Annotated in this window: 47 protein-coding genes and 1 pseudogene (2 of these 48 only partly in view); 34 read left to right on the plus strand and 14 right to left on the minus strand. The window is 68.9% G+C overall.

From position 1 onward, the window contains the following. A protein-coding gene (locus tag ACZ4TG_RS34220) for a ClC family H(+)/Cl(-) exchange transporter (protein WP_468170882.1) crosses the window boundary here: on the minus strand, positions 1–597 show its 5' portion. 693 nt of this gene lie to the left of the window's left edge; 597 of the gene's 1,290 nt are visible here — the first part of the coding sequence; it begins with the start codon at positions 595–597; its stop codon lies off the left edge, out of view. Positions 598–904: 307 nt separating this feature from the next. Here ACZ4TG_RS34220 and ACZ4TG_RS34225 point away from each other — a divergent pair, with 307 nt between their 5' ends. After that, the gene (locus ACZ4TG_RS34225) at positions 905–2,023 is read left to right on the plus strand and encodes a hypothetical protein (RefSeq protein ID WP_468170885.1); all 1,119 of its coding nucleotides are present in this window, start codon (positions 905–907) and stop codon (positions 2,021–2,023) included. A gap of 177 nt (positions 2,024–2,200) precedes the next feature. After that, positions 2,201–2,971 carry a DUF4190 domain-containing protein gene (locus tag ACZ4TG_RS34230; RefSeq protein ID WP_468170888.1) on the plus strand — a complete coding sequence of 257 codons (771 nt, stop codon included), beginning with the start codon at positions 2,201–2,203 and terminating at the stop codon, positions 2,969–2,971. A 25-nt stretch (positions 2,972–2,996) separates the two neighbouring features. Here the strand turns inward: ACZ4TG_RS34230 and ACZ4TG_RS34235 are convergent, their stop codons facing one another. Beyond that, entirely contained in the window at positions 2,997–3,887 is an 891-nt protein-coding gene (locus ACZ4TG_RS34235; RefSeq protein WP_468170891.1) for an SMI1/KNR4 family protein, read from the minus strand. Between the two features lie 187 nt (positions 3,888–4,074). Here ACZ4TG_RS34235 and ACZ4TG_RS34240 point away from each other — a divergent pair, with 187 nt between their 5' ends. Further along, positions 4,075–4,407, plus strand: coding sequence for a hypothetical protein (locus tag ACZ4TG_RS34240; protein ID WP_468170894.1), 333 nt, complete (start codon positions 4,075–4,077; stop codon positions 4,405–4,407). Positions 4,408–4,487: 80 nt separating this feature from the next. Next, complete coding sequence (locus ACZ4TG_RS34245) at positions 4,488–4,934, plus strand: hypothetical protein (RefSeq protein WP_468170898.1); 447 nt, start codon at positions 4,488–4,490, stop codon at positions 4,932–4,934. 142 nt (positions 4,935–5,076) lie between these two features. On the opposite strand, the gene ACZ4TG_RS34250 is transcribed toward ACZ4TG_RS34245, so the two are convergent. Beyond that, a complete protein-coding gene (locus ACZ4TG_RS34250) occupies positions 5,077–5,988 on the minus strand; it encodes a LysR family transcriptional regulator (RefSeq protein WP_468170901.1) in 912 nt (303 codons plus the stop codon). A 70-nt stretch (positions 5,989–6,058) separates the two neighbouring features. On the opposite strand from ACZ4TG_RS34250, the gene ACZ4TG_RS34255 reads away from it, so the two are divergent. The 9 genes from ACZ4TG_RS34255 to ACZ4TG_RS34295 all read left to right on the plus strand — a co-directional run bounded on the left by ACZ4TG_RS34255 (position 6,059) and on the right by ACZ4TG_RS34295 (position 15,713). After that, complete coding sequence (locus ACZ4TG_RS34255; RefSeq protein WP_468170904.1) at positions 6,059–7,009, plus strand: NAD-dependent epimerase/dehydratase family protein; 951 nt, start codon at positions 6,059–6,061, stop codon at positions 7,007–7,009. Positions 7,010–7,023: 14 nt separating this feature from the next. Continuing rightward, positions 7,024–7,986 (plus strand): aldo/keto reductase, encoded by a 963-nt coding sequence (locus tag ACZ4TG_RS34260; RefSeq protein WP_468170907.1) that lies wholly within the window; start codon positions 7,024–7,026, stop codon positions 7,984–7,986. 34 nt (positions 7,987–8,020) lie between these two features. Continuing rightward, the gene (locus ACZ4TG_RS34265; RefSeq protein WP_468170910.1) at positions 8,021–8,176 is read left to right on the plus strand and encodes a hypothetical protein; all 156 of its coding nucleotides are present in this window, start codon (positions 8,021–8,023) and stop codon (positions 8,174–8,176) included. A gap of 265 nt (positions 8,177–8,441) precedes the next feature. Next, on the plus strand, positions 8,442–9,035 hold the full coding sequence (locus tag ACZ4TG_RS34270; RefSeq protein WP_468170912.1) for an MBL fold metallo-hydrolase: 594 nt from the start codon (positions 8,442–8,444) through the stop codon (positions 9,033–9,035). Positions 9,036–9,690: 655 nt separating this feature from the next. Then, positions 9,691–10,956: an NlpC/P60 family protein gene (locus ACZ4TG_RS34275; protein ID WP_468170915.1), complete on the plus strand. Its 1,266-nt coding sequence runs from the start codon at positions 9,691–9,693 to the stop codon at positions 10,954–10,956. Positions 10,957–11,273: 317 nt separating this feature from the next. After that, positions 11,274–12,191, plus strand: coding sequence for a GlxA family transcriptional regulator (locus tag ACZ4TG_RS34280; RefSeq protein WP_468171090.1), 918 nt, complete (start codon positions 11,274–11,276; stop codon positions 12,189–12,191). Between the two features lie 135 nt (positions 12,192–12,326). Then, positions 12,327–13,313, plus strand: coding sequence for an AraC-like ligand-binding domain-containing protein (locus tag ACZ4TG_RS34285; RefSeq protein WP_468170918.1), 987 nt, complete (start codon positions 12,327–12,329; stop codon positions 13,311–13,313). A gap of 274 nt (positions 13,314–13,587) precedes the next feature. Then, the gene (locus tag ACZ4TG_RS34290; RefSeq protein WP_468170921.1) at positions 13,588–14,808 is read left to right on the plus strand and encodes a glycosyltransferase; all 1,221 of its coding nucleotides are present in this window, start codon (positions 13,588–13,590) and stop codon (positions 14,806–14,808) included. 230 nt (positions 14,809–15,038) lie between these two features. Beyond that, positions 15,039–15,713, plus strand: coding sequence for a DUF4097 family beta strand repeat-containing protein (locus ACZ4TG_RS34295; RefSeq protein WP_468170924.1), 675 nt, complete (start codon positions 15,039–15,041; stop codon positions 15,711–15,713). Here ACZ4TG_RS34295 and ACZ4TG_RS34300 read toward each other — a convergent pair. Continuing rightward, a complete protein-coding gene (locus tag ACZ4TG_RS34300) occupies positions 15,694–15,846 on the minus strand; it encodes a hypothetical protein (RefSeq protein WP_468170927.1) in 153 nt (50 codons plus the stop codon). The two genes, ACZ4TG_RS34295 and ACZ4TG_RS34300, sit on opposite strands and share 20 nt — an antisense overlap. A gap of 33 nt (positions 15,847–15,879) precedes the next feature. Between ACZ4TG_RS34300 and ACZ4TG_RS34305 the strand changes: the two genes are divergently transcribed. Further along, complete coding sequence (locus ACZ4TG_RS34305; RefSeq protein WP_468170930.1) at positions 15,880–16,683, plus strand: alpha/beta fold hydrolase; 804 nt, start codon at positions 15,880–15,882, stop codon at positions 16,681–16,683. 79 nt (positions 16,684–16,762) lie between these two features. Then, positions 16,763–17,245, plus strand: coding sequence for a WapI family immunity protein (locus ACZ4TG_RS34310; protein WP_468170933.1), 483 nt, complete (start codon positions 16,763–16,765; stop codon positions 17,243–17,245). Positions 17,246–17,284: 39 nt separating this feature from the next. Here ACZ4TG_RS34310 and ACZ4TG_RS34315 read toward each other — a convergent pair whose 3' ends face one another. From ACZ4TG_RS34315 to ACZ4TG_RS34325, 3 genes are all read right to left on the minus strand, one after another. Then, positions 17,285–18,502, minus strand: a complete 1,218-nt coding sequence (locus ACZ4TG_RS34315) for a serine hydrolase domain-containing protein (protein ID WP_468170936.1) — start codon at positions 18,500–18,502, stop codon at positions 17,285–17,287. A gap of 127 nt (positions 18,503–18,629) precedes the next feature. Then, the gene (locus ACZ4TG_RS34320) at positions 18,630–19,607 is read right to left on the minus strand and encodes a GNAT family N-acetyltransferase (protein WP_468170939.1); all 978 of its coding nucleotides are present in this window, start codon (positions 19,605–19,607) and stop codon (positions 18,630–18,632) included. Positions 19,608–19,737: 130 nt separating this feature from the next. Then, on the minus strand, positions 19,738–20,283 hold the full coding sequence (locus ACZ4TG_RS34325) for a carboxymuconolactone decarboxylase family protein (protein ID WP_468170942.1): 546 nt from the start codon (positions 20,281–20,283) through the stop codon (positions 19,738–19,740). 110 nt (positions 20,284–20,393) lie between these two features. Between ACZ4TG_RS34325 and ACZ4TG_RS34330 the strand changes: the two genes are divergently transcribed. Then, a complete protein-coding gene (locus ACZ4TG_RS34330) occupies positions 20,394–23,318 on the plus strand; it encodes an AfsR/SARP family transcriptional regulator (protein ID WP_468170945.1) in 2,925 nt (974 codons plus the stop codon). Between the two features lie 54 nt (positions 23,319–23,372). Here the strand turns inward: ACZ4TG_RS34330 and ACZ4TG_RS34335 are convergent, their stop codons facing one another. Further along, a complete protein-coding gene (locus ACZ4TG_RS34335; RefSeq protein WP_468170948.1) occupies positions 23,373–23,936 on the minus strand; it encodes a hypothetical protein in 564 nt (187 codons plus the stop codon). Between the two features lie 63 nt (positions 23,937–23,999). On the opposite strand from ACZ4TG_RS34335, the gene ACZ4TG_RS34340 reads away from it, so the two are divergent. Continuing rightward, positions 24,000–24,632 carry an HAD family hydrolase gene (locus ACZ4TG_RS34340; RefSeq protein WP_468170951.1) on the plus strand — a complete coding sequence of 211 codons (633 nt, stop codon included), beginning with the start codon at positions 24,000–24,002 and terminating at the stop codon, positions 24,630–24,632. Positions 24,633–24,813: 181 nt separating this feature from the next. Here ACZ4TG_RS34340 and ACZ4TG_RS34345 read toward each other — a convergent pair whose 3' ends face one another. Together ACZ4TG_RS34345 and ACZ4TG_RS34350 are read right to left on the minus strand one after the other, a co-directional pair. Further along, complete coding sequence (locus ACZ4TG_RS34345) at positions 24,814–25,689, minus strand: hypothetical protein (RefSeq protein ID WP_468170954.1); 876 nt, start codon at positions 25,687–25,689, stop codon at positions 24,814–24,816. A gap of 337 nt (positions 25,690–26,026) precedes the next feature. Beyond that, positions 26,027–27,676: a serine/threonine-protein kinase gene (locus tag ACZ4TG_RS34350; RefSeq protein ID WP_468171094.1), complete on the minus strand. Its 1,650-nt coding sequence runs from the start codon at positions 27,674–27,676 to the stop codon at positions 26,027–26,029. Positions 27,677–27,790: 114 nt separating this feature from the next. Here ACZ4TG_RS34350 and ACZ4TG_RS34355 point away from each other — a divergent pair. After that, a pseudogene (locus ACZ4TG_RS34355) lies at positions 27,791–28,885 on the plus strand (IS630 family transposase). Positions 28,886–29,102: 217 nt separating this feature from the next. Beyond that, positions 29,103–30,224, plus strand: coding sequence for an IS630 family transposase (locus tag ACZ4TG_RS34360; RefSeq protein WP_468170957.1), 1,122 nt, complete (start codon positions 29,103–29,105; stop codon positions 30,222–30,224). Positions 30,225–30,252: 28 nt separating this feature from the next. On the opposite strand, the gene ACZ4TG_RS34365 is transcribed toward ACZ4TG_RS34360, so the two are convergent. Together ACZ4TG_RS34365 and ACZ4TG_RS34370 are read right to left on the minus strand one after the other, a co-directional pair. Next, positions 30,253–30,570 (minus strand): Imm51 family immunity protein, encoded by a 318-nt coding sequence (locus ACZ4TG_RS34365; protein WP_468170960.1) that lies wholly within the window; start codon positions 30,568–30,570, stop codon positions 30,253–30,255. A gap of 1,606 nt (positions 30,571–32,176) precedes the next feature. Next, positions 32,177–33,580: an MFS transporter gene (locus ACZ4TG_RS34370; protein ID WP_468170963.1), complete on the minus strand. Its 1,404-nt coding sequence runs from the start codon at positions 33,578–33,580 to the stop codon at positions 32,177–32,179. 101 nt (positions 33,581–33,681) lie between these two features. On the opposite strand from ACZ4TG_RS34370, the gene ACZ4TG_RS34375 reads away from it, so the two are divergent. Then, the gene (locus ACZ4TG_RS34375; protein WP_468170966.1) at positions 33,682–34,209 is read left to right on the plus strand and encodes a winged helix-turn-helix transcriptional regulator; all 528 of its coding nucleotides are present in this window, start codon (positions 33,682–33,684) and stop codon (positions 34,207–34,209) included. A gap of 349 nt (positions 34,210–34,558) precedes the next feature. Here ACZ4TG_RS34375 and ACZ4TG_RS34380 read toward each other — a convergent pair whose 3' ends face one another. Further along, a complete protein-coding gene (locus ACZ4TG_RS34380; protein ID WP_468170969.1) occupies positions 34,559–37,804 on the minus strand; it encodes a DNRLRE domain-containing protein in 3,246 nt (1,081 codons plus the stop codon). A gap of 449 nt (positions 37,805–38,253) precedes the next feature. Between ACZ4TG_RS34380 and ACZ4TG_RS34385 the strand changes: the two genes are divergently transcribed. The 4 genes from ACZ4TG_RS34385 to ACZ4TG_RS34400 all read left to right on the plus strand — a co-directional run bounded on the left by ACZ4TG_RS34385 (position 38,254) and on the right by ACZ4TG_RS34400 (position 47,593). Continuing rightward, complete coding sequence (locus tag ACZ4TG_RS34385) at positions 38,254–45,615, plus strand: ricin-type beta-trefoil lectin domain protein (RefSeq protein WP_468170972.1); 7,362 nt, start codon at positions 38,254–38,256, stop codon at positions 45,613–45,615. A 7-nt stretch (positions 45,616–45,622) separates the two neighbouring features. Next, the gene (locus ACZ4TG_RS34390) at positions 45,623–46,096 is read left to right on the plus strand and encodes a DUF4262 domain-containing protein (RefSeq protein WP_468170975.1); all 474 of its coding nucleotides are present in this window, start codon (positions 45,623–45,625) and stop codon (positions 46,094–46,096) included. A gap of 241 nt (positions 46,097–46,337) precedes the next feature. Next, positions 46,338–46,595 carry a hypothetical protein gene (locus ACZ4TG_RS34395; protein ID WP_468170978.1) on the plus strand — a complete coding sequence of 86 codons (258 nt, stop codon included), beginning with the start codon at positions 46,338–46,340 and terminating at the stop codon, positions 46,593–46,595. Positions 46,596–47,335: 740 nt separating this feature from the next. Continuing rightward, positions 47,336–47,593: a helix-turn-helix domain-containing protein gene (locus ACZ4TG_RS34400; RefSeq protein ID WP_468171097.1), complete on the plus strand. Its 258-nt coding sequence runs from the start codon at positions 47,336–47,338 to the stop codon at positions 47,591–47,593. A gap of 1,248 nt (positions 47,594–48,841) precedes the next feature. Here ACZ4TG_RS34400 and ACZ4TG_RS34405 read toward each other — a convergent pair. Further along, on the minus strand, positions 48,842–49,489 hold the full coding sequence (locus ACZ4TG_RS34405) for a TetR/AcrR family transcriptional regulator (RefSeq protein ID WP_468170981.1): 648 nt from the start codon (positions 49,487–49,489) through the stop codon (positions 48,842–48,844). Positions 49,490–49,593: 104 nt separating this feature from the next. Here ACZ4TG_RS34405 and ACZ4TG_RS34410 point away from each other — a divergent pair, with 104 nt between their 5' ends. The 10 genes from ACZ4TG_RS34410 to ACZ4TG_RS34455 form a co-directional block, all read left to right on the plus strand. Next, positions 49,594–50,532 carry a DMT family transporter gene (locus tag ACZ4TG_RS34410; RefSeq protein ID WP_468170984.1) on the plus strand — a complete coding sequence of 313 codons (939 nt, stop codon included), beginning with the start codon at positions 49,594–49,596 and terminating at the stop codon, positions 50,530–50,532. 24 nt (positions 50,533–50,556) lie between these two features. Continuing rightward, positions 50,557–51,363 carry an MBL fold metallo-hydrolase gene (locus tag ACZ4TG_RS34415; protein ID WP_468170987.1) on the plus strand — a complete coding sequence of 269 codons (807 nt, stop codon included), beginning with the start codon at positions 50,557–50,559 and terminating at the stop codon, positions 51,361–51,363. A 150-nt stretch (positions 51,364–51,513) separates the two neighbouring features. Then, entirely contained in the window at positions 51,514–52,206 is a 693-nt protein-coding gene (locus tag ACZ4TG_RS34420) for a DsbA family oxidoreductase (protein WP_468170990.1), read from the plus strand. Positions 52,207–52,472: 266 nt separating this feature from the next. After that, positions 52,473–53,687, plus strand: a complete 1,215-nt coding sequence (locus ACZ4TG_RS34425; RefSeq protein WP_468170993.1) for an aminotransferase class I/II-fold pyridoxal phosphate-dependent enzyme — start codon at positions 52,473–52,475, stop codon at positions 53,685–53,687. Further along, positions 53,677–54,186, plus strand: coding sequence for a DUF6190 family protein (locus tag ACZ4TG_RS34430; protein WP_468170996.1), 510 nt, complete (start codon positions 53,677–53,679; stop codon positions 54,184–54,186). The genes ACZ4TG_RS34425 and ACZ4TG_RS34430 overlap by 11 nt, the downstream gene beginning before the upstream one ends. A gap of 11 nt (positions 54,187–54,197) precedes the next feature. Next, the gene (locus tag ACZ4TG_RS34435; protein WP_468170999.1) at positions 54,198–54,986 is read left to right on the plus strand and encodes a dihydrodipicolinate synthase family protein; all 789 of its coding nucleotides are present in this window, start codon (positions 54,198–54,200) and stop codon (positions 54,984–54,986) included. Further along, positions 54,983–55,825, plus strand: coding sequence for an iron-containing redox enzyme family protein (locus tag ACZ4TG_RS34440; RefSeq protein ID WP_468171002.1), 843 nt, complete (start codon positions 54,983–54,985; stop codon positions 55,823–55,825). The genes ACZ4TG_RS34435 and ACZ4TG_RS34440 overlap by 4 nt, the downstream gene beginning before the upstream one ends. Continuing rightward, positions 55,825–56,127: a Rieske (2Fe-2S) protein gene (locus tag ACZ4TG_RS34445; RefSeq protein WP_468171005.1), complete on the plus strand. Its 303-nt coding sequence runs from the start codon at positions 55,825–55,827 to the stop codon at positions 56,125–56,127. The genes ACZ4TG_RS34440 and ACZ4TG_RS34445 overlap by 1 nt, the downstream gene beginning before the upstream one ends. Continuing rightward, complete coding sequence (locus tag ACZ4TG_RS34450; protein ID WP_468171008.1) at positions 56,124–57,569, plus strand: purine-cytosine permease family protein; 1,446 nt, start codon at positions 56,124–56,126, stop codon at positions 57,567–57,569. Before ACZ4TG_RS34445 ends, ACZ4TG_RS34450 begins: the two co-directional genes overlap by 4 nt. Positions 57,570–57,582: 13 nt before the next feature. Next, positions 57,583–57,671: the 5' portion of a PDR/VanB family oxidoreductase gene (locus ACZ4TG_RS34455; protein ID WP_468171011.1), read on the plus strand. It continues 949 nt past the right edge of the window; the window shows 89 of its 1,038 coding nt (coding positions 1–89); the start codon lies at positions 57,583–57,585; its stop codon lies beyond the right edge, outside the window.

Genomic DNA, 57,671 nt, shown 5'->3' on the forward strand with positions numbered 1-57,671 from the left:
GGTGACGGTACCGACCAGGGTCAGCAGCACCAGGCGGGGCCTGATCGTGCGGGTCACTTCCTCGCAGACGAACAGCAGCCCGCCCAGCGGAGCGGTGAACGCCACCGCCAGGCCCGCCCCGCCGAGCGCGGTGTGCAGCAGGCGGGCGTCCTCGGCGTCCAGCCGGGTGCGACGACCGGCCACCAACCCGATCGCGGCGCCCATGTGGACGATCGGGCCCTCCCGCCCCAGGACCAGGCCCGAGCCGATCGCGACGAGGCCGCCGATGAACTTCGCGGGCAGCAGCAACAGCGGACGCGCCTCGGACTCCTGCCGCCACACCGCTTCCACGTGCTGGATCCCGCTGCCGGCCGCGTGCGGGACCCGCTGGGCGATCAGGCACGCAACCGCCGCGCCCGCCGCGGTGAGGGCGACCGGCACCAGCCAGCCCACCACGCCCAGACCCGCGGCAGCCTCCACCACCGAACCGCGCAGCCTGTCGGCGTGCTCCAGGCACCACCGGAAACCACCGCCGACCAGCCCCACCAGACAGCCGGCCGCCCCCGCGACCACGAAGGCGCGGCCGGTCTTGCGGCAACCAGGCCGAGCACCGGGCATGGACTGCCTCCACCAAGCCGCACGGGGACGTCCGCCGAGCCTGCACCCCTCGGCCGGCCATCACGGCCAACCTCGCCGTAGCCATGCCCCGACCCACCCCGCCCGGGCGAACCCGACGGGCCGCCCGGGCTGGTGGGGCGTCGAGGCGGGGCGGGACGGCTCGCGCCACGTCGCCACCAGGTCGGTCGCGGATCTTGGTGCTCGGTCGAGAAGCCTTCCGGCACGGTGGATTTAAGAGGTTGTGGGTGCCGGGCTCGCCGTGGCATGCTCCGGCCATGATCAAGAGAATCGAGTCCTCCGTCCGCCGATGAGCGAGACGACCGGGGAACGGCTGCCCGGATCACGGACCACACTGTTCGAGCACGCGCTGCAGCTGCACCGACTGGCTCGGGACGAGCCACTGCCGCGGGACGGGGAACCGTATCCCGACGACGGGTCGCATCGTCACCGGAAAGGCCCGGCGGCACCTGAGGACCGGCACTCGGCCGGCAGGGACGCGGCGCTCGTCCTGGACGCGCATTTCGCGCGGGCCTCTGCCCTTCCCGGTGAATTGGCCGATGCCTTCCACGACGTCTACGTCCCGATCCACCCCGACGAGCACATCACCGCCGCGGCCGAGCGGGCGGACAGAGACCGCGTTCGACGAACGGGCCGCTCGCTCGTGCGACACGGGACCGACCGATGCTCGGTCACCGTCGGCCTTGCCCTGGTCGCTGCCGTGGGAACAGCCGACGACGTCCCCCTGATTCAAACGATCGGGCTCCTGTCCAACCACTTCGGGCCACTGGCGGCGCACGCTTTCGAGGGGCAGCCCGGAGGAGTCGAGGCCCTGCTCTGGCTCGCCGAGCGAGTCACCGGCTGGGGGCGCGTCTACGTCGTCGAAGCTCTCTGCAGGCTCGACGACCCAGCTGCCCGGCCTTGGCTGCTTCGCAGAGCCTGTGACGGCGACTTCCTCAACGGATACTTCGCCGGCAAGGTCGCCACGGTCGCCAGACTCCACGAGGCGCTCGGAGACCTCGACACCGACAGCGAGATGGTCGACCACCTCGGTCGGATGCTCCACCTGATGAGCGACTGCGGTGGGATGGGACTCACCCTCGCTCACTACCCCCATTCGGGAGTGGTCTTGGAAGCCCATGCCCGCCACGTGGGTTCCCTCAGCCCGACCATCGAGCGCTACTTCACGATCGCGCTGCTTGCTCAGCACCTGACGACGAAGTCCCCCGAGGCCGCCGGGTGTACCGCGGAGCAGCAGGAGGCGCTCCGGACGACGTACCTCTCGGTGCTCGACCGGGAGGAGTGGACCCGGAGCGCACGCGCCGCTCTCGCCGCGGAGGACAACCGGATGCGCTGGCTCGCGGACCACCGGGCGCCACGGCTGAGGCTGCGTGCGTTCCCCGACCGAGAGCCGGATGCGGAGGAGTAGCGCAGGCCAGGATCCACCTTGGACCGGCACCCGGACGGCCGCGGTCCCGCAGGCGGCTCTGCCCCGTCGCCTGACTGTCCGAGCGCCATGCGACCATCAGACGCCACCCGGCGGCCGCGGTGTCACCGCCCGGCTGCTGGTCGCCATTCCCCCCTTTGAGCAAGGAGCGCCACGCGCATGTCCATACCCCCGCCACCGCCGCCGTCCCCCGAGCCGTACGGGCAGCCGTACCCGCATCCGTACGGGCAGCCGGGGCAGCCCGGGCAGCCCGGCTGGTATGCCCCGCCGCAGCAGAAGAACAACGTGCTGGCCATCGTCGCGTTCGTCATGTCGATCGTCTGCGCGCTGCCACTGGTCCCGCTGATCCTCGGCATCATCGCCCTCTCCCAGATCCGCGCCCGCGGTGAGAACGGCAAGGGCTTCGCCATCGCGGCGATCGCCATTCACAGCGTGACCATCGCGTTCTACGCCCTCGTGCTGATCCTCGGTCTCTCCGGAGCGCTGGACGACGGCCCACCGCCGAAGCGCGACACCGGAGGCCAGGTCACCGGCTCGGGCTCCAGCAAGGTCAACGACATCCGCACGGGGGACTGCTTCAACACGGACGGCGATCTGGCGGAGTATCAGGACAAGGAGGAAGGCCAGGCCGCCTTCGCGGTGCGCGTCGTGCCCTGCGACCAGCCTCACGAGGGGGAGGCGTACGCCGTCTTCGACCTGGACAAGGGGCCGTACCCCGGCTCGGAGAAGGTCATCTCGACCATCGAGGAGAAGTGCAGCGGCACGTTGCTCACCGACTACGTGGGCGACGAAGCCAAGCTCTCGGAGAAGCTGGAGGTGTTCTACTACTTCCCGCAGGCCGCCAGCTGGACGCTCGGCGACCGCAAGGCCACCTGTTTCCTCGGCGACTCCACCGGCGCGAGCACCGGCTCGGTCCGCGCGCATCCCTGAGCCACGATGGGTCGATGCTCGCCCGCTACTCGTCGTCCTCGTCCGTCGCGGCGCCCCAGGCCGGCAGGGACGTTCCGGCCGCGGTCGTGATCCGGAGCACCTCACACCCCATGAGCTCAACAGCGGCGAAGAGACGCCGGCGAACCTGTTCGCCGGCTTCGGGCGGGAAGTCGATCCGGATCTGGTGGGGCCGGGACGCGTCGTAGGTGAGCAGCCAGTCGGCATCGACGATCGCGAAGTGGTCCTGCCCCATCTCGTCGTGCTCGGAGCGCCAGGAACCCCGGTCCGAGGTGGGAGCCAGTGCCTCGCGCAGGATCCGCAGCCGCTCGGGGTGGGAGAGGGGGCCCTCGGACAGGCGCAGGCACCTGTGCGTGCGGGGGCGGAAGGCGGTGAACCACGGCGCCAGGCCCGGCTCCATGTCTCCGAGCAAGCCGGAACTGACCTGTCCGCCGGCCCAGCCCTCGATGAACCCGGTCGCATCCATGCGATGCGTCTCGTACCGGCCCTCGCTGCTCCACACGACGACGGGCCATTCCCCGGGGTCCCCGTGGGTGAGCCAGCAGAGCCGGTCGGCGTCCATGGTGGTGCCCCAGATCAGCAGCCCGCCCGGAGCCGGGTGCAGCGGATGTGGGTAGTGCGCGCGGTCCCGTTCGGGAGATTCCGTGAGGTGGGCGCTCTGCCACTCGATGCCGTTGTGCTCGTTCGTACCGAACGGCGTCTGGAGGTAGAGGAAATCGCAGAACCCTCCCCAGCCATAGGCCGCGACAAGACGTTTGTAGTCTTCGGGCAGCCGGGTGCCGATCACGGTCTCCACGGTGGTCCAGTCCCCCTGCGCGTCCACGGGTCCGGCCGCCGGCGGCGCCACGAGCTGGACCAGCCGGTCGAGGTCGGTCGCGGTGGTCTTCGAAGCAGCCATGGAGGCAGCGTAGGCATCGCCCCGTCCCGGCGGCGAGGACACCGGCCCACTTCGTCGCGCGCGACCTGCCGCGGCACACGATATGAGCATCCGGCCGCCGCGATCTGAGTACCCGCACTCATCCCCCCATCGCCGCCGGCCTACCAGACTTGGTGCGTCACCACAGGTCAGCGCCAGGGAGTCCGACATGTACGCAGCAGCCGCACGCCAGAGGACGACTGCGCCGAACAGCGCCCTCGTGGTGGCCGCAGCGGTCCTCTGGACCGTCACCGGGACGGCTGTGGGGATGATCCTTCTCCTCGTGACCGTGCTCAGCCTGTTGGGCACGGCGACCGGTGGCGACATGACCGAACTGATGCTCTGGCCGGTGTACACCCTCGGCGGCGCGGGCGCGGTCCTCACCCTGCTCTACTTCGCCCCCGGCATCCGGCGTCTGTCGCGCGAGGCCCGCTTCACACTGCTGGGCGCGCTGGCCTGCCCCGCGCCCCTTGCCTTGGTCATCTACATCATGACCAGGTAGGTGGCGGTGGCGCCGTCGTTCGCGCGTCACGAGTCCGTCACAGCCGCACACAGGCCCCGTCGTCCCGGCAGAGTGGTCCGATGCGCACCCGCCACGCCATCACCCGCCACGCCATCACCCCCCATGCCATCACCCACCGCGCCATCCTCCTCCTCACCGCCGCCGGGGCCATCGCTCTCACCGGGTGCTCCGACCCCGACGCCGACCACGCGGGGATGAGCGACGAAGGCAAGACCACGCCCGCATACACGGTCATCGAGGACACCGACCGCACAGCCGCGCTCCTGATCCCCGACGCCACCGAGGAGTCCGCGACCTTGGCGCTCGACAGATGGGTCGGCAGGAACATCCGTGGCCGCCAGACGTTCACCGTCCAGGTCGTGCGCACCAAGGACGCCGACACCGCTGTCTGCCGTGCCACCTACTACGTCGACGAGCAGACCGCCAGGGCCCAGACCGGGCACGCCGTCGAGTCTGGTTCGTGGCCCTATACCCACGTCGAGTGCCCCGCCCCGGCCGCGCCCTGACCGCGGGACAGACGTAGACGGCTGCTACGGGCATCGCCTGACCGATGCTCCGAAGCTCCGATGATGCGATGCCCGATCGGCGACCGGCCGGTCAAGGCCACCCGCGGCGGGATCACCCGTGGCGGGATCACCCCTGGCGGGATCAACGCCCCTCGTGCTGCTGCATCGCCTGCTCGCGCAGGGCGTGGATGAGCGTCGTGACGTGGGGCCGGTCGCCACGGCTGATCGCGGCGACGCCGATGTACCGCATCGGCCCCGGCGAGTTGATCGGTACGGTGCACAGGCCAGGGATCTCCGGGGCGAGCGCAATGGAGGGGATCAGGGAGATTCCCATGCCCGCGGCGACGAGCGAGCGGGCGAAGAAGTAGTCGGTGGTGGTCCCGCGCACGTCCGGATCGAAGCCGGCGCGCTCGGCGTAGCGGCGCAGGTACACCTCGGTCTTCAGGCAGCCGAGCACCCAGGGCTCGGCCGCCAGCTCGGCGAGGTCGAGCGTGTCGCGGTCGGCGAGCCGGTGCCCTTGCGGCAGGACGACGTGCAGGGGGTCCTCCAGGAGCGGCGTCCACTGCAGGCTGGAGCTGGGGCCCGGCCCAACGGGTAGCGGGCCGTCGAAGTGGTAGGCGAGGGCGAGGTCCACGGCACCCTGGCGGACGAGCGGCAGGGTGTCCTCCGGTTCGCCCTCCCTGATGTGGAGCACGGTGCCGGGATGGGCAGCCATGAGCCGGGGGAGAGCGGCGGGCAGCAGGAGCCTGCCGCCGCTGGTGAAGGTGGCGACGGTGAGTTGGGTACGGCCGGTGCGGAGCCGGGCGACCTGCTGTTGTGCGTGGCCGAGCTCCGCGGCGACGGATTCGGCGGCGCCGACCATGATCTGGCCGGCCTGTGTGAGGGTGACGCCGCGGGTGCTGCGGGCGACGACCTGGGCGCCGAGACTGCGTTCCAGGGCGGCCACTTGCTGGGAGACGGCCGAGGGGGTGAGGCGCAGAGCCGTGGCCGCCCGGTTGAAGCTGCCGTGCTCCGCCACCGCCCGCAGGACACGGAGCCGCTGCACATCGATCAACAGTTTTCCTTAATGCGCATCCAGCAAGTCGGGACTTCTGCTGGTGACGATAGGTCTCCAGGATGAGGGCATGCAAAGGATCTGCGTCATCGGCGGAAGCCGGTACTTCGGAAAGCTGCTGGTGAAGCGCCTCCAGGCCGCGGGCCACCAGGTCACCGTGATCAACCGCGGCTCCACCCCGCCGCCCGCCGGCGTCCAGCACCTCGTCGTCGACCGGAACGACGAAGCCGCCCTCACGACCGCCCTGACGGCCGCGCTCGACTCCCGCACCTTCGACGTCGTGGTGGACCAGGTCTGCTACACCCCGGTGCAGGCCGCTGTCGCCGCCCGCGCCTTCGCCGGCCGCACCCGGCGCTACGTCATGACCTCCACGATCGAGGTCTACGACCCCGCGACCGCCGCACTGCCCGCGGTGCCTCCAGGCACGCCGGTGCCGGAGGAGACCGTGGACCCGGTCACCTGGCTGGTGGCCATGGACCTTCCCTGGCACGACGACGCGTACCTGGAGGCGCACTACGCCGAGGGCAAGCGCCAGGCGGAGGCCGTCTTCACCCGCGCCGGCGGCTTCGAGTTCGCCAGTGTGCGCAGCGCCCATGTACTCGGTGGCGGCGCGCGGGAGTTCACCGGCCGACTGGCGCACTACACCGGACGCATCACCAAGGGCGAAGAGATCACTGTGCACGAGAAGGCGCTGCCCACGGTCTTCATCCCCTACGAGGAGCTGGCGGACCTGCTGCTGTGGGCGACCACGGCCGACTTCACCGGTCCGGTCAACGCCTGCTCCGACGGTCCGCTCGACGTACACGACCTCGCCGCGATCGTTGCCGCGCAGGCCGGCCGGGAGCCCGTCTACCGGACCGTCCCGGCGGGCGAGGAGGCTTCGCCGTTCTCCTTCGACCGCCACTACGCCATGAGCAACACCCGCGCGACGGAGCTGGGCTTCTCCTTCTCCCGCACCACCGACTGGCTGCCCGGCGCCGTTGCCGAAGCCCTCGCCGCCGAGCCGTCACCCACCGCCTGAGGAACTGAGCCGCCATGTCGTCGTACCGCACCATCGCAGACACCGCCGTCAGCGCCATCGGCCTGGGCGCCATGCCGCTGTCCATCGAGCACCGACCGGACGAGGCGCGCGCCATCGCCACCGTCCACGCAGCGCTCGACGCCGGCGTCACGCTCATCGACACCGCCGACAGCTACCACTGGCACGCCGGCGAGGTCGGCCACAACGAACTCCTGATCGCCCGCGCCCTGGCCCGTTACGGCGGCGACACCTCGGGCGTCCTGGTCGCCACGAAGGGTGGCCGCGGCCGGCCCGGAGACGGCAGCTGGACCGTCACCGCCACCCCCGCCCACCTCAAGCGCGCCGCCGAGGCTTCCGCCAAGCGCCTGGGCGTCGAGGCCATCGGCCTGTACCAGCTGCACAAGCCGGACCCCGCCGTGCCCTGGGCGGAGTCCGTCGGCGCCCTGCGCGAGTTGCTCGACGCCGGCACGATCCGCGCCGCCGGACTCTCCAACGTCACGACCGCACAGATCCGCGAAGCGCACGCGATCCTCGGCGACGGGCTCGTCTCCGTGCAGAACCAGTACTCTCCCGCCGTCCGCGACAGCGAGCCCGAGCTGCGGCTGAGCACACAGCTGGGCCTGGCCTTCCTGCCCTGGAGCCCGCTCGGCGGCATCTCCCGCAGCTCCCTCGACGGCCCTTCCGACCGCACTTCGGCGGGCGCCACTTCGGCGGGCGCCGCCTCCTCCGGCGCCAGCTCCGCCGGTCGCACCTCCTCCGGCCGCACCTCCGTTGCCACCGCCTGCCAACGCATCGCAGCCGAGCGCGGCGTCAGCCCGCAACAGGTCGCCCTGGCCTGGCTGCTGGCCCGCTCCCCGGCAGTGATCCCGGTACCGGGAGCCAGCCGCCCGGCCTCCATCACCGACTCGGCCAAGGCCGCGGACCTCACGCTGAGCACGGAGGAGCTGGCACACCTTGAGGACGCGGTGCCGGCCTGAGACGAGTCACGGGGCGTCGTTCACGCCGGCCTCCGTGCCGCCGCCCCGGATCGAAGGCGCCCCCGGCGAATGGCTCGCCACCGCCAAGGCCAAGTCCGCCCCGGCCGAAGGCACCAGGCTCCTCACCCCCGGCGACAACACCGTCTGGCAGGTCAAGGGCGGCAGGAAGCGCGCCATGAGCGCCGACTAGTTCGGCACCGGAAAGCTCGGCTTCAACAACGTCGTCAGCGTCCCGGCCTCCTACGTCGCCACCCTGCCGACCGCCTGACCCGGCGGCCCGTCACCCGCGGCCTCACCCACCACCCCGTACGCGGCTCCGTTCCACGGAGCCGCGTACGGCTGTTTCCACCGGGTAGCGCTGCGGACGCGGGCGATCGAGAGAGTGGCACTAATCCTGCGATCAGTGGCAGCGCGGCCACTCGTACGGCCCCCGCATACCCGGCAGACTTCAGGGCATGACAGACGCCCCGCTCGGCCGCAGCGCCAAGTACACGATCCTGACCACCGGTTACACGACCTCCACCGGCCCCGGAGTCGCCGCCACCGTCTCCTACGTCACCGACGGCGAGCACCACGTGATCGTCGATCCCGGCATGGTGGCCGGCCGCGACCGGATCCTGGGTCCGCTGGCCGAACTGGGCCTCGGCCCCGACGACATCACGGACGTGATCCTCAGCCACCACCACCCGGACAACACCATGAACGTGGGCCTCTTCGGCAACGCCCGCGTACACGACCACAAGGCCATCTACCGCGACGACCAGTGGACCGACCGCGACGCGGAAGGCCACGAACTCACCCCGTCCCTCAAGCTGATCCGCACTCCGGGGCACAGCGCCGAGGACATCACCCTGCTGGTCGGCACCGACACCGGCGTGACCGCCTTCGTGGGCGACCTGTGGTGGCGCCCGAACGGCCCGGTGGAGGACCCGGTCGCCCCGGACCACGACCTTCTCCTGACCTCCCGACTCCGGGTCCTGGCGACGGCGGACACCATCGTCCCGGGCCACGGCCCGGCCTTCCCGGCCGACGACACCGCCCCGCGCTAAAGCCACGGCAGCCGACGGTAAGCCGTCATCGGGGTAACCCGCTCGCGCCTGCCAGATTCCAGATCCCCCGGGTATTCCTGGGCCGCCCCGGACCCCACGCCCACGGACCCCGCCGCCGGCCGCGCCCCCAGCGGCGGGCGGCGGCCCCGGCGGCGGCCCTCGCCCCGCACGCCTGCTCCGGCAACACGCCCGGCCGCCCGGCGGCCTTGAGCACCAGCACCCCCGGCTCCGACCCGGCATAAGGGGACCGCGCCGTCTACGAGCCCGCCCGGGCCCCGCCCGCTCGCGGCGCCGGCACGCCCGTACGCCCGAACGTGCCCCCTTCTCCGTACCGCGCGCAGCCCCTCCGCGTTCCTCCGCGTTCCTCCGCGTTCCTCCGCGTTCCTCCGCGCCCGCCGCCGTCGCCCGCGCATCAGCGGGTCGTGCGGCCGGGAACGCCGCAGGCAGCAGCCGTCCCGTACGTCCCCGTACTCCTGCCGCGACGCGGCATCACGTGCGTTCCCACCCCTCCGCGCCGTCCGTCAGAACGACCGCCTCACGCCCGCCAAGGCGACGAGGCGCCCTACGGCGCGGTGCGCCCGCCGACCTCGGCACCCACACCAAAACAACACCCACGCACACCCAACACCCACCTTCCTTCTCACCAGGAGTCACCTTGTCCGTCAAGGCATCCATCCTCAAGGGCGCGAGCATCGTCACGGCCGCCTGCGCCGCTTCACTCGTCCTGTCCGCCGTGCCCGCACATGCGGAAAACCCCCTCCCGAAGCCGTCCGCCGCCGCCATCGAAGCCATGGACAAGGGCGGAGCCGGTCAGGGCGCCTCCATCGCACCGTCCCAGGCCGCAGCCGGCCCCTCCATCACCCGCAGCGAGGTGATCAGACGTGCCGCCTCCTGGGTCGGGATCGGGCTCAACTACAGCTGGGACAACACCTACCAGGGCTACCGGACCGACTGTTCCGGCTTCGCCTCGATGGCCTGGCGCCTCGGTACCCCCGGCCTGGACACCACCAGCTTCGTCCCCGCCGGTGTCGCCTCGTGGATCGGCAAGAGCGAGCTGAAGTCGGGCGACGCCATGCTCAACGACGCGGCCGGCGCCAACGGCCACATCGTGATCTTCGGCGGCTGGGCCAACTCCGCGCAGACCTCGTACATGGGCTACGAGTTCACGGGAAGCGGGATGCACTACCGGGAGATCCCGTACCCCTACTACTCCGGCCACGGCACCTTCCGGCCTGTCCGCAACAACAGCATCGTCGACGACGCCGTCGGCGACCTGCCGGTGTCGGGCAATTGGGATGGTGGGGTTGCGGGGAACGTCGGCATCTGGCGGAACGGGATGTTCCATCTGCGCAATGACGATGGTTCGACAACGTATGTCGACTGGGGTGTCGGTAAGGATCTGCCGGTCTCCGGTAACTGGGATGGTGCGGGTCCGGACAACGTGGGTGTGTTCCGTCCGTCGACGGGTCAGTTCCATCTGCGGATGGATGACGGGAGTCTCGCGCTCATCGACTGGGGTGTCGCCAATGACCTGCCGGTTGCGGGGAACTGGGACGGTGGGGCCGCGGCGAACGTGGGTATCTGGCGTGACGGCAGGTTCCACCTGCGTAATGACGACGGCTCGGCCACGTACATCGACTGGGGTCAGGCGGGTGACCGGCCGGTTTCCGGTAACTGGGATGGTGCGGGTCCGGACAACGTGGGTGTGTTCCGTCCCTCGACGGGTCAGTTCCATCTCCGTATGGATGACGGGAGCCTGGTCGTCCTCGACTGGGGCGTCGGCAACGACATCCCGGTCGCCGGCAACTGGGACGGCGGTCCGGCCGCCAATGTCGGTATCTGGCGTCCTTCCCAGGGCCGTTTCCACCTGCGCAATGACGACGGTTCGGCGTCCTACATCGACTGGGGACAGGCCAGGTAAGCCCTGAGCTCCCTTTCCGCCCCGGGGGCGCGGTCTGCCGCGCCCTCGGGCCGGTCGGCCCGACCACCCATCAGCGACCCACCACCGAACGGCATGCGTCTGACCGGCCCTTCTGACCGGCCCTTCACAGAGCCGATGGCAACCACCCCGCCCCCGTCGAGAGGATGTGACCCGTGGTCAATTTCTCGAACACACTCCTGTGGCCGAGCGTTGCGAGTGCCCTCTGGCCCGAATGCCACTCATCGCAGGAGGGCTGCGATACTGCGCGGGTGCCCGCCTTCAAGACCGTCGCCGCGTACGCCCCGTCCGCGGCCGGCATGCTCGCGGTCGGGATCGTCGCCGAGGTCTTCGGCCCGCACGGCAGCGGAGCCCCCGGCTTCGACTTCGCCCTGTGCGCCGACCAGCCGGGAACGGTCCGTACCGACGTCGGCGTGCCGCTGACCGTCGAGCACGGCCTGGACCGGCTGGCCACCGCCGATCTGGTGATCGTCCTGCCCGGCGCCGACTTCCGCACGCCGCCCGGCCCCGAGGTGCTCGGCGCCCTGTCCGCCGCACACGGGCGGGGCGCGCTGATCGCCGCCCACTGCGTGGGTACGTTCACGCTCGCCGCGGCCGGACTGCTCGACGGGCGCCGGGCCACCACGCACTGGCGCTTCGCCGACCTGCTGAGACACAGCTACCCGAGCGTCACCGTGCAGCCCGAGTCCCTGTACCTCGACGAGGGGCGGATCGTCACGGGAGCCGGGGCCGCGGCAGGCACCGACCTGTGCCTGCACCTGATCCGGCGCGAGCACGGCGCCGCCGTCGCCAACCACATCGCCCGCGACATGGTGCTGCCCTCGCACCGCGACGGCGGCCAGGCCCAGTACCTCGCCGCTCCCGTCCCCGAGGACGGCGAGGACGAGCGCCTCGCCGACGTGCTCGCCTGGGCCCGGGAGCACCTCCACGAGGCGCTGCCGGTCTCGGAACTGGCGTCGCGCGCCGTGATGAGCAAGCGCTCCTTCGCCCGCCGTTTCAACGCCGCCACCGGCACCACCCCGCACGCCTGGCTGCGGGACCTACGGCTGAGCAGAGCCGAGGAGCTCCTGGAGACGACGGACCTGCCGGTCGAGGAGATCGCCCGCCGGGTCGGCTACGGCAGCGCGGCCGTCCTGCGGGACCAGTTCGTACGCCGCCGCGGCGTCCCGCCCCGCTCCTACCGCCGCTCCTTCACCCGCATCCCCGACACGAACTGACCCCGCAACCAGTACCAGTACCCGTACCCGTACCAGTACCTGGGTCCGGCAACGGGGTGATAATTGATCAGGTGGCGGTGGGGCGGAGCATGGAATGTGCGACTTGCCGGTGAGGGACCGGTTCGCTGCCACGCCATGGGTGCGGGGGATTGCGTGGGATCAAAGGCTGCGTCGGATACTTCCGTGCCGTGCGAGGACAGGTTCGAGTGGTTCTACGAGACGCTGTCCAGCGATCTGATGCCCGTCACGCTCAACACCCGTCACACGGGCGAGTTCCGCGCGCGGATCACGGATGTGGACCTCGGCGTGGTGCGGTTGTCGACATTCGCCTACTCGCCCGTGCTCGCACGCCGCACCTCGGCCCATGTCCGGCAAAGCGATCCCGAACAGTTCCTGCTGGCGCTCGTCACTCAAGGTGCCATCAGGAGTTCTCAGCGGGGCAGCGAGTCGGTCGTCACGGGCGGCCTGGTGCTGACGGACACATCGCGGCCGATGGAGAGCGAGGCAGTCTGTGCCAACGGGCAGGTCGAGGCAATCGTGCTGCAGATCCCCCGCGCGAACCTGCCGCTGGGCCCGGACCGGTTGGACCGTCTCCTCGCCCGGGAAATCCCCGCGAGCGGGGGGTCCGCTGCGATCCTTGCCGGCTTCCTGAAGACACTTCTCACCCATGGCCCGAGCTGCCACCCCGAGGAGCTGCCCGGGATGGGGACCGTCGCCCTCGACCTGGTCGCCTCGTGTCTGGCGCGGCAGCTCGGGACCCCTGACGAGGCACCGGCCGAGGCCCGCGCGCAGGAGAAGCTCCAGCGGATCATCCGCTTCATCGAGAACAACCTGGGCGATCCGGACCTGACCCCCCAGTTGATCGCCGATCGGTACAGCATCTCTCTTCGCAGTCTCTACGCCCTCTTCCGCGACCAGCCCGTGAGTGTGGCGGCACGGATCCGCCAAGGGCGACTCGCAGGCGCGCACGCCGACCTTGCCCGCCCGGAACTGAGTGGTCAGCCCGTGCAGACGATCGCGGCCCGCTGGGGCTTCCCCAGCGGCACCGCGTTCAGCAGGGCGTTCCGCGAGGCCTACGGGATCACCCCGACCGAACACCGCAGCGCCCTGCATGAGCCGTAGCGCGTAGCACGTAGCACGTAGCACGTAGCACGTAGCACGTGGCACGTGGCACGAAGCACGCAGCACGTAGCGCGTGGCACGTAGCGCGCATTGCACATGATCCCTGCACGCCACGCACATTCGTGCACTTCGCGCGAGCCTAGATTCACCTACGTGCTGGTGACAGCACATCGGCGCGTACCGGCGGTGGACGAGCGGGCTCCGGAAGTCGGACTGGATTGCCGATTCCGGGTGCCCGGCGCCGGGCGGGAATCCACGGAAATGAGAGTGTGAAATGCGTGTGTTGTTGTCGGCCTATGATTCGCGCGGGGGCGTCGAGCCGCTGGTGGGGCTCGCGGTGCGGTTGAGGGGGCTCGGCGCGCAGGTGCGGGTGTGCGCGCCGCCGGACGAGGAGTTCGCGAAGCGGCTGGCCGCGGTCGGCGTGGAGATGGTGCCGACCGGGCAGTCGGTGCGCGCGCTGGTGACCGGTAAGACGCCGCCGTCGCCGGGGGGTGTGCCCCGGCGTGCGGCCGAGTTGGTCGCCGCGTTCCATGAACAGGTCACGGTGGCGGCGGCCGAGGGGTGTGACGTGGTGGTGGCGACCGGCCTGGTGCCGGCCGTGGCAGGGGTGAAGTCGGCGGCCGAGAAGCTGGGCATCCGCTACGTGTACGTGAGTTACCAGCCCGTCAGCCTGCCGTCGCCGCACCACCCGCCGATCCCGCGGCCGGGCCGGCCGCTCCCCGCTGATGTCACCGACAACCGGGTGCTGTGGGACCGGGACGCCCACGACGCGCAGGCGGTGTTCGGCGAGGCGGTCAACACCCACCGGGCATCGGTCGGTCTGCCGCCGGTGGACAACGTCCGCGACCACGTCTTCACCGACCGGCCGTGGCTGGCGACAGATCCGGTCCTGGCCCCGTGGCAGCAGCCGGCGGACCTCGACGTGGTGCAGACCGGCGCGTGGGTCCTGCCGGACGAACGCCCGCTCCCCGCCGACCTGGTGGCGTTCCTGGACGCCGGTACGCCGCCGGTGTACGTGGGCTTCGGCAGCATTCCGATGCGCGATCCGCAGGACGTCGCCCGGGTGGCCATCGAGGCGATCCGCGCGCAGGGCCGCCGCGCGGTCGTCTCCGGCGGCTGGGCCGACCTGGCCCTGATCGACGACCAGGACGACTGCTTCGCCGTCGGCGAGGTCAACCACCAGGCACTCTTCCGCCGGGTGGCCGCCGTGGTCCACCACGGTGGCGCGGGCACGACGACGACGGCGACCTGGGCCGGCGCTCCTCAGGTCGTGGTACCCCAGGGGGCGGACCAGCCGTACTTCGCCGGCCGGGTGGCCGAGCTGGGCATCGGCGCGGCCCACGACGGCCCGACCCCGACCGTCGATTCCCTGTCCGCCGCGCTTGCCACGGCCCTGACCCCCGAGACCCGCGTACGAGCCACCGCCGTGGCCGGCACGTTCCGCGCCGACGGCGCGGCGGTGGCCGCGAAACTGCTGCTCGACGCCGCCGGCTGAGAGCGGGTTCCCAGCGCGATCTGCCACCGCGGGGGCCTCCAGACCTGCGTTCACCTCCACGCCATTGCAACGAACGTACGGCGTGCGTTGCGTTAACCCCAAGCTTCGTTGCAACGATTTATGGGCTCTCACCTGCATAAATAAAACATCCATGCAACGCATCTGTTGAGGGATCTTTGAATGCAACGTAGCTTTCTCTCATCAGAAACAACGAGTCGCAGGAGAGCGCGATGCAGAAGTTCCACACCCCCGCCCTGGTCTCCACCATCCTGGACATCCCCGCGGGACGTATCCGGTTCATCGCCGCCGACCGGTCCGACACCACGGTCGAGGTCCTCCCCGCGGACGCCTCCAAGAGCCGCGACGTGAAGGCGGCGGAGCAGACGAAGGTCGCATACACCGATGGCGTCCTGCGGATCGAGGCTTCACCGGCGGTGAAGAACCAGATCCTCGGCGCTTCCGGATCCATCGAGGTCACGGTCCAGCTGCCCGCCGGCTCCCACGTCGAGGCGAAGGCGGCCAGCGCTGAGTTCCACGGCGTCGGGCGCCTCGGCGACGTTGCCTTCGAGGGCGCGCACGGCTCGGCCAAGCTCGACGAGACCGCGAGCGCCCGCCTGGCCCTCCAGGCCGGTGACATCTCGGTCGGCCGCCTGGGCGGCCCCGCGCAGATCAGCACCGCCAAGGGCGACATCCACATCACCGAGGCCGTGCGCGGCACGGTCGAACTGCGCACCGAGGCGGGCGAGATCCAGGTCGGCGCCGCCCGCGGAGTCTCCGCCTCCCTGGACGCCGGCACCGGCTACGGCCGGATCCACAACGCGCTCAAGAACACCGAAGGCGCCGAAGCCCAGCTCGACATCCACGCGACCACCGCCTACGGCGACATCACCGCCCGCAGCCTGTAAGAGGGGCACCCGGCCCGAAGAGCCCGAAGAGGCCGCCGAGCCGGAAGAGGCCGCCGAGCCCGCCGAGCCCGACGGGGTGCAAGGCGGGCCGCACCTCCCACGGCGACATCGCCGTCCACCGCTCCTGATCCACAGATCCACCTCTGACACCGGAAGAAGACACACCATGACCACCAAGAAGTCAGCCTGGACCGGCATGGTGTCGATCGACGACACCGCGCTGGCCGTGACCGACACCGGCGGCCCCGGCCGTCCCGTCGTCTACCTCAACGGCTCCTACGCCGACCAGTCGCACTGGAAGCGCGTCATCACCAACCTCGGCAGCGACTACCGCCACATCACCTACGACGAGCGCGCCCGCGGCAGATCGAAGCGCGCCTCGGACTACTCGTTCGAGGCGTGCCTGCGCGACCTCGACGCCGTCCTCACCGCCAGGAGCGTGGACCGGCCGATCCTGGTGGGCTGGTCCTACGGCGCCATGCTCGCCATACACTGGGCCGCCCGGAACCCGGACCGCACCCTGGGCGCGGTGTCCGTTGACGGCGCCATGCCGCACGAGTGGCTCGACGACGCCGCCCGGGAACAGATCCACAAGCTGTTCCGCAAGATGAGCCCGTTGTTCCCGATCGCCCGCCCGCTCGGCCTGGCCGCGCGGATGAGCGCCGCGCAACACGCCGAGATCAACATCGAAATCAACGAGCTCTGCGCGCCCGCCGCCCTCAACCCGGTCTTCGACCGTCTGACCGTACCGACCCGGTACGTGCTCGCCACCGGCGGCAATCTGGGCGGCGACCCGAAGCTCATGGAGCAGATCCGCGCCAACCTCGACCCGGTGCTCGCCCGTAACCCGAACATCCGGGTCAGCGCGAAGGTGGCCAGCAACCACTCCAAGATCCTGCGCAAGGACTCCCGAGCCGTCGCCGACGCGGTACGCGAGCTCGCCGACACCCGCGACCACAAGGCCGGCTGAGCCGCCACGGACGAGCGCGCCACTCCGAATGTCGGCCGGCACTGGACAGCTCCGGGATGGCCCGTGACATCGTGTGGCAGTGCTTTTGAGTGATCACGCAAACAGTGTCGAGCTCCGCCCGCTGCGCTATCAGTTTCCCCTGCTCGGGACCGACACGTACGACAACAACTGGCTGGTCATCAGCGGCGCGGTGACAACCGCCGAGGGCAGCTGGTCCTTTGCCGATCCGTGTCTGCTGACCAGTGAAGCGCACGAGGTGGCCCCCTGGCTGCGCGCGGTGGCAGCGGGGAAGGTGGCTGTGACCGGACTCGATGCCGAAGGCGAGTTCTCCCCGGACAAGTGGTTCATCGAGCCCGTCTTGGCCTTCAGCCTCGCCGACCGGAGCGAGGGCGGGGCGGTGCTCCGGGTCCACCTGTCCTTGGAAGCAGCACCCCCGTGGCAGCAGGACGAAGACGGAGCGGACATCTACCAGTACGCCGTGGAGGTACGGCTGGATACGGCTGCGCTCCTCCACGCGGCTGACCAGTGGGACCTCAGCCTCGCCTCCTTCCCGACCCGCTGATCAACCACAGTCACCCCCGAGCCTTGACCTCTCCAGCGATCAGTCCTCGACCGCCTGGTACAGAGTGGTCCAGAAGTCGTGCATCAGGTGGACCGAGTCGGGGACCGAGGTGCCGACCTGGGTGAGGAGGATTCCGACGACGTTGTTGACGGGGTCGGCGTAGGTGGAGGTGCCGGCGCCGCCGTCCCAGCCGAACTGGCCGACGGGAGCGTAGTCGCCGCGGTAGGTCCGCACCGCCATCCCGAAGCCCCAACCGCCCTGCTGGCCCTGGCCGAAGGAGATGTGGACGTTGTTGGTGGCCAGCTCGGTGCGGGCGGCCGTCTGCGCGGGGGTGAGGCGGTTGGTGGTCATCAGCTCCACCGCCTGCCTGGACAGAATGCGCTCGCCGCCGTGCTTGCCGCCGTTCAGCAGCATCCTGAAGTAGGCGTGGTAGTCGTCCGCGGTGGAGACCAGACCACCGCCACCGCCATGGAACGCCGGAGGGATGTTCCACCGGCCGCCCTTGGACTCGTCCCACACGTGGAACTCGCCGGATTCCGGGTCGGGCGCATAGAGGGCCGGAAGCCGGTCGATCTTGGCGTCCGGGACGTGGAAGCCGGTGTCCTCCATCCCCAGCGGGCCGAAGACGCGTTCGCGCAGCGCCTCCTCGAAGGTCTGGCCGGTCACCCGGGAGACCAGTACGCCGGCCAGGTCGCTGGCGAGCTGGTACTGCCAGTGGTCGCCGGGCTGGTGCATCAGCGGCAGCGCGCCCAGGCGGCGCAGCCACTCGTCCTGCTCGGGCATCGGCGTGGGCAGGTTGGGGGTCAGCCCCTGTGCGAAGACCTCGTTCATGATCGGCGTACCGATCGAGGTCATGTCCATACCGAGACCGAAGGTGGAGGCCAGCACGTCCCGGACGGTGATGGGACGGCGCGCCGGGACCGTCTCGTCGATCGGGCCGTCGAACGCCTTCAGCACCCGGCGGTCGGCCAGCTCCGGCAGCCACCGGTCCACCGGGTCGTCCAGCCGCAGCCGGCACTCGTCGAGCAGCACCATCGCCGCCGCTATCGAGACGGGCTTGGAGGTGGACGCCATCCGGAAGATGGTGTCCCGGCGCATCGGCGCGCCGCCGTCGTGCTCCATCGAGCCGAGCGTCTCGACGTGTGTCTCGTCGTCCTTGCTGTACAGGGCGACGACGCCGGGGATCTTGCCGGAGTCGACGTGGCGGGCCAGTACGTCGCGGATCTTGCGCTGCCCTGAAGCGGTGAACTTGGACATGGTGGTGTGCTCCCTGGTCGGGTGGAAGTGTCGGGGGAGGAGGGGGAAGGAGGAGGTGAGGGACGAGGTGACGGATCAGGGGGGTTAGAGGCTGCGGGCGGAGATGTTGCCCTCCGGCGTGGGGTGGTCAGGTGGTGGGCAGGTCGAGTTGGTATTCGTGGGTGCTGCGGTGGAAACGGAAGCCCAGCTGCCGGTTCACGGCGAGCATGTGGGTGTTGTCCTGGGCGTTGTCGGTCTCGATCTCCACGATCCCGGGGTGCTCGGCGCGGAGCCTGCGCACCATCTCTGCCTTGACCCACAGCCCGAGCCCGTGGCCGCGGTGTGCGGGCGCCACGACGGTGTCGTACTGCAGTGCCCGGCGGGTCTCCCCGGCACGGATGACGATCTCGGTGTATCCGGCCATCTCCCCCTTGCCGAGCGCAGCGGTCGTCAGCAGTACGTCACCGCGGTCGGCCAGCACCTCGGCCATGGCCCGGACCCGGTCGGCGGTCCAGGTCTGGCTGCCGTAGTCCATGTCGCCGGTGGGCATGTCGTTCATCGCGTTCTTGGCAGCGGCGAACGCCTCGGCCAGGTCGTCGGGGACCGTGCCGTTCCAGCTGGTCAGCTCGTAGCCGGGGTGCTCGGCGCCGGCTGGGGCATCGTCGGCCCGCGCGACGTCGAGCAGCAGGTGGTCCAGCGCGAGTACCCGCCGGAAGCCGCGCGCGGCGCAGAAGGCGTCCCCCGGTCCGTTGCCGGCCACGGCGGCTATCAGGCTGCGGCGCTGCTCGGCCCGTGCCGCCTCCACGGCTGTGGCCAGCAGGTGCGAGCCGACGCCCGAGCGCCGCCGGTCAGGAGCGACGTGCAGCTCCAGCTCCGCCAGGTGCGTTTGCCCGGGCGAGGTGAACAACCGCAGCCCGGCCACACCGACCACCGCGCCATCGGCCCCGGTGGCTTGCCAGAGCAGTCGGCGGTTGTCCCGCCCGACGACGGTGAGTTGGGCGTGGACCTGCCGGAGAGTGGGCCGGGGCTCTTCAGGCAGATCACTGGCGAGCGAGGCCGCCACGACCGCATGCCAGGCGGCGGCGTCTTCAGTGGAGACATGAGTGAGGGGGACGGCGTTGATCATGTGGGGCTCCTCGGTGGGGACGGATTCTCGTTTTGGAGGGGTCTGGGCCCACCCGGCTGGGGCAATCCAGCCGGGATAACCCGGTTCAGGCGATCCGCGGCTCTGAAGATGTCATCGCGTTCGCGTTCCTTCAGTCGGTGTGCCGCACGAGCGGCCAGTCGATGTCGATACGGGCAGCCGTGGCGAGGTAGCTGGTGAACGCGTTGAGGGCGACATGGGCGACGACCTCGACGATCTGCCCGTCGGACAGACCGGCGCGCCGGGCCGCGGCCAGCTGCTCGTCGCCAACGGTTCCGCGGTCACGGACCACCGCGGCGGCCAGTTCCAAGACGGCGGCGGCCCAGGAGTCGTCGGCCTTGCCCCGGCGCGCGCGGGTGGCTTCGGCCGCACTCAGCCCGGCCAGCATGGTCCCGCGGAAGACATGCACGGACAGGCAGTAGTCGGACCCGTTCTCCTGCGCCACCAGCAACGCGATGCGCTCGCGCACGTCCGCCGACAGGGTTCCCTCCGTGCTCAGGGTGGTGAGGACGCCCAAGTACCCCTTCAGTACGGCCGGGCTGTTGGCCATCACCCTGGCCAGGTTGGGGACGACCCCCAGGGCCTGGTGCGTGGCATTGAAGAGGGCTGCGGCTTCACCGGTCGCGATCTCCGGTTCTACGGTGTGGAGTGCTGGCATGCCGGTAACCCTGCCGGTTGATCTTGATACATTCCCGATGCTTCTTCGATGTACGCGGATGCATGCGGATGCACGCGGCCGCACGCGCTGATGACCCCGGGAGTAACGGCATGCGGTTCACGATCCTCGGCCCGGTGGAGGCCGTGGCTCCCGGTTCGGATGCGCCCGGCCTGGCACCCCGTCATCGCGCGGTGCTCGCCTACCTGCTGCTGCACGCCGGGGTCGCGATCAGTACGGATCGCCTGATCGACGCGATGTGGGGGCCACTGCCGCCGGATTCCGCCCGCGCCCAGATCCAGACCACCATCGCCGCGATCCGACGGATGCTGCGCGCTTCAGCAGCCGACCGGATGCTGGCCACGCGGCCGGCCGGGTACGTGATCACCCCCGAGCCAGGACAACTCGACCTGGACGAGTTCACCAGCCTGCTCGCCAAGGCACCGGCCCTCTCCGACGACCCCGGGGACGCTGCGGACCAGATACGTGCCGCGCTGGCGCTGTGGCGGGGAGAGCCGCTGGCCGACATCACCGCCCACTACGTCGAGAGCACCAGAGTACGTCTGAACGGGCAGCTGCTGACCGCCGTCGAGCGCCTGGCCGAGCTGGAGCTGGCCCGGGGGCGGCACGACGACCTCATCGACGAACTGTCCGTCCACGCGGCGGCCAACCCCTTGCGGGAACGGCTCTGCTGCCAGCTGATGCTCGCCCTGCACCGCGCCGGACGCCAGACCGACGCGTTGCAGGTGGCCAGAACCTTCCGGGCGACCCTGGCCGAAGAGCAGGGGCTGGACCCCGGCCACGCGTTCAGCAAGCTCGAACAGGACATCCTGCGGGACGCCCCCGATCTGCGGCCGCCGCCGGTCACCGCGCCCTCGAAACCGCAGGGGGTCAACTTCCTGCCCTACGACGTCCCGGACTTCACCGGACGCGAAGTCGAGCTCGACAGGCTGACCCGCCTGTGGTCGGGCAGCAACGGCGGCATCGTGACGATTTCGGCGATCGACGGGATGGCCGGCGTCGGCAAGACGACGCTCGCGGTCCACGCGGGCCACCGCCTCGCCGAGCACTTTCCGGACGGACAGCTCTTCATCGACCTGCAGGCGCACACCGCCGGCCAGGCGCCGCTCGACGCCGGCGCCGCGCTCGAGATCCTGCTGGGCCAGCTCGGCGTGGCCGCACAACACATACCCGCGTCGGTCGCCGATCGCGCCGCGCTGTGGCGGTCCGAGCTCTCCGGCCGGCGCGTGCTGGCCGTGCTGGACAACGCCCTCGGCGCCGACCAGGTACGCCAGTTGCTGCCCGGATCCTCCCGTGCCCTCATCCTGATCACCAGCCGCCGACGGCTGACCGACCTGGACGGGGCACACGCCCTGTCCCTGGACGTGCTGGCCGCCGCCGACGCCGTGGAGCTGTTCACGGCGATCGTCGGCGAACGGGCGGCCGCCGAACCCCTGGCCGTCCTCGACGTCCTGCAGTTGTGCGGATTCCTGCCGCTGGCCGTCCGCATCGCCGCCGCCCGCCTGCACCATCGCCCCCGCTGGACCGTCGCATACCTGGCCGACCGGCTCCGCGACCAGCGCCGCAGACTCTCCGAGCTGGCCACCGCGGAGCGAGGTGTGGCAGCGGCGTTCACGCTGTCCTACCAGCACCTGACTGCCGATCAGCAACGCATGTTCCGGCTCCTGGGGCTCCAGCCGGGCCGTGACATCAGCCCCGAGGCGGCCGCCGCGCTGGCCGACCTCCCGCTCGAGCAGGCCGAGACGCTCCTGGAAGACCTCCTGGACGCCCACGTCCTGACCCAGCACCAGCTCGGCCGCTACACCTTCCACGACCTGCTGCGCGAACACGCCCTCGCCACCGCGGCCGCGCAGGAGCCCCCCAACGCCCAGAGCGAAGCCCTCGGCCGACTGTTCCACCACTACCTCCACACCGCGAGCACGGCCATCGACCACCTCTACCCCGAGGGCAAGAACCGCAGGCCACGCATCCCCGCGCCGGACACCCCGGCCGCGCCCCCACAGGACGAGGCCGAGGCGATCACCTGGCTGGACGGTGAACGCGTGAACCTCATGGCGTCCTGCCAGTACGCAGCCGAACACGACCGGCTCACACACACCAGCCAACTGGCCGCCACCCTGCACCGCTACCTGCTGGGCCACGCCCACCAGGCCGACGCGCTGACCCTCCACGGCCTGGCACTGCGAGCCGGCCGCCGGAGCGGCGACACATCCGCCGAAGCACGCACGCTCATCGATCTCGGCGAGGTGCACTTCTGGTGGAACGGCGCGTACGAGCAAGCGGCCGAGCACTACCGGCGAGCCCTGGACCTCGCGCGCGAGATCGGCGATCAGGGCGCCACGGCCCGCGCACTGCAGAACCTCGCCACCGTCTCCCGGCGGCGGCGAGAAGACGACCAGGCCCACGACCAGTACGCCCAGTCCCTCGTGCTCTTCCGCGAGCTCGGCGACCGTGCCGGCGAAGCCAGATGCCTGACCGACCTCGGCATCGTCCACGAACGCCAAGGACGGTACGAGGACGCCCACGAGCACCATCGGCAGGCGCTGCACGTGTACCGCGAGACGGGATCCCGCATCGGCGAGATCATCGTGCTGAACAACATCGGGCTGCTGTACCAACGGCAAGGCCGCCACGACGAGGCCCGCCACCATCACCGCGACGCCCTGGAGCTGAGCCGCAGGTGCGATTTCCCCGGAGACGAGGCCGAGTCGCTCAACGCCTTGGCGGAAGCCGCCCGGTCCATGGGCGACCTCGCCCGGGCCGCGGCCGAACACGACACCGCGCTGACCCTCGCCCGCGAGTTCGGCTACCGCCCCGAGCAGGCCCGCGCCCACGACGGCCTGGCGCACGTCCACCGCGACCTCGGCCGCATCGACCTCGCCCACGACCACGCCCGACAGGCCCTCGCCCTCTACACCGCCCTCGCCGTCCCCGAGGCCGACGAGATCCGCACCTTCCTCACCGGGCTGCCGCCGACCGCGAACGACCCCGCACCGCCGCAGGCATCCACCGCCTGAACCCCACCCGAAGCCGCATCGGCCGCCCGACCCGCCGAGGGACCGGGGCCACGCTCACCGGGGCGGCTCGCACTCCCGGGGAAGCGTCACGGTCCCGGGCCGGTGTTCGAAGGTGTCCATGACCAGCCACTCGTCGAGCTCGGGGTCGTAGGGGTTCTGCACGCCGAACTGCAGCACCTGCCAGAAGGTTCCCCGGTTGTCCTCGTCGACGTAGATGTCACCCAGCGCGAGCGGCAGACGCGGATAGTTCCCGGGAGGCAGCTGCGGGAAGACCACGCCCACCCTCCAGTGGTTCACGTGCCGCGGCGGGTGGGTGCGCCGCAGGGTCTCCCGCCCGACGAATCGGGCTCCCTCGAACCCCTGGTTCAGCGTCTCGAGGTTGAAGTCCGGGACGCGTGAGCAGGGATGGTCGTTCAGACCGGGCCATTTGTACGTCAGGGTGTAGAGCGTGTCGTGGTAGATCAGGTGGGTGAACCAGATCGGGTACTGCGGGCCCCCCGCGGTCATCTGGCTGTCGCCGTCCCTCCCCTCCCAGGTGAACGGCACCGTGATGCCCAGGTCCTGGACGATCCACTTCCCCTTGCTGTCGTCCCGCTGTCTGCCCCCGACGACGGGCACGGTCCCCGCCAGTACAGTTCGCCTGAAACCCGGCCGATCAACCTCACCATCTGGAGTTCTCGCATGTCGTCTCGCCGCACCGGCCTCGTCCTCGACTTCGGAGGGGTGCTCACCACACCGCTGCTCCCGGCAGTGCTCGCCTTCGAGAAGCGCGAAGGACTTCCCCAGGGTGCGTGCCTGAACGCCTTGTACATGGACGCGGACGGGGTTCGGCTCACCCATGAGCTGGAGCGCGGCGAGATCACTCAGACGGAATGGAACCAGTTCGCCGCCCCCAAGCTCGGCGTCTCCCCGGACAATCTGATGGGGCGGATCTTCGCCGACCTGCGCCCGGAAAAGGCCATGATCGACGCAGCCGCCGCAGCGAAGCGTGCCGGGATCAAGGTCGGCATCCTGTCCAACTCCGTGGGCCTGTCTCCCTGGGACCTCTACGACGGCTACGACCTCGATGCCCTCTACCACAGCGTGGTCATCTCCGAAGTCCACGGGATGCGCAAGCCCGAGCCGGCCATCTTCGAGGCCATCCTGAAACTCATGGAACTGCCCGCCCACGAGTGCGTGTTCGTCGACGACACCGAGGAGTACGTGCAGGCGGCGGAGGCACTCGGCTTCGCGGGAGTCCACGCGAAGCAGCCCGAGCAGACGATCGCCCAGCTCGAAACCCTCTTGGGCCATCCCCTGAACGCATCGCTCTGATTCGTCCACCCCGGCGGCCGCAGGTGGCCACCTGATTCAGGCCTCCTACGACGCGAGGGCGACGCAGGACCCCGGTCGCCGGGGGGCCGCCGCCACTCGGCCCGGACGGCCACGTCGTCATCGAGCGCCCTCCCTGCTGCTGACCGCGCCGCCTTCGCCGGCTGCTGAACGTCGGCGGGCCTCAGGCCCGCGGGGGTGCCAACCACCGTTCTGCGCGGCCCTGCTTGTCGGAGTCTCCAGAGCGGCGGGCGTGCGCCAGCAGTCGGACGCGCAGCGGTTCGGGCAGGCTGGCGACATCCCGTTTCTGGCGCGGGCGGGTCTTCCAGCCCACCAAATGCCGCACGGCCCCGGCGTCGTGCCGCTCCTCGGCCCGCGGGTCGGCCAGCGCGGCGAGCAGATCGGTGATCGGCACCCTGCCGAGCAGCTCGCCGGGCAGGCCCTCGTGGAAGGGGTAGCCGGAGCAGCGCCCGCTGCCGGCGCCGTTCCAGTTGAGCAGGGCCAGCACCCGCTCCACCGGGTCGGGGAACGTCAGCTGTAGTCGGTCCGTGAGTTCCGCGAGCAATTCGGGGGAGGGCCCGATGCCGGTGCGGGACAGGTCGAGGATCCGGTCGGCGGTCCCCTCCAGTCCGGCAGGCATCGCGGCCAGCCAGTTGCGCTTCTTTTCGGCCCCTTCCTCCGCCCGTAGCCGGCTGGCCTCGAACTGCTGCATGGGGCCGGGCATGCCGTGCCCGTCCAGCCAGGCCAGGAGCAGGCGGCCGTCGGTGAGGATGGCGTCGCCCTCCCACTGCCCCCACCTCAGGGCCACCCCGTGGTGCAGGACGACGACTGCAAGCCGTCCACCGTCCCGGTCGAACACCTCGAAGCGGACGTCCCCGAGGCACATGCAGTGGAACCCGGGCAGCGATTCCACGGCCATGGCCGTCCTGAGCCGGGCCGACTCCGCCGGATCGGAGAGGTCCACCCGGATCTCTCCGTCCGCCCCGGACCCGCACACCGAGCTCACCTGGACCACGTGCGCCCGCTGCAGCACGCTGTCCAGCGCTGTCGTCCCGTCCATGACCGACCCCTCCCCGCCCGGGCCGCAGGTGCACAGCCAGCCCGATTCCACCCCAGCTTCCGACCGCCTCGCAACCCGATTCCCCCGCGCCCGCACCTCAGCTCGCACGCCGACAGGCGGATCCCTCCGGGGTGAAGGCGAAGCCATCCGTGAACAGGCTTCCACCGTCCCGGAATGCTCCGAGGACGGGTTCGGCCCAGCTTTGGTCTTTGAGCGTGCGGCGATGGTCGACCCACCGCCTCCCGCGAACCTGATCAGGCGGCATCAGCGGCTCGGTCCGTTCCGACATCGGACAGACACATCCGGTCAACTGGCCAACCCGTGAAAGAGACAGGCGTTAGTCCTTGCGGGCCGCGCCCCGCCAGACCGTCATGTCCAGGGTGGCGTAGGTGCTCGGGTCGTTCTTTGCCGAGCTACCCCGGTACACGACCAAGGCGATCGTTCCTTGTGCGGTGCGTACGCAGAAGGCGTCACCCTTGGAGATCGCGGCGACGGGGATCTCCCTGGTGAACCGCGTCTCCTGACGGCACGCCTGCAAGGATCCCTCGGTACCGCTGTCGAGCCGTGCCAGCTTCGCATCGGAATTGGAGTGAAAGCCGCAGACCCTCAAGGAGCACAGGTAGCGCAGGTCGCCACTATGTTGGCTGGGTGTCAGCGGATCGTCGGCGAAACTCACGTCGTAGTTGTCGGCGAGGTTGAATCCCTTGTACTCAATGGGCTTCGGGTCCGGGCGTGGGGCCGTGGACGTGGCGCGGGGACTGGCGTCCGTACCGTCATCCGACGTGCTGCCGTCAATGTTGCTCAGCACGGCCACACAGCCCGCGAGCAGGAAGAAGAGGCACCCGAAGATCCAGATCAGGACGACGGCGCTCCGGTTGCTCCCCGGGGGCCGGGGGATTACGACCAGCGGAGGCGGAGCGAAGGCCGGTGCAGGCACGGTCGGCGGGGCGGTCGGAGCGGCGTACGGGGGGCTGAGGGATCCTGGAGGGGCGTACACGGGGTGGGCCGACACGGTGGGCTGTGCCACCAGCGACGGGGGTGTGTCCTGGACCACGACCGTGGGAACCGGCGCCGGAGGCTCGGGACGGTTCGAGATGCCAGCCGCGACCCCCTGCGGCAGCCAGTCCTCGGGCCTGCTCAGCTGGGTGAGGTCGCCGGCGGTCCGGCACAGGTCGAGGATCTCGGCAGGCGAGGGGCGCTTGGAGGGGTCCTTCGCGAGACAGCGCTCGACGAGCGGACGCAGCGTCCCGTCCAGGCCCGACAGGTCCGGTTCCTCGTGAACGATGCGGTACAACACGCCGTGCGAGGGGCCATCGCCGTAGGCGGGCGCCCCTAAGGCGGCGTACGCGGCCACTTGCCCGAGCGCGAATATGTCCGTCGCCCCGCTGACCTCGCCACCGGCTGCCTGCTCAGGGGCCATGAACGCGGGCGTTCCGACGGCTACCCCGCTCGCGGTGAGCGCGGTGGCATCGGCAGCCCGCGCGATGCCGAAGTCGATGACCCTGGGGCCGTCGGCGGCCAGCAGCACGTTGGAGGGCTTCAGGTCCCGGTGCACGATGCCGGACCCGTGGATGACCTGGAGGGCCTCGGCAATCCCCGCCACGAGCATCAGGACGGTGTGGGACGGCAGCGGGCCGTGGCTGGCCACCGCCTCGGCCAGCGACGGGCCCGGCACGTAGGCCGTGGCGAGCCATGGGACCGGCCCGTCGGTGTCGCTGTCGATAACGGGCGCGGTGTAGAGGCCTTGGACCCGTTGAGCGGAACGCACCTCCTGACGGAACCGCCGACGGAACTCCCGGTCCTCGGCGAACTCCGGCCGGATCACTTTGAGGGCGACCGGACGACCCCCCGGGGTATGCGACAGGTACACCTTGCCCATGCCGCCCGCGCCGAGCCGAGCGGCGATCCGGTAGCCCGAGACCATCCGCGGATCGTTCGCCCCCAATGGCTCGAATGCTCCGTACCCACCCGCCACGTGCCGGTTCATCCGCTCCCCTTGTCTCCCCTGACGTTGCCTCACCATATGGGGCGTCTCGCCGATCGTGCCCATCGGGCTGGGCGCCGCTACTGACCTGAGTCTGAGGTTTGTCGTCAGTTCGGTATGAGTCGTCCGGGTCCGAAGATTCCGCCGTTGTCGGTCACTGATGCCCAGCGGGCGTTGCTGGAGGGCTGGTTACGTCGTCGTACGACAGCCCAGGCCTTGGCTCAGCGGTTGCGAATCGTGCAGGAGTGCGCGGAGGGACACTCGGTCGTGGAAGTGTCGCGGCGGCTGCGGATCGGTCCGGACACGGTCCGCACTTGGCGGCGGCGCTTCCTCGAGCACGGTCTGGACGGGCTGGGCGACGAGCCGCGACCGGGTGTCCCACGAAAGATCACCGATGCGGATGTCGAGCGGGTGATCGTCAAGACCCTGGAAGAGACGCCGAAGAACGCGACGCACTGCTCGACCAGGTCGATGGCCGCGGCCACGGGCATGTCGCAGTCGACGGTTTCCAGGATCTGGCGGGCGTTCGCGCTGGCACCGCACCGGTCGCAGACGTTCAAGCTGTCGATGGATCCGCTGTTCATCGACAAGGTCCGCGATGTTGTCGGCCTCTACCTGGACCCGCCGTAGAAGGCTTTTGGTCCTCTGAGTGGACGAGAAGTAGCAGATCCAGGCCCTGGACCGGTCCCAGCCGGTTCTGCCGATGATGCCCAGTGTTCCAGAGCGCCGCAGCCACGACTACATCCGCGCCGGCACCACCACCCTCTTCGCTGCCCTCGAGGTGGCCACAGGCAAGGTCATCGGCTCACTCCACCGCCGCCACCGGGCTGCCGAATTCAAAAAGTTCCTGGCCAAGCTCGACAAGGAGGTTCCGGCCGGTCTCCAGGTCCATCTGATCCTCGACAACTACGCGACCCACAAGACGCTGGATGTGAAGAAGTGGCTGCTGGCGCGCCCTCGCTTTCACCTGCACTTCACGCCGATCAGCGCGTCCTGGCTGAACCTGGGCAAGCGGTGGTTCGCCGAGCTCACGCAGATGAGCTCAAGCGTGGAGTCCACCGCTCCGTCCAGGCCCTCGAACGCGACATCCGGGCCTGGCTGACCCACTGGAACGACCAGCCCAGGCCATTCGTCTGGACGAAGGCCGCCGACGAGATCCTCGACAAAGTCGCGGCCTACTGCCACCGAATCTCTGACTCAGGTCACAAGTGACCTGAGTCAGGGGTTTCAGTTAGTTCTGTGGTGAGACCGTGGCAGCGTCGACTGTCATGCGCTGAACCACCAGGGGCCCCTGACTCAGGACACTAGATCGAAGCGTCGTCACCCGACCGACTATTCGGGCCCCTAGTGCTGTGACCGCACAGGTTCACCGGGTTGCTCGTTGTGCTGGTTGGAAGCGATGTCGCTTCCAACCAGCAGGGGAGGCGGGATGGCACCACCGGTCAAGGTCCGCAGGTTGACGGAGCAGGAGGGGCAGAAGCTCCAGCAGATTGTTCGGCGGGGCAGTACGAGCTCGGTGCGGTTTCGACGGGCGATGATGCTGCTGGCCTCGGCCGGCGGCAGCACGGTCCCGGTGATCGCGCGGCTGGTCCAGGCGGACGAGGACACCGTCCGGGACGTGATCCACCGCTTCAACGAGATCGGGCTCGCATGCCTGAACCCTCAGTGGGCGGGAGGCCGTCCCCGCCTGCTGAGCTGTGACGACGAGGAGTTCGTCATCCAGACGGCCACCACCCGGCCCACCGTGCTGGGCAAGCCTTTCACCCGCTGGTCGGTCCGCAAACTCGCCGACCACTTGCGTCGGAACATTGTCCGGCCTGTCCGGATCGGCCGCGAAGCCCTGCGGTGCTTACTGGCCCGCCGGGGGATCACCTTCCAGCGGACGAAGACCTGGAAGGAATCCCCGGATCCGGCCTTCGACGCCAAGCTGGAGCGGATCGAGTACGCGGTCAACGAGCGTCCTGACCGCACGTTCGCCTTGGACGAGTTCGGGCCACTGGGCATCCGCCCCACTGCTGGCTCCTGCTGGGCCGAACAGAGCCGCCCCGACCGACTGCCTGCCACCTACCGCCGCACCCACGGCATCACCTACTTCCACGGCTGCTACTCCGTCGGCGACGACAAGCTGTGGGGTGTCAACCGGCGCCGCAAGGGCATCGACCACACCTGGGCCGCCCTGAGATCGATCCGAGCTGCCCGCCCGGACGGCGCCCCGATCTACGTGATCCTCGACAACCTTTCCGCCCACCTGAACTGGAAGATCCGCAGGTGGGCGAAGAAGAACAAGGTGGAGCTGTGCTTCACACCTACCTACGCGTCCTGGGCCAACCCCATCGAGGCCCACTTCGGGCCGCTTCGGCAGTTCACCCTGGCCAACTCCCACCATCCGAACCACGCCGTCCAGACCCGGGCCCTGCACGCCTACCTGCGCTGGCGCAACAACAACGCCCGCCACCCCGACGTCCTGGCCGCCCAACGACGCGAGCGCGCACGCATCCGGACCGAACGAGGTCTCCGCTGGGGCGGCAGGCCACTGCCGGCCGCGGCCTGACCCCGCCCAACCCGGCGAGGTCACAGCATCAGTCGTCGAACTCGAAGCCCGAAGTCTCCGCACGGGCAATGATGTCGCGGACTGTCTCGGGGCTCGTGATGACGGATTCAACGGCTGTCTTGAGTCGCGCGAGGTCGCTCGAACCGCCGACCGCGCAGAACATGCCAGCCTCGCTGTCGAAATCGAGGCGCTCGGCAATATCGGGCCAGGCAAACCGCACGAGACCTTCCCAGAAGTACCCGTTCGGCTCGTGCCCGGCGGCGGCTACTGCGACATCGGCAGCCAGGCCACCGGCATCGAACGTCAGCGAGTGCTCGCCATCAATGTCATGCAGGCGGATGGTCACAGTGCGATCTTCTCACCCCCAGTGCACGAACCGTTCGTCCGGTCCCTCACCGCTCTCGAACCCGGTGAACCTTTCCGGTCACAGCACTAGATAGCCCTCCTCGCCATGGAGCCGGAGCACTGACTGTGCAGCTTCCATGACGGCATGGCTCAGGACACTGCGAGCCTGTCTCGACCTCCATACGAGCGTGCCGTCCTCGTCGGGCACGTCGAAGCTCGCTGACATGTCCGGGAACCGGTAGATCGCAATGTCTACTTGTGGCCCCGCGCCCCGGAGAACCCACCTCACTTCGGCGGGCTCGAGGTCGAAGGAGAAGCGCGCTGGACGGTGGCAGGACTGTAGAGGCCTGCAACGCTGCAAAGCAAGTCAGCCAGAGCGTCCATGCAGTAGCTGACGATGTCCTTGTGCTCCGAAGAGCCGTCCGAGATTCGGTAAGTTGCCCAGCCGGACCCGGTGAGTTCCCAGCTGACCTGAAGGTTATCCACCGCTCTTGTCCCCTCCCTTGGTGTTACTGAGCCAGAGTGAAACAGCGCTGTGCGGCAGGACCGGTCGGTTGGCGGACATCCATGGTTTCTCCGGCCAGACGGCGTGCGTCCGCGTTGCCCGAGGCGAGGCGTGCCAGGCGGGGCAGCGCGGCGAAGGCGGCGGGGGACACGAGGTCGTGCTCGAGGACCAGCCTGTACCCCAGCTCCATCCATGCTTCTGCGTCGCTCTCGCGCTCCAACTGCTCCAAGAGCCTGGGGACGCGATCGGTGTCGAAGTGACAGTCGTACGTTTGCGCCCAGTTCACCACCCGCGTATTCCACCGCTCGCCGGGCGCCGAGGCGACTGCGTGCCCGCGGCCTCAGCCGTTGCACTCGTGCCGCGCTGGCTGATCGACTTCACTTTCACGTGCCCGACGACCGTGCGCGCCGTTCTGGACGCCATCACCGGGGTGGGCTGGTCCGTGGAGGTATCCGTGGAGGTACGTGTAGGACGCGTCACCTACATGATCAACGACGCGGACGACACGTACGAGTGGTACGACAGCACTCCCGGCGACATCGGCGAAGTGCAGTACCCCGGCGGCCGACCGAGCCCATGGCGCGCCGCGCGTCTGCGCCGACGCCACCAGAGGTGTGAGGTGAGTGGGGCAGATGGCCTCCACCGCTCATCGATGCGAGGGCCGGGCGATGACCCGACCCGCGCTTCGGATAGCGAGGACTCCGCCTTGAGTACTGGCCGGTGAAGGAGGGCGGGACATCATGGAATCCGCTGCGCGCACTCGATGCCGGCAGTGCACAGCATCGCGTGCACCGGCGGCACGGACGATGCCGTGCACTCCCGAAGCGAGTGCGCGACATCGTCTCGGAGTGCACTTCACGACGAGGCGGATGATGCCGCGGGCGATGCCCAGCGCCCCGGTGGGGGAGTCCCGCGCCCAGTCCCGCAGGGCGGAGAGCAGGACGTACCCGATCTCTTCCCGTGCGAAGGAGCCCGCGTGTGGATCGGATTCCTCGCCCACGCACGCCGCGGGCCAGATGACGTCCTCGGCCACCCCGCAGCAGCAGGAAGGGCAACTCCGGCTCGGCGTCCGCGCGGCCCGCGACGGGACAGGACTCGCATCTCAGGCGGCGCCGGCCTCCGCGGCCTCTGCGATGTCGGCCGCCTCGCCGGCGGCCGGTGCCGGTCGCGGCTTGCGTACGAGCGGGAGCGTCGCGCACGCGGCGAGCAGGGATGCCACGGCGACCGCGTACCAACCGTGCCGGAACGCGGCGACAGCGTGTCCGGGGGCCGGGGTGCCGAGGATCCCGATCAGGATCGCGACGCCGAGGACCGCGCCGATCTGGCGGCCCATCGAGGTGATGGCCGAGCCGGTGGCGAAGCGGGCCGGCGGCAGGGCGGCCGCCGACGCCCCGGTCAGGACCGGGATCGTCATGCCGACGCCGAGGCCGGTCAGCATCATGCCGGGCAGGAGCGAGGCCGCGTAGGCCGAGCCGGTGTCGAGCGCCGCGGCCCACCACAGGATGCCGGCCGCGAACAGGACAGTTCCCGTCAGCGCGATGCGGCCCGCACCGAATCTGGCGACGGCGGGCCCGATCCGCAACGCGACCGGCGGCACCAGCAGGGGGCCCGGCGCGATGGCGAGGCCGGTGCGCAGGGCCGAGTAGCCCCACACGCCCTGGCACCACAGCACCGCGCCGAGCAGCATTCCGGCGAACGCGACGGTGAACAGCGTCAGGGAGGCCGCCGCGGATGCGAAGGCCGGAACCCGGAGCAGCGGCAACTCGACGATCGGCACGGGGTGGCGGGCCGAGCGCAGGACGAACCACACGCCGAGCAGCACCGCGGCAGCCAGGCCGCCGAGGGTGCCGGCGCTCGTCCAACCCCAGTCGGGAGCCTTGACCAGACCGAGCGCGAGCGTTGCGATCGATCCGGTGAGAAGGGCGGCGCCGAACAGGTCGGGCAGCGGACTCTTCTCCGCCCCAGCGCGTCGGGGCGACGGCAGCACCTTGACTCCGAGCGCGAACGCCGCGATCCCCACGGGCACGTTGACGATGAACACCCAGCGCCATCCGGCCTCGACCAGCAGCCCGCCGGCCACCGGCCCGAGTCCGGCGGCGATCCCGCCGATCGACGCCCAGGCCCGCACCGCCCCGGCGCGCTTCTCGGGCGCCGTCGTGTCGAGCAGCAGCGCGAGCGACGTCGGCATCAGCAGCGCGGCGCCGGCGGCCTGTACGAGCCGTGCCACGACCAGCGTCCCGACGTTGGGAGCGAGTGCGCAGCCGAGCGAGGCGAGGGTGAACACCGCCAGTCCGGTCAGGAAGACCGGCTTGTGACCGGAGCGGTCGGCGACGCGGCCGGCGACTACGAGGAGCGCCGCGAAGACGATCGCGTAGCCGTTCAGGACCCAGGAGAGGGAGCCGAGGCCGCTGCCGCCGAACGAGTCGCCGATCGCCGGGAGGGCCACGTTGACGATGAAGAGGTCGAGGTTCGACATGAAGACCGCGGCCGCGACCGTCGCGAACACGGCTCGGGACGCCCTGTGTGGGTTTGAAATTCCAACTGTCATGGACCGGAGGCTAGCGGTGCAAGTTTGAAAACACAACGGACTCGGGAGAGAATGGGGACGTGACCTCGAACGCGAAGCAGGGCGAGACCTCGGTTCCGCACCCCGACGTGCCCGGTCGGCCGTGTTCCGCAGCCGCCGCGCTGCAACTCGTCGGCGAACGCTGGGCCCTCCTGGCGATCCGCGAGATCTTCTACGGCAACCAGCGCTTCGACCAGATCGTCCGCAACACCGGCGCCCCCCGCGACCGCCTCGCCGCCAGACTGCGCGCACTGGAGGAGGCGGGCGTGGTCGAGCGCCGCGCCTACAGCGAGCGCCCATTGCGCTTCGCATACCACCTCACGGAGGCCGGCCGCGATCTCGCACCGGTGATGCACGCTCTGCTGGCCTGGGGCGATCGCTGGGCGGTGGACACTCCGCCGGTCGCCTTCCGGCATCACGGCGGGCCCGGCTCCGAGCACGACGCCGAGCACGACCTCGATCTGACGTCGACGTGCCGGACCTGCGGCGAAGAGGTCGCGTCGGGAAGCCTCACGATCGACGTGCGGGCGCCTGGATGGGACCGGGCCGGGCCGATTGAAGGCTCCTGAACTCAGCAGCGATCAGGAGTGAAGGCATCGCTTCGCTTGGCCGGCCGAGCCATGTGGGCATGTCCTGCAGCAGCGTTGGCAAGGGGACCGCGCATGCCTGTTGGTCGGCCCTGGATTCGATGACCCCGAGTACGACAACGGAGCGAGCCATGCACGCCCGGTGCGACCTCGGGCCACCCGACCGGGCCATGTCTGCGCAGGTCTAGCGGTACCCGGCTACCGGCATAGCCCTGTGCGGCCTCGTATCTGGTCTCGGTGAGGACGGCGGCCTGGTCCCTGCGGTCGCGAAAGCCGGACGCCCGGCCGGGAGAGGTTTCCCGGCCGGGCGTCTGTCTGATGCTCGGTGTTGTTAGCCGAGGGTGCGGGCGGTGTTCCAGTCGTCTTCTTCGACGCGCCAGCCGTTGGCGATGGTGGTGCGGCCTCCGTAGTAGAGGTGGAGGGTGCCGTCGTTGCGGGTGAGGTAGAGGTCGGGGATGCCGTCGTTGTTGACGTCGGGTGTGCCGTGCAGGAGGGGCCAGGTGGCGCGGTCCCAGCCGGTGGTGCCGTAGGGGTAGTCCTTGGCGTCCAGGGAGGCGGCCGCGGTGCCGAGGGAGGCGAGGTCGACGCCTCCGTTGGGGCCGGGCTTGCCCTTGCGCAGGGCGAGGCCCCGGTCGGGTGCGGCGTTGTCGCGGAAGATGAGGTCGGCGATGCCGTCGCCGGAGACGTCGCGGATGTTGACGATGTCGCGGGTGTCCCAGCTTTTGACGGTCAGGCGGGTGGCGTCGGTGATGGAGGCGCCGCTGTAGCCGGTGAAGGCCCAGAAGGATTCCTGGGTGACGCCGAATATGTCCTCGGCTCCGTCGCCGGTGACGTCCTGGACGACGACGATCTGCGTCAGCGTCGCCGGGTCGGGTGCGCCAGGGGGTAGGAGGATTTCGGTGCGGCGGCTGATGTCGAAGCGGCCGTTGCCGTCGCCTTGGTAGACGTAGAGCTTGCCGTCGGGCATGCGGGCGATGAGGTCGGTGATGCCGTCGCCGGGGTACCAGTCGGTGGAGTGCGCAATCAACGCGCTCTTGCCGCTGGCGTCCTTCCAGTAGCCGGCCGGTGCGGGCTTGCCGTCGTCGGTGGCGGCCGGCATCCACGCGTCGACGTCGCCAGTCGCGTCGGCGGGGTAGACGCGCAGGTCACCGGCGCCGTCGATCGCGAGGATGTCGGCCTTGCCGTCGCCGGTGACGTCGCCGGGGCCGTCGGATCCGGGGCGGGGGCGGACGTAGAAGGTGTAGATGAACGGGTTGGAGACGTTCCCGGCCTTGCTGACGATCCGCACGTAGAAGAGGTTGGGGCCGGCGTTGTCGGGATTGACGTCGACGGTGACGGTGTCCTGTCCGGCGACCGGGACGGCCTTCTGGTCGTAGACGGGGTGGTTGAGCGACCACTGGAACTCGCGGATGTCCGCCGGGTTCGTGCCGCCCGCGATCACCGAGATCTTGCCCGGGCCAAGGGTGTTCTTGCTCCACTCCGCGCCGTCCGGGCCGGGAGCGGGGAAGTCCTCGGAGCGGATGGTGGGCGCGGTGGGCTGGGTGTGGTCGACGGTGAACGAGCACGGCTTGTCGGTGCCGGCCGGGCCCTCCGGGGAGCGGGCGTTGTCGTAGTCGATGGTGACCGCCGCCCACGAGTACGTCTCGTTCGGGGTGAACTGCTCCCACTTGAGGGTGGTACGGGCGACGCCGTAACTGTCCGGGTTGACTTCCTGGTCGAAGAGGACCACGCCGTCGCGTACGCGCCAGATCCTCATCTGGATGGCGCGCAGGTTCCCGTCGCCGTCGCGGCCCTGGACCTCGAACATGACGTCGGACTTGCCGACCTTGTTGAACGGGGCGTCGGTGACGCACAGCCCGCCGGGGACGGTGTCCATCCCGCCCTGGAGCGGCTCGTCGGGGGCCTTGTTGTACTCGACCTCGATGTACGGGGCGCTCTCACCGTTGGCCTGGAACTTCTTCCAGTAACTCGGGTCGCTCTCGTTCGGGGAGCGCAGGCCCAGGGTCAGGTTCTGCCAGGCGCCGCGGGCGCCTTCCTCAACGGTCGGCTTGATGTCGATGCCGACCCACGCGTCGGGGCAGGAGCTGTCCTTGCCGTGTCCGGTGCTCGCGCCGGCGATCCGCTTACCCCAGAACGTGCCGTTATCCGTATTGCTCCAGTTGCTGGAACTGTTGATGAGCGGCGTGTGATAGACGTCGAATGCCCTCGCGTCACAGCCCCACGAGTAGGTCTGCAGAGCCCGCAGGTTCGCCGAACGGATCTGGGAGCCGTAGAGCTGGCTGCCGAAATCGAAGATGAACGCCGCCCGGGACGTGCCGTAGGTGGTCGTCTCGTAGCCGACGCGGGCCTCGGGGGTGCCGCTTCCGCTGTTGTAGTTCTGACCGTTCCAGAAGCTGGAGTTTCGTTCGGTCTTGTAGAACGTGGTCCAGTTCTGCTTGTGCCCCTTGAACGACGGGTCGATGAAAACCGGATACACCGTGTCCGCATCGCTCAGCAGCTGCACGTTCGGGGTCACCGTCAGCACGTTCTCAGCCGACAGCGAAGCACCGGCCGCCCGCGCGTGATTGCCTTCAGCACCGTTCAACCCGGACAGCGCGAGCGTGGGGTGGCTCTTCGCCTCGGGGGCCGGCTTCGCCTGCGGTTCGCCGTCGGTGACGGCGACCTTGCCGGCGGAGTCCCACATGAAGGGGGTCGGCGATCCTGCGACCTCCTCGCCCTTGTTGTCCCGGGCGCTCACGGAACGGGACTCCTCGTCCAGGTGGAACGTCAGGTCCGGGGAAGAGAGACGGTAGTTCAGCTGTCCCAGCAGCGGGTCGGCCGCGGCCTGCTTGTCCTTGACCACCAGCACATGCGTGTACCCGCCGTCCTGAGCCGTCATCACCAGATCGATACCCGGCCGGACATTCTCATAGAGGGCCCGCGATCCGGAGATCACGGGCTCGGGCAGAGGCCCCGGCCAGGCAACCACCAGGTCATGACCATCCAGATTCAGTCGCACCAGATCCGTCCAGGCAGGAACCGGCGGGTCCACGTTCACGGTGGCAGGACTTACCAGCGACACCCGCGAGACACCCCGCGATGCACGGCCCGGATCAGCGCTCTGCGCCTTGCTGCCGGCGCTGAACACCACACGGCCGTTCACCGCCTTGGCAGCGAACCCCCCATCCACCCGCTCCAGGCTCGTGTCGATGGGCTTCCACTCATCGCCCACCTTGGCCCGGGTCGCCGCACTGGAAACGCGGAGCTTGAACGTCCCACCGGGCTGCGCCCAGGTACGGCTGTGAGCGGTGGCCTCGGCCGTTACCTCGACCTCCTTACCGCTCTCCTTCGCCTGGCGGCGGGCCTCCGTCGCGCCAACCGGTCCCTTGGGCTTCGGGGACGGTGAGGCCTTCGCCGGCGTCCGCACGTCGTCATAGTTCAGGGCGACAGGCACTGCGACGGCAACGGCCAGCAGTGCGGCGAGGCTGCCGAGGGCACGGCGCTGCCGGTACCAGCGAGGCGGAACAGTCGTGATATCAAACTGCGCCGTTTCGGCCTCTGTTGGCGAATTCTCATCTGAAGATTCGTTTTCGGACACGGTGATTTTCTCCCCCCTCGGGCGCGCGACTCCGCCACCCCTGGGTGTTCGCAGGCAATTTGGCCCGGTGACCGGGCAGCGCGAAGAGCCGACTCCCCGTCCGGCGACTCGCGCATGAAATGTGCGACCCGAGCATGACGCATCCCGCGGCTACCGTCACCTGCGAGAACATGCCACGAACACCCGATTCACCCTGATTGTCATGACCTACGTGCACGGTAAGTGATTAACTCCACATCAGATCCGAACCTATGGATTTAATCCGCTATCAGGCCGCAGAATCAGCACACTATTTATAAGTTTCCTGCCACACGTGTGTCATCAGCGTGGGCAGAGCGTGGGGGGTCCACATGTCGCCGTTCTCGGCGCATCATTTCCGCCTGCCCGGAAACAAGAGAGCCCGCGCAAGACGCGCGCGCCTCGCCGGGCGTACCGGCATCACCGTCTCGGTGGCGCTGATCACAACACTCCTGCCCATACAAGCCTGGGCAGCACCACCGGGCAGCCGCGACGGAGTCCAGCTGCCCGGACTCCAACAGGAGCTCAAGGCCAAACTCGACAAGGTCGAGGCCGCCAAGCTCGAAGGGTGGGCGGGGGCTCCGGTTCAGTCACCGCCGGAGTACGAGCCGTCGAAGGTGTCACCCCCGGCCGGCGGTACGGCCAGCGTCGCGCTCTCCGGGGATCAGCTTGTCCAGGCGGGGACGCTTCCGGTCAGCATCGGCAAGGCCTCGCCTACCGAGGCCAATCCGACGCCGGCGCCTCCGTCCGGTACCTGGTCGGTTGCCGTCGAGACCCGCACCGCCACTGAGGCCGCTAACGTCGACGGCGCGCTCATCAAGGTCACTCCGCCCAGCGAGGGCTCGACACCGGTCGACGTCCAGCTGGATTACAAGAAGTTCAAGGACCTCTACGGCACCGAGTGGGCAACCCGCCTGCAGCTCAAGCAGCTCCCGGCCTGCTTCCTGGACACCCCGCAGCTTCCCGAGTGCTCCGTCGCCCGAGACGTCCCAAGCGTCAACGACCCCGCCACCGGTACCGTCCGCGCCACCGTAGACCCGGCCACCGCCCCCGCCCAGGGCCTGCGCACCATGACCGGCAGCAGCGGCGGCCCCACAGTCCTGGCCGCCACCGACGGCGCATCCGGCGCAGGCGGCACCTACAAAGCCACCTCCCTCTCACCGACCGGCTCCTGGAGCGCGGGAGGCAGCGGCGGAGGCTTCTCCTGGTCCTATCCGCTGGAGGTGCCCGCACCGCCTGCCGGCCCGGCGCCGAAGATCGGCTTCTCGTACTCCTCGCAGGCCGTCGACGGCAAGACGTCCGTGGCCAACGGCCAGGCGTCCTGGGTCGGTGACGGCTGGGACTACGAGCCCGGCTACATCGAGCGCCGTTACCGCTCCTGCTCGGACGATCTGAAGGCCAACCCGGGCAAGCCGAACAACGACAACACCACGGACAAGAAGAAGAGCGACCTGTGCTGGGCCGGCGACAACGTCGTCATGTCCATGGGCGGCTCCACGACGGAGCTCGTCCACGACGCCACCACCGGTCAGTGGATCCCCGCGAACGACGACGGCTCCAAGATCGAGCACAAGACCGATACGACCGTCCCGAACGGCGCCAAGGACGGCGAGTACTGGATCGTCACCACGCGCGAAGGCAACCGGTACTTCTTCGGCCGCCACGATGTCGACGGCGCGGGCAGCCGCCCCGTCACCAACTCGGTCCTGACCGTCCCCGTCTTCGGTAACCACCCGGGCGAGCCCTGCTACCAGAGCACGTACGCCGCCGCCTCCTGCGATCAGGGCTGGCGCTGGAACCTCGACTACGTCGAGGACGTCCACGGCAACGCCATGATCATCGACTGGGCCAAGGAGACCAACCGCTACGCCAAGAACCAGAAGTTCAAGGAAGCGGTCACCTACGCCCGGGCCGGCTACCCCACCCAAATCACCTACGGACTGCGCAGCGACAACCTTTCCGGCCCCCCGGCCGCGAAGGTCGAGTTCAAGGTCGACGAACGCTGCATCAAGGAAGGCACCACGCAGTGCTCTGACGCCGAGTTCGAGGGCAACAACTACGGCGAGAAGCAGCCCTGGTGGGACACTCCCTCCACGCTCAACTGCAAGGCGACCGCCAAGGACTGTTACACCGACTCGCCGACCTTCTGGACGCGCAAGCGCCTGACCTCGGTGGTCACCTACGGTCAGCGCACCGAAGGCTCCACCGCGCTGTCCCTGGTGGACCGCTGGAACCTGACCCAGTCCTTCCCCCGCCAACGCACCGACACCCACCCTCCGCTGTGGCTGGAGTCCATCACCCGCACCGGCTACGGCACCACCAAGGACGGCGCCGGAAACCAGGAAGCCACCACGCTTCCCCCGGTCTCCTTCCTCGCCAACGTCCAGGACATGCCCAACCGCGTCGCCACCGGACCCAACGACGCGACCCCCGACTTCGACCGCCTGCGCGTGGAGACCATCCGCAGCGAGACCGGCGGCGAAACCAAGGTCGACTACTCCGCGCCCTGCCCCGTCGGAGGCACCCACCCCAAGCCCGAAGAGAACACCACCCGCTGCTACCCGGTTCACTGGACCCCCGACGGCGAGGTGGAAAAGCCCCCGCTGGAGTGGTTCAACAAGTACGTCGTCGACAAGGTGACCGAGAAGGACCGTGTCTCGCGCCAGCCCGACGTCATCACGAGCTACACGTATGAAGGCGACGCAGCCTGGGGCAAGGACAGCGACGAATTCTCCAAGCCGGAACTGCGCACCTACAGCCAGTGGCGCGGCTACGCCAGCGTGGTCGTCAGCAAGGGCATGACCGCCAACGCGGGCCAGCCCGATGCCACCGAGCAGTCCCAGACCCGGACCCGGTTCTTCCGCGGCATGTCAGCGGACGCCGGCCGCCCCAAGATCACGATCAAGGACTCCACCGGCACCGAAGAACTCGGCGAAGACCTGCCCCAGTACCAAGGGCAAGCGGCTGAGACCATCACCTACACCAAAGCCGGCGGCACCATCGCCTCCCGCGCCCTCACGTGGCCCTGGAGCCAGCAGACCGCGACCCGGCCCCGCGACGGCACCACCCCCCTGAACGCCTACCGCTCGGGTGCCTCCCGCACCGACGCGATCGAGACGATCAGTGGCGGCGCCACCCGGACCATACGCACCCGCACCACCTACGAACCCACCTACGGGCTCACCCAGAGCGTCCAGTCCGAGGCCGTCAGCCCCAACGGCACCGGCGGCTGGCAGACCACCCACCAGACGTGCGCAACCACAAGCTACGTCCACAACACCACCAAGAACCTGATCGGCCTCCCCGCACGCGTCCGCACCACATCGGGCGACTGCGCCCAAGCGGCCACCGCGGAACTGCTCTCCGACAGCCGCACGGCCTACGACGCGCTCGGCGCCTTCGGTACAGCCCCCACCAAGGGCCTCATCTACCAGGTAGACACCAACGACGCGGCCGGCACCGGCTGGATCACCACCGCCCGCACCGAATACGACGCGCTCGGCCGCTCCATCAAGGTGTACGACGCCGCCGGCAACACCGTCACCACGTCCTACAGCCCCGCCACCGGCCCGGCCTTCTCCGTCTCCGGCACCAACACGCTCGGCCACACCGTCACCACCAAGAACGACCCGGGCCGCGGCTCACCGCTCGAGAACACCGACGCCAACGGCCGCAAGATCAAGTCCACCTACGACAACCTCGGCCGGACCACCGCCGTGTGGACCACCTCCCAGAATCCGGCCACGGACAAGGCCGCCTTCACCTTCACCTACCAGATCTCCGAACACGAGCCCCCGGTCGTCACCAGCAGCACCCTCCAGGACGACGGCACCTACAGCCGGGCCCTGACCATCTATGACGGTCTGCTGCGGCCGCGCCAGAGCCAGGGCGAGGCCCTGGGCGGCGGACGGCTGATCACCGACACCCTCTACAGCGCGAACGGCACCGTCCGCCAGGTCAACAACGGCTACTACGCCGAGGGCGCCCCCCAGAACAAGATCTTCGTTCCGGAGAGCGTCTTCCACGTGCCGAACTCCACGGAGACGGCCTACGACGGCCTCGGCAGGGCCGTGCGCACCACCACCTTGTTCTCGGACGTGCCTCAGTACTCGTCCACCGTGCAGTACGGCGGCGACTACACGCTCACCCGCGGGCCCATGTCCATCGACGGCACTACCCCCCTCAAGGGCAGCAGCGCCTCGAGGACGTGGACCGACCCCCTGGGGCGTACCTCCGCCGTCGAGCAGGCCACGTCGAACGACCTCACCACCTGGAACAGGACCTCCTACGTCTACAACGTCCGCAACAAGCTGACATCCGTCACCGACGCGGCCGGCAACAAGTGGAAGTACGAGTACGACATCCGCGGCCGCCAGACAGCCTCGGAGGACCCCGACACGGGCCGCTCGGAATTCGGCTTCGACAACCTCGACCAGCAGACCTGGGCCAAAGACTCCAGCGGCCGCATGCAGTACACGACCTACGACGCACTCGGCCGCACCACCGAACTGCGCGACGATGCGGCGAACGGCCCCCTGGTCGCCGCGTGGGCCTTCGACACCCTGCCCGGCGCCAAGGGCCAGGCCGTGTCCTCGACCCGCTATGAAGGCGGTGCCGCGTACAAGAGCGAGGTCACCGGCTACGACGCCGAATACCGCCCCACCGGCTCCAGAATCATCATCCCGGACGTCCCCGGCACCAAGGGGCTGTCCGGCACCTACGCCTCCAACGTCACCTACACGCCGACCGGAAAAATCCAGTCCACCACCTCGCCGGCGACCCCCGGCGGCCTGGCCGCCGAGAAACTGATCACCCGCTACAACGCCGACGGTATGCCCCAGAGCGTCTCCGGACTCGCCTGGTACACCGCCGACGTCAAGTACAGCCCCTACGGCGAGGTCCTGCGCACCGCATCGGGCAACGCCCCGAACCGGGTGTGGACCAGCAACCAGTACAACCGGAACACCGGTCAGATGACCAACCAGGTCAGCGACCGCGAGACCGGGCCCAACCGGATCAGCGATGTTTCCTACGCCTACGACCCGGCCGGCAACATCACCTCCATCACCGACAGCCAGCCCGGCGGCCGCGAAGACCGCCAGTGCTTCGCCTACGACCCGATGGGCTCCCTGACCAAGGCCTGGACCGGCAAGACGGCCGCCTGCAACGGCCCCACCCTGGCCGACGTCACACCCGGCCCGGATGGTGACGGATTCTGGCAGGAATACCAGTTCGACGCCCTCGGCAACCGCACCAAGCTCACCAACAAGGACCTCACCAACAGCGCGCTGGACGACGAGACCACCTACACCTACGGCGTCACCATCGCCGGAAACGGCTCCCAGCCGCCCATCACCACCAAGCCCCACACCCTCGCCAAAGCCGAGAAGACCACCCGCAAACCGGGCTCCACCGTCACCTCGCTGTCCAACTACACCTACGACGCCTCCGGCAACACCAAGACCCGACGCATTGACGGAGACACCCAGACCCTGACCTGGGACCGCCGCAACAAGATCACCTCCGCCAGCAGCCCCGGCATCGGAGCCGTCTCCGTCGCCGGAGCCTCCGGCAAGTGCATCGACGTCGAGAACGGCAACACCGCCGACGGCACCCCCGTCCAGATCTACCCCTGCAACGAGACCAAACCCCAGAAATGGAGACTGACCGACAACACCGTCCGCGCCCTGGACAAGTGCCTGACCACCAGCGGCACCAAGCTGGTCCTGGCTGCCTGCGACGGTAGCGACAAGCAGAAGTTCGTCTACCGAGCCGGCGACAAGTCCCTCAACAACCCGGCCACCAACCAGTGCGTCGACGTCCCCAACAACGCCGCCGACGGCGGTGACCTCCAGCTCTGGGCCTGCAACGCGAGCGGCCCCCAGCAGTTCAGCTTCGACAACACCAGCACCTACATCTACGACGCCTCCGGCAACCGCCTCATCGAGGAAACCGGCAGCAGCCGCACCCTCTACCTCGGCGACACCCAGGTCACCGTCAACAAGGCCGGCCAGGCCCTCGACGCCGTTCGCTACTACAGCGGCCCCGAAGCCACCACCGTCCGACGGACAGGCGGAAAGGCCACCAACCACGAGCTGAGCATCCAGCTCGCCGACCACCACGGAACCGCCACCACATCGATCGACCTCGCCGGCGGCCAGAACATCATCCGCCGCAAGTCCGACCCGTACGGCAACCCCCGCGGCACCCAACCCGGAACCTGGCCCGGCAACCGCAGCTTCCTCGGCAGCGGCATCGACGACAGCGACACGAGCCTGACCCACATCGGCGCCCGCGAATACGAGTCCACAACCGGGCGTTTCATCTCCGTCGACCCCGTCATCGACATCACCAGCCCGACACAGATGAACGGGTACACCTACGCCAGTGGTGACCCCGTCAACGGCAGCGACCCGACGGGTCTGATCGAAGCCGACTGCTACCACGGCAACTGCGGCGGCCACTACAACCCCCGCGACGACGACCTGGCCGTAGACGACCCCAGGCGCCCGAGGCCCGCCACGGGCGGCTTCGATACCGCCTACGAACCCTCGGCCAGAACGCCCCACCCCGCCCCGAAGGGCAACTCTGGCGGTGGCGGCAACAAGGGCAGCTCCGCCAAGAAGTCCAAGAGCTGCGGCCTCATCTCCATGTGCACGCTCAACAAGGGATGGGACAAGACCAAGCAGATCTGGAAAGAAAACAAGGTACTGATCGTTTCGATCACTACCGAAGTCGTAGTCGGAATCGGCTGCGTGGCTGCCGCGGGCGCGGCAGGTGTCGCCACCGGCGGCGTCGGATTCGGACTCGCCGCAGGCTGCGGAGCAATCGCCGGCGCCGCAGGAGCCGCAGCAGCGAACTTCATGGATCCCAACGCCGACCACAGCCTCATGGGCGTCCTCAAGGACGTGGGGATGGGAGCGGCAGCAGGCGCCGCAGGCGGCGTCCTGGGAGCGGTAGGCGGTGTGGTCGTCTCCGCCGTCGGCAAAGCTGTCGGCAAAGCCGTCGGCCAGGTGGCTGGCAAGGTCGTCTCCAAAGTCAAGGCGGCGCTCGGAAAGTGCCCGGATAACAGCTTCGCGTCGGGAACCCTCGTCCTGATGGCTGACGGTTCCTCCAAGCCGATCGAGGAACTCGAGCCCGGCGACAAGGTCCTCGCCACAGACCCCAACACCGGCCAAACCGTCGCCGAGGACATCACGGCCACCATCCTCGGCCAGGGCACCAAAAACCTCGTCGAGATCACCGTCGACACCGGGGACGCCTCAGAAGTCATCACTGCCACCCACAACCACCCCTTCTGGTCAGTCGACCTCTCCGAGTGGATCGACGCAACAGACCTCCAACCCGGCCAGTGGCTCCGCACCAGCAGCGGAACTCAAGTCCAAGTCACAGAGGTCAAACGCTGGACCTCGCTCGCCACCACCGTCCACAACCTCACCATCGCCGACCTCCACACGTACTATGTGCTGGCGGGCGCTGTACCAGTCCTGGTACACAACGCAAATCTCTGCAACGTGCCTGGTGGCGCTCCGGGCAGTCGACCCGGCAAGGCGTTTACCCCCGCCGGCAAGAAGAGAGTTGTTGATGAAAACGAGCAGAGGTTTGGCGTTCCTACGTGCGAGTTGTGCGGGAAGGATGTTGTCCCGCCGGCGAAGTCAAAGAGCGGAGTAACGCCTCCCCAGGACGAGTGGCAGATCGATCACATTGCGCCTAAGTCGCGGGGGGGCTCAGGAGACCCTTCGAACGGTCAAGTCTTGTGCCGCGTCTGCAATCGGTTGAAGTCGGATAGTTGATGGATGGGTGAGTGTGAACGCTTCGGGACAGCATGATGCGGGTGCCATTCAGCGAAAGATCCATGAAGATGTGGCTAATCTGGGGTGGAGCTGGATCTGGGTTGATGACCCTGAAGGAGAATGGCCCGCATTCGCTTACAGCATCGGATTTCAGGCCAGTCACAGCCATCCAGAGGTAGTGATTGCTGGACTCCCCAAAGAGATCTCGGTGGAGGTTCTGGATTCGGTTCACGTGATGGTTTCGGCGGGTGACTCCTTCGAGGACGGGGATGTTAGTAGCGACATTCTCGAAGGGTTTCCTGTGAAATTTCGCCAAATCTCCGACCGCTTGGTGAACGCTAACCTGGTGCAGGCGGTTAATTTCTACAAGAATGGCACCGTTAGGGCGGTACAGCTTGTCTGGCCTGACCGGATTGGCAATTTTCCTGGAGAAATAGATGCACCTGCATGGCTGGATGCTAGGCAATCCCTGAGTTTCTGACGGATTGATGCGCTCATGCCTTTCAATCCTCACTGGTGGGCGGCATGGTGAAATCCGTGCGAAGATTTCAGATAGAGGATCTGCGGTGCTAATCCCACCTTGAGGTGGCATTAGTTGAGTAGTCCTCGAAGGTTCGCGCCTGCAAAAAAAGGCCCCGCCAGGTGTGTCTTGGCGGGGCTTCTGCGTGGGGTGACGGCAGCAGTTGACGGCAACGTCAGCGGACGAGGCCAGTGTGGGGCGCTTGTTCGTCGCCTTCGTGCGCCAGGCCCCGGAGCCGGGCAAGCACCACGGGCCGATCGCGAACTACCTGCTACGGGAGAAGATCGCCCGCGAGGCTCACGCAGCCGCAGCCGCAGCCGCAGCCGCAGCCGCAGCCGCAGCCGCAGCCGACTTCGCCGACCTCAGCGGTGACGAGCTGCTGGCATGGGAAGCGGAGCTGGACCAACGATGGGTCACGACCTGTGAGGAACACCAGCGGGTCTTCTGCGAGCGCCGGTAGATCAAACGAGAGAAGAGCCGGCGCGGCCTGTTCCTGCCACGTCTCCATGACGGCGACGCCGACTCGGATGCATCGCCATGCGAGAAACTCGAAGCCGCACTGGCCGAATCGAAGAAGCGTCGGCAGCAGCGCCCCTGACGGTCAGCCTGACACCTTGGCCAGATGCGGCGACAGTGAGAGCTGTTCAGAGTTTCTTCACTTGACCAAGGCGGCCCGCTGACGCGGGCCGCGCGCGCTCCGGCCCCGCCGGTCCGGGCGCGCAACACCACCAGCGAGCACTGTTCTGGGGCGCTGCCCCAGGCCCGGCCCTCTCTCCGAGGGGGAGGAGGCCGAGGGCGGGTGCGGCGCCCTCGTGCTGATGGGTGGCCGAGGCCGCGGGAGGGGTCCCTCGTCGCCCGGTCACCGGAGGCGCACCAGGAACCCCCGGGGGCCGCCAAGGCCAAGCGCAAGCGTCACCTGGTGAGCCTTGGCGGCCCCCGGAGAACCCTGGTACGGCGAAGCTGCCCGACCGACCAGGGACCCCTCCCGCTCAGGCCCAAATTCTGTTGGCGCCTCGGGCCCTGCCTGGTGCTGGCGACCTGCTCGGCACCAAGCGCGGTGGTGGGTCACCGCTTCGGGCGGGTATCTCCCGGATAGCCCTCGGTTGACTCGTCGGACCGGCGTACCGTGGCGCTGGAGGTGGTCAGTTGATGGCTACGGAACTGGTGGACAACGTCCGTAAGTACCGGCGTCGGGCCGGGATGAGTCAGGAAGAACTGGCCCAAGCCGCAGGCGTCTCGCCGGGGACAGTACGCAAGGTCGAGCAAGGCGGAACGGTCCACATGGAAACCCTTCATGCCGTCGCCCGCGCGCTGAGCGTAACCACAGCAACGCTTCTGGCGCCGGACGCTCCAGAGCCCCTGGGCCGTTCGGAGGACCCGAACTCCACGGATTCAGGCGCACAACCACGGACTCCGGAGGACCCCGAAACCCCTCCCCACCTGCATAAAAGCAGATAGAGGAGGGGTTTCCAGCACACGTACTATCAGGCAGGCGCCACGCCGGTCCTGGTTCACAATTGCGGGCCTGAGGCTAGAGCGGCAACGTAATCGGCGCCCGCGGACGCCACGATGAGCGCAGCAGCTCGGTTCCGTGGTACCGATATGGTTTCCACCGGTCACTCTTGTCATTCGTCCCGCCCGGCCTAATTCGAGCCCGAGATTGATTCCGCTCTCGCGGATGGCGGGCAGATCGCCGGTCGCGGAGCCGATAACTGTGCAGAGATCCGGGCCTGCAATGCTCTGATCGCCGAACATGGAGCCGATTTTTAGGATCAAGTCGGACGCTCGCTACGGTTGAGTGATATCTAATTCTTGACCGTTCGCAGTGCGACGGGCGTCCCAGAAGCGGCGTGTCTATCCTGTCAGAGTGTTCTTGTTCGGCGCGGAGCGACAGACCTGTCGAGGTGAGAAGAACGCGTGACTCGGAACTAGAGGAATTCCTCAGCTCGTTTGGCTGGGAGGTGCCTGGGGGTGCGTCGTGAAGCGGATGCCGTCGGGGCAGGTCTGGAGCGTGTCGGTTTCACCTGTCATGAGGAGGCAGGGAGCTTTTTGAGTGATTATCTCGGCCTGAAGATCGACCACCTTCCGGCCCTCGTTATCACTCGAGAGAGGATCTCAAGCTGGACGCATTTCGATCCGTCTCCCGTGGGCACTACCCGTGACGCGGGCGTGGCTCGCCGATGTGCAGGGGTAGCTGGCACCGCCCTGTACCCGATTGGAGTGGACAGCTTCCATCTGACCTCATATTCGGGAAGGGGTGGAAAGTTTTATGCACGGTTCGATTCATCGGTCTATCAATATGGGGAAGATTGTAATGCAATGTTCTCGATGATGAAGGCCGGAGTCCGATCAATCTCATGGGTGAGTGGATGCTTTCGTGAGAACGATGTGCCGTCGCCTTGCCGAAATGTGGGTCATTTGAATTCAACCCCCTCTCGGCTGAGATTCAAATTCGCTGAAAAAGCACGCATAAGCCCTCATCGACAGTGATGTCGATGAGGGCTCAAGGGCGTTTGACGACAGTAGTTGTCTCGCTCTCCACACCCACGACTCTCGGACCTCCACCATGTCGAGGGTCAGGCGACCGCCGACCCGGCCCCCGTCAGAGGCGGTTCGCGGTCGGCGGGGTCAACGCGGCACGCTGTCAGGCGGTTTTGGTCCGCCGACGGACTGCCGGCCGGTGAGCCATGTCGCCCTGCACGGGGTTCAGTGCTGGGCGGGGCCCAGGAGGCGGCGGGCGAAGACGGCGAGGGCCTGGGCGATGCGCTCGTGCGAGATGCCCAGGGTGTGCCGCTGATGGTGGTAGAGCTCGGGGGCCAGGGGCCCCAGGGCGATGTCGGCGAGCGCGTCCGGGTCGGGTGCGCCGCCGGCGGTCAGCAGCGTGCGTACGTGAAGGTGCCAGAAGCCGTAGGCACCGGTGACGTAGCGGGAGGGCCCCAGCTCGGCGCCCAGCGCGAGCGGCAGGTGGCGGCGGAGCAGGTCCAGGTACGCGATGTAGAAGGCGGCCAGGCGTTCGGCGGGCGGTGCGTCCGGGCCCAGGGGGGGAGGGCCGTAGATCATCTGCCCCTGTAGCCGCCGTTCGTGCTCGTCCAGCAGGGCGATGGCGACGGCCGACGGGTCGGGGAAGGACCGATAGAGGGTCGCGCGGCCGACGCCCGCGGCTTTGGCGATCTGCTCCATGGTCACGGTGCGCGGATCGCACGCGGTGAAGAGGGTCTCGGCGGCGGAGAGGATCTGGGCGCGGTTACGCACTGCGTCGGCACGCTGCCGGGGCTGGGCCGCGCCGCGGGTCGGGGCCTGGAGATCTCCGCGGAGGACTACGGGCGGGACGGGATTCTCGTCGCCGTTGTTCATGCGGATCACCTTACTTGCCAAAAGTTAAGTGGACATGTTGTCCGTTTGCCCCTGGAAGGCATATGTTAAGTGGGACGACCGTCCGTTTGAAGTGTGGAGACGAGATGAACGCTGCGCTGCTCGCGGCAGCCCTCCTGGTCGGCTGCCTCCTGGCCGTCCAGGCGTCGGTGAACCTGCAGCTGAACAAAGCCGTGGGGACGCCTTACGGCGCCTCCACGGTCCAACTGAGCGTGGCCACCGGGCTGTTGGTGGTCCTGGCGGCGGTGACGGGTTCGCTCGGAGCCCTCGGAAAGATCCCCGACGTCGAGTGGTGGCACCTGCTGGGCGGCCTCGCCAGCCCCCTCTACATCACCAGCGGGATCCTGCTCTTCCCCCGCCTGGGAGCCTTGGCCTCGGTCGGGCTGTTCGTCACGGGGCAGATGTTCTCCTCCCTGGTCCTGGATCTGGGAGGCTTCTTCGGGCTTGAGAAGAAGGGTCTGAGCCCCGGCATCGCCCTCGGCGCCCTCGCCGTCCTGGCCGGCATCATCGTGATCATCCGGGGCCAGAAGGCGTCCGCCCCGCCCGGCGCTCCCTCGATGTCGGGCGCGGGCCGGGTCGGTTGGATCGCGCTCGGCATCATCGCCGGCGGCGTGCTGCCGGTGCAGGGTGCGGTCAACGCCAAGCTCCGGCACGGACTGGGCGCCCCGATCACGGTGGCGGCGTTCAGCTTCACGGTGGCCACGCTCACCATCGCCGTCGTCCTGCTGGTGCTGCGCCTGACGGGGAAGACGCCCAAGCCGCAGCTGGCCCCGCTCAAGGCGATGCCGTGGTGGGGCTGGCTCGGCGGAGCCTGCGCCGCGGGCTATGTCACCGGCACCTTCCTTCTGATCCCCGAGATCGGCGCGGCGGTGACCGTCGGGCTGACCGTGACGGGCCAGCAGCTGACTTCGGCCCTGATCGACCACCGCGGCATGTTCAAGCTGCCGACCCGGGTGCTGACCGCGCCGCGGCTGACGGGGCTCGGCCTGCTGCTCGCCGGGTCGTTGGCCATCCAACTCGTATGACCTTGAGAGAGAGGGCTGTTCCTGGTGGAGACTTACGCCGCAGGACGCGAACTGTACGTCCTGCCCTCTGAACTGCCGATACCCGACATCGGCCTGCAGCCGGTCAACGCCTACCTGGTGCGCGGCGAACAACCGCTGCTGGTGGACACCGGCATGCCCGTCGACCGGGCGGCGTTCGAAGAGGCCCTCTGGTCCCTGGTGGACCCCGCCGATCTCCGGTGGATCGTGGTCACCCACGACGACCGGGACCACACCGGCAGCCTGACGCGCCTGCTCGAACGCGCCCCCGGCGCCAAGGTCATCACGAACGGGATATCGCTCACCCGCCTGTCCGAGGAATTCGCCATCCCGCGCGAGCGGGTGGTGACCGTGAATCCCGGGAGCCGAATATCGATCGGTGACCGGAATCTCAGCTTCCTTAGGCCACCCACCTTCGACTCTCCGGGAACGCTGGCCGTATTCGACCACGCGGACGGTACGCTTTTCAGCTCGGACAGTTTCGGTACCGTACTGCCGGAATCCGTGCAGCGGTTCGATGATGCCGACGTGAAGGAATTCTTCGAAGGCTTCGACCTGCTGAATCGGGCCATCGCTCCGTGGACGGCCCTGGTGGACGCGGAAAAATTCCACCGCACCGTCCAGTCGGTTTCTTCCCTTTCCGCCGCCCGGCTGCTGTCCGCCCACGGGCCGGCGGTGGAGGGCCGCACGGTCACCGCCCTGATGGAGGCCATGGCCCGCATCCCGTTCCTGCCGTCATGGCTTCCGGGTGCGGACATCGATCTCGAAGCCGCCCTGGACGCCCACGGCGCCGTTGACGCCACGCGCCGTTGACGCCACGCGCCGCTCAACCACGCGCCGTTGACGCCACGCGCCACCGACCCACGCGCCCCCGACCCACGTGCCCCTGCACCAAGCGCCACCGAACCAAGCGCCACCGAACCCCTACCCACCGCCGCTTCCCCAGGACCATCGGAGCCACCCGTGACCGCAGCATCCCTGACCCCGCCGCCGGGCATCATCACCGTCTTCTCGGACATCTGGTGTTCCTTCGCGCACATCGCCATCCACCGCCTGCACGCCACCCGCAAGCGGCTCGGGCTCGAGAGCCAAGTCAGCTTCGACCTGCGGGCCTTTCCCCTGGAGCTCCTGAACGACGCGCCCAGCCCCCGCCCGGGAACCGACAGCGAAGTGGGCCGGATGGCCAGCCTGGAACCAGAGGCCGGCTGGCAGCTCTGGCAGGCCAAGGACTGGCTCTACCCCTCCACCATGCTGCCCGCGCTGGAAGCGGTCCAGGCCGCCAAGGAGCAGTCCCTGACCGCCTCCGAGCAGCTGGACCTGGGCCTGCGCAAGGCCTTCTGGGCCGAGTCGAGGTCCCTGAGCCACCGCAAGGTGATCCTGGACGTCGCCGCCGAGACCGGCGTCGTCGACGTCACCGCGCTGGCGAGCGCGCTGGACGACGGCCGCGCTCGCAGCACCCTCTCCGGCCAGGCCGCCATCGCCCGTACGGACGCGGTCCGCTGCAGCCCGCACCTGTTCCTGCCCGACGGCACCGACTGGGCCAACCCCGGGATCGAGGTGCGCTGGGAAGGCTCGTACGGCGTCGGATTCCCCGTTATCGAATCCGACGACCCGAAGATCTTCGAAGACCTTCTCCTGGCGGCTGCCACCGGATAGCGGGAAGCGCCCTGGTCTGTATTGCCGCGCCGTCGCGCGGGACCAGAAATTCGAGAGCGGCCGAGAATTCCAGTCCCCTGGAGTTCTCGGCCGCTTTTCGTTCGCCATGCGGAAAACATCACGGTGATTATCGTATTCGTAACCCGGGTGTGATTCATGCTTTCGAGTGATTTCTGTAGCGTTTCCGGTGTGTTGCTGAAGGCGTCCTCTTCTTTGAGGCGCCTGGCGACCGGGACTTTTCCAGAAGAAATTACAGGGAGAATCTCATGCCCGAGAACGCGGCCACCGTTGCGTCGTCGTCCGAGAGTGGTTCCAAGAAGGCAGACGTCAGTAGCTTCGTTGACCTCACCCAGCACGAGATCGAAGCATTGAAGACCCGGTACAACCTCGCCGACGCACACACCCACCAGCGCCAGTCCCCCAGCCAGGACGCGATCGTGGCCCGGCTTCCCGAGCTCTGGTACGAATCGGAGTCCAAGCAGCAGTCCCACTTCGAGGCGCAGTTCATCGACGCCTTCTTCCGGCTGCACCGCCAGCCCACGGCCCGCGCCATGGGCCGCACGCTGCTCTCCTACTCCGCCAGCGTCTCCACGATGGTCGCCGGCATGTACCTGAAGAAGCGCGAGATGTCGGTGGCTCTCGTCGAGCCGTGCTTCGACAACCTCGTCGACCTGCTGCGCAACATGCAGGTGCCCATATCGCCGCTCCCGGAGCAGGCGCTGCACAAGACGGCGGAGATCTACGACCGCCTGGTGGAGAACATCACCGCCGACGCGATCTACCTCGTCGACCCGAACAACCCGACCGGCTTCACCCTCCTGGCGCAGGATCTGGAGGGCTTCCGCGAGGTGGTCCGCTACTGCGTGGACCACGACAAGGTCCTGGTCATGGACTTCTGCTTCGCCTCCTTCGCGCTGTGCGACGACTCGATCGGCCGCGTGGACATCTACAAGCTGCTGGAGGAGTCCGGGGTCACCTACATGGTGATGGAGGACACCGGGAAGACCTGGCCGATCCAGGACGCCAAGTGCGCCATGATCACCGCCAGCCTGGACATCCAGGAGGAGGTGTACAACCTCCACACCAGCGTCCTGCTGAACGTCTCACCGTTCGTTCTGAACATGGTCACCCAGTACGTCGAAGACTCCATCGCAGACGGCTTCTCCTCCGTCCGGGAGATCATCACCACCAACGGCACGGCGGCCCGCGAGACCATGGAGGGCAGCATCCTCCAGTTCCAGGAGCCGGTCGTCGGCACCTCCGTCGCCTGGTTCAAGATCCTCAGCGACGAGGTCACCGCCACCGAACTCCAGGCCGTCCTCTTCGACGAGGAGGTCTACGTCCTGCCCGGCACCTTCTTCTACTGGAACACGCCCGAGCGCGGCGAGCGGTACATCCGCCTGGCCCTCGCCCGCAACCCCGAGGTGTTCGCCGCCGCCATGGACCGTACGAAGAAGGTGCTCGAGCGCTATGCCCGCTGACCCCTCCGGCGTCTTCATCGACGCCACCGTGTTCATGGGAATGCACAGCAGCGACCAGGCCGTCCGAAGGGCCTGCAAGCGGTTCTTCGCCGGCCGGCTCGCCGGCGGCAGCGGCGTCACGATGAGCTGGGAGCAGGTCGGCCGCTGCGACGACCTCGTCTGGGGTTACAGCCGGGCGGTCCAGGACGCGTACTACCCGTTCATGGACGTCCTGCACACCGAGATGACCATCGCCCGCATCGGCTACGACGAAGAAGACGCAGGCAGGGCCTTCGCGATGCCGGAACTGGCCGGGCTTCCCAGCCACGAACGTCTCCTGCTCGGCCAGGTCTTCTCCCGGTCCGGCCTGCTGTACACCGCGAGCCCCCGGCTGACCGGCCGCGACGGACTCCCGGTCGCCGCCGTCCCGGACGCACCGGTCGAGGACTCCTTCCCCGACCACCTCGAAAAGCTCTACCAGGACTCCCTGGTCCTGACCGTCGAACCAGCCACGCTGTGAGGAGCCCGGGCATGTACTCAGGCACGATCGTCCCCCTCATCACCCCGTTCCACGAAGACGACACCGTCGACGAGCAGAGCACGGCCCGCCTCATCGGCCACGTCCGCTCCGAGGTCACCGCCCTGATGCCGGCACTGACCTCCGGAGAGGGCTGGAAGCTCAGCGAGCGGCAGTGGACGGACATCGTCACCTACACCGTCCGCCACTCCGGCGGCCTTCCGGTGCTCGTCGGGATCCAGCTTCCCGACACGGCGCAGATCATCGAACGCGCCCGCCTCGCGACGGAGCTCGGTGCCGACGCGGTGGTGGTCACGACCCCCTTCGGCGCCGACGTCACCCAGGACGACATCGTCGCCCACTACCGGGCGCTGCGCAGCGCCACCGACGCCCCGATCTTCCTCTACAACGAGGAAGCCCTCTCGGGCAACCGGATCGAGTACGACACCCTGCTGACCCTGTGCGAGATACCCGGCATCGTCGGTATCAAGGAGTCCAGCGGCGATGCCGCCTTCACCCGGAAGATGGCCGAAGCGAGCACGGGCGTGCCCGTCTTCGAGGGCTGGGAGAACCTGATCTCGGCGGCATCCGGCATCAACGGCTTCATCGGCCCGCTGGCCAACCTCGAACCCGCCCTCTGCAACGCGATCCTGGTCGACCCCTCACCGGAGCGCCAGGCCGAGGTCGACGCCACCTGTGAGACCTACGGGGTGTTCAAGGACGACTGGTACCGGTGGGTGAAGAAGGAGCTTCACGCCCGGGGCATCATCGCCACTCCCGCGGTCCACGAGGAGCTGCGGTGAACCCGACCATGGTCGCCGCCCGCCTGCAGCGGGACAGGACGCAGCGGGAGCTGTACGAGCTGTACCGGCAGGTTCCCGACGTCGAGGGCTACGCGGCCATGCTCGGCCTGGAGGAGCAGTGGATCCTGCCGATGGCCCGCGCCCACGAGGCGGACGCTCCGGAATTCTCCGACACGGGGGAGCTGCTGGAGGCGCTGAAGGAGTTCCTGGCCGCCGAAGAGGCGCAGATCTCGGACAACCACCGGTTCCTGGCCAACGAGGCCAACCTCGACCAGTTCAAGGTCCTGGCCCGGGAGTTCGCCCTCGACGGGCTGACCGAGTCCGAGTCGCTGCTGCCCGTCGTGCCCCGACTGCCCTACCGCTCCGGCATGGCGGTCTTCCGGGTCCTGATCGACGAACTGGGCTGCGGCAACGACGAGAAGTCGCACTCCCAGCTCTACCGCGACCTCCTGCACGAGCTGGAGCTGAGCACCGACCTGGACAGCTATCTCGACGTCACGTCCCCGGAAAGCTACGCGTACGTCAACATGTTCCACTGGCTGGCCAGCCGCGCTCCCTCACCCCAGTACTTCCTGGGAGCGTACGGCTACTTCGAGTCCAGCGTGCTGTACGGATTCCAGAGCTTCGCCCGTGCGGCCAAGCGGCTGGGCATCCAGCAGGACGCGTACTACACCGAACACCTGTACATCGACTCCTACCACAGCAACCACATGCGCACCGCGATCCGGTCGCTGGAGGAGCCCGACCTGGCGAAGATCTGGGCCGGTGTACGGCTGGCCAGTGACATCGTCGGGAACGCCACCGAGGCGGCCATCACCCGTGCGCGGAAGGTCTCCTGATGGGCTCTGACGGGTCGATCCGCGAGGTCAGCGAGGAGCTGGTGCTCGTCGAGGTGGCCGGGCGCAAGGTCCTGGCGTCCGCCCGGTGCCCGCACCGGCAGGGAAAGCTGAAGTTCGCCCGGGTCGACGGCGGCCGACTGAGGATCACCTGCCCGCTGCACTACTCGACGTTCGACCTGGCCACCGGCGAACGCACCTCCGGGCCGGCGTGCGACCCGCTGCGGATCGTGGACACGCTTCCCGGTCAGTCGGCGTCGCCGGCCGGTCAGGACCGGCCGGCGACGGGACGGGCCGGAGCATGAGCGCCCTGCACGAGGGGGCGGCGCCGACCACGGCGCCGCCCCGCCCGTCCCCGCCGAACGCCGACGGCATCGAGCCGATACCCGAGGCCGAGCGGACCTCACGGCCCGCGGACTTCGGGTGGATCTGGCCGTCGGCCCAGTTCTCCTTCGGCACCGTGGTCCTGGGCGCCCTGCCCGTCGTCTTCGGCCTGGGCTGGTGGGGCGCCATCACGGCCATCGTCGTCGGCGTCGCGGTCGGAACCGCCCTGCTGGCGCCCCTCGCCCGGCTGGGCGCCCGGACCGGAACCAACGATCCCATCGCGTCCGGCGCCCACTTCGGGGTGCGCGGCCGCGTCATCGGCAACCTCATCACGATCGTCACCGCGCTCGGATTCTTCGCCATCGCCGTGTGGACCGGCGGAACCGCCATCATGGTCGCCGCCCATCGCATGGCCGCCACTCCCACGGGGCCGCGCGCGCTGACCGTCGCGATGGTCGTCACCGCGTCCGTGGTCGCCGTCGTCGCGGTGCGCGGGCACGCCGTCCTGGTGCGGACGTACCGGATCACCGCGGTGATCGGCGCGATCGTTCTGGTCGGCACGGTCGTGGTGCTCGCGCCCCGGTTCAGCGCCGGGTACGCGGGCGGGGACTACGTGCTCGCCAGCCCGCTCCACACCTGGCTGCTGGCGACCACCGCCTCGGCGACGGTCCCCCTGTCCTACGCCACGTTCCAGGGCGACTACACCCGCTACATGCCCTCGACCACCCCGCCGGGAAAGCTGGTGCGCTACTCGGGCGCGGCCATGTTCCTCAGCAGTCTCGCCGCCCTGGGCACGGGGGCCTACGTGAGCACCCTGCTCTCCAGCCCGCAGGCGCCCTGGCTCCAAGGACTCACCGAAGCGGTCCCCGGCTGGTTCGCGATCGTGGTGGTGGTCTTCGGCTTCGCCGGGACCATCCCGCAGGGAGCCGTCTGCCTGTACGCGGCCGGCCTGTCCGCGAACTCGATGTTCTGGCGCGCTTCACGCTCCGTGGTGACGGCGGTGGTCGCCGCGCTGGCGCTGGTCGTCCTGTACCTGGGGGCGGTGGTCTACGACGCCATGGAGTCCATGGGGGCGTTCGTGACGCTGCTGCTGACCGTCGTCGCCCCGTGGGCCGCGGTGCTCATGGTCGGCTACCGCCTCCACGCAGGCGCGTACCGGCCCCAGGACCTGCGGGCCTTCACGACCGGCGGGGGAGGGATCTACTGGTACACCCATGGGGTCAACCCGCGGGCCGTGGCGGGCTTCGCGGCCGGATCCGTCACGGGCGCGCTGTGGGTCAACAACCCGCTCTACGTGGGCCCGCTGACCGAGCTGACCGGCGGGGTCGACCTCAGCCTGCCCGTCTCCTTCGCGGTGACGGCCGCCGTGTACGCCCTGCTGTGCCGCAGATGGCCCGAACCGGGCCGCACGCGCCTGATCTGACGGAAGGTTCCCGATGGTTCACGTGAACCCGTCGCCGCCCTCGTCCCCCTCGCCGCCGTCGTCCCCCTCGCCGCCCTCGCCGAACTCGCCGCCGTCGTCGAT

The organism is Streptomyces sp. NPDC028314 (assembly GCF_055565795.1).

Coding starts and splice junctions, on each gene's coding strand:
- ACZ4TG_RS34225 (WP_468170885.1), top strand. CDS start 905: ATGAGCGAGACGACCGGGGAACGGCTGCCCGGATCACGGACCACACTG.
- ACZ4TG_RS34230 (WP_468170888.1), top strand. CDS start 2,201: ATGTCCATACCCCCGCCACCGCCGCCGTCCCCCGAGCCGTACGGGCAG.
- ACZ4TG_RS34235 (WP_468170891.1), bottom strand. CDS start 3,887: ATGGCTGCTTCGAAGACCACCGCGACCGACCTCGACCGGCTGGTCCAG.
- ACZ4TG_RS34240 (WP_468170894.1), top strand. CDS start 4,075: ATGTACGCAGCAGCCGCACGCCAGAGGACGACTGCGCCGAACAGCGCC.
- ACZ4TG_RS34245 (WP_468170898.1), top strand. CDS start 4,488: ATGCGCACCCGCCACGCCATCACCCGCCACGCCATCACCCCCCATGCC.
- ACZ4TG_RS34255 (WP_468170904.1), top strand. CDS start 6,059: ATGCAAAGGATCTGCGTCATCGGCGGAAGCCGGTACTTCGGAAAGCTG.
- ACZ4TG_RS34260 (WP_468170907.1), top strand. CDS start 7,024: ATGTCGTCGTACCGCACCATCGCAGACACCGCCGTCAGCGCCATCGGC.
- ACZ4TG_RS34270 (WP_468170912.1), top strand. CDS start 8,442: ATGACAGACGCCCCGCTCGGCCGCAGCGCCAAGTACACGATCCTGACC.
- ACZ4TG_RS34280 (WP_468171090.1), top strand. CDS start 11,274: ATGCTCGCGGTCGGGATCGTCGCCGAGGTCTTCGGCCCGCACGGCAGC.
- ACZ4TG_RS34285 (WP_468170918.1), top strand. CDS start 12,327: ATGGGTGCGGGGGATTGCGTGGGATCAAAGGCTGCGTCGGATACTTCC.
- ACZ4TG_RS34290 (WP_468170921.1), top strand. CDS start 13,588: ATGCGTGTGTTGTTGTCGGCCTATGATTCGCGCGGGGGCGTCGAGCCG.
- ACZ4TG_RS34295 (WP_468170924.1), top strand. CDS start 15,039: ATGCAGAAGTTCCACACCCCCGCCCTGGTCTCCACCATCCTGGACATC.
- ACZ4TG_RS34305 (WP_468170930.1), top strand. CDS start 15,880: ATGACCACCAAGAAGTCAGCCTGGACCGGCATGGTGTCGATCGACGAC.
- ACZ4TG_RS34315 (WP_468170936.1), bottom strand. CDS start 18,502: ATGTCCAAGTTCACCGCTTCAGGGCAGCGCAAGATCCGCGACGTACTG.
- ACZ4TG_RS34320 (WP_468170939.1), bottom strand. CDS start 19,607: ATGATCAACGCCGTCCCCCTCACTCATGTCTCCACTGAAGACGCCGCC.
- ACZ4TG_RS34325 (WP_468170942.1), bottom strand. CDS start 20,283: ATGCCAGCACTCCACACCGTAGAACCGGAGATCGCGACCGGTGAAGCC.
- ACZ4TG_RS34330 (WP_468170945.1), top strand. CDS start 20,394: ATGCGGTTCACGATCCTCGGCCCGGTGGAGGCCGTGGCTCCCGGTTCG.
- ACZ4TG_RS34340 (WP_468170951.1), top strand. CDS start 24,000: ATGTCGTCTCGCCGCACCGGCCTCGTCCTCGACTTCGGAGGGGTGCTC.
- ACZ4TG_RS34345 (WP_468170954.1), bottom strand. CDS start 25,689: ATGGACGGGACGACAGCGCTGGACAGCGTGCTGCAGCGGGCGCACGTG.
- ACZ4TG_RS34350 (WP_468171094.1), bottom strand. CDS start 27,676: ATGAACCGGCACGTGGCGGGTGGGTACGGAGCATTCGAGCCATTGGGG.
- ACZ4TG_RS34360 (WP_468170957.1), top strand. CDS start 29,103: ATGGCACCACCGGTCAAGGTCCGCAGGTTGACGGAGCAGGAGGGGCAG.
- ACZ4TG_RS34400 (WP_468171097.1), top strand. CDS start 47,336: ATGAGTCAGGAAGAACTGGCCCAAGCCGCAGGCGTCTCGCCGGGGACA.
- ACZ4TG_RS34405 (WP_468170981.1), bottom strand. CDS start 49,489: ATGAACAACGGCGACGAGAATCCCGTCCCGCCCGTAGTCCTCCGCGGA.
- ACZ4TG_RS34410 (WP_468170984.1), top strand. CDS start 49,594: ATGAACGCTGCGCTGCTCGCGGCAGCCCTCCTGGTCGGCTGCCTCCTG.
- ACZ4TG_RS34425 (WP_468170993.1), top strand. CDS start 52,473: ATGCCCGAGAACGCGGCCACCGTTGCGTCGTCGTCCGAGAGTGGTTCC.
- ACZ4TG_RS34430 (WP_468170996.1), top strand. CDS start 53,677: ATGCCCGCTGACCCCTCCGGCGTCTTCATCGACGCCACCGTGTTCATG.
- ACZ4TG_RS34435 (WP_468170999.1), top strand. CDS start 54,198: ATGTACTCAGGCACGATCGTCCCCCTCATCACCCCGTTCCACGAAGAC.
- ACZ4TG_RS34445 (WP_468171005.1), top strand. CDS start 55,825: ATGGGCTCTGACGGGTCGATCCGCGAGGTCAGCGAGGAGCTGGTGCTC.
- ACZ4TG_RS34450 (WP_468171008.1), top strand. CDS start 56,124: ATGAGCGCCCTGCACGAGGGGGCGGCGCCGACCACGGCGCCGCCCCGC.